The following is a 57,074-nucleotide window of genomic DNA, read 5'->3' on the forward strand; positions in this document are numbered from 1 at the left end:
CCTGCCAAGGGCACGGCTGGTTAGCTACGTTCGGAAGGGATAACCGCTGAAAGCATCTAAGCGGGAAGCCTGCTTCAAGATGAGGTATCCCACCCCACTTTGTGGGGGTAAGGCCCCCAGCTAGACGACTGGGTTGATAGGCCGGAAATGTAAGCCCGGTAACGGGTTCAGTTGACCGGTACTAATAGGCCGAGGACTTGACTACTAAGCTGCTACGCGTCCACTGTGCAACTCTGAACAAGCGAACACCCGTGACATGGTGCCGGGGTTGTTTGATATGTTCATAGAGTTACGGCGGTCATGGCGGAGGGGAAACGCCCGGTTACATTCCGAACCCGGAAGCTAAGCCCTCCAGCGCCGATGGTACTGCACTCGTGAGGGTGTGGGAGAGTAGGACACCGCCGGACAATCTTCCAGAGAAGCCCACCCCATCAGGGGTGGGCTTCTCTGCGTCTCCGCCCCCCCTTTTCTTAGGGGTGATCGGGTTCCCTCAGACTCGCCACGGGTCACGCTTGATCCCGATTGTCGTGGCTTCGTGGGCGTGTGGAGACCACTACATCCAGGATGTTGCACGATCTTGCGGGTGAGGTCAGGTCAGGGGACAGAGGGCAAGGGTCAACGTCCTGGGGTTCGTGGGCTGCCTGGCGGCGGTCCTGGGCACCCTCTGGTGGCTCGCGTCCCGGGTTCGTCGCCGTGGTATCGGTGGCGAGGTCATGGGTCCGTTCGAGGAGATGTGGCACCCCGCGGCGCACCGGTTCCGGGCCGAGATCCGGGTGTAGGAGAGTCGCGCTGTACCGATGCCACCACAGGGCGGCAAGCACGATGAGCTCGGCGACAACGCCGCCAAGCTGACCGAGACCTGAGCTGACCCGGACCCCAGCCGGGCCCCGGGCCTCAGGACGTCTTCGGTCCGCAGACGTAGCGGGGCTCCGCGTCGTAGCGCCAGGTGAACTTCTCCCGCTTGACCACGGCGCCGCCCTTCTTGATGACCCGGAAGGCGTCCTGGGTGAAGCCGTTGATGCCGTTGGTCTCGATGCACGAGGGGCCGGGAGTCAGGTTGATCTGCTTCGGCGTGGTGATGTTGCGGCGCGGCCCGTACTCGGTCTTCACGCTGTCGTAGATCTTCGTGCTCCAGATCGACACGGTGATCGTGCTCGACGTGTACGACGTGTCGATGAGTACGCCGTACTCGGTGTTGTTGCGGAACTTGAAGTCCAGATTCGGCCAGAAGATCGTCGACTCGATGACCGCCGGGTACCTGTCGAACCAGTACGAGTGCGGCTTGTGCTCGACGTCCTCCAGGCCCGCGTAGTAGGTGGCGTTGAACAGCGTGGTGGTGAACTGCGAGGTGCCGCCGCCGACGCCCGGCACCAGCTTGCCGTCGAGGATGACGGGTGCGTCCCGGTAGCCCTGGGCGTAGCCGCGTTCGCCGGTGTGCCCGTTGAGCGAGAACGTCTTCCCCGGCAGTACGACAGTGCCGTCCACCTTCCTCGCGATGGTCGCGATGTTCTGGCTGCGCGACGAGGCCATGCCGCCGGTGAACCGGGTGGTGAAGGTCGACACCCGCTCCTTGATGCCCAGCCCGGCGAGCTTCTCCCCGGTGAGTTGCGGCGGCGTCGGCTTCAACTCGCCGGTCACCTCGCGGCCGTCGGCCTTCGGCAGCACGGCCAGCAGGTCTCGACCGAGGGCTGCCGTGTCCAGCTGCTGCCCGGCTTTCCCCTCCTTGGCGGTCGGCCGGCCACCGGAGATCGTCATCGTGGCGTCCTTCGGCGGCACCTCGATGGCGGTCAGCTTGTCGCCGAGCGCCGCCCGCAGCCGCTTGACGTCCACCGAGGGGGTGAGCTTGCCGGTCTTGTCGGCGCCGAACCGGAGGCTCTTCGCGATGGCGGCGGGCGGGATCGTCACCTGGCCCTTGTTCGTCCGCAGGGTGACCGGTGCGGCGACCGCCGGCTTCGCCAGCTCGCTGACCATCCGGTCCAACTCCTCGGCGGTGGTCGCCGGGTGGGTTTCCACAAGGGGAACGGTGACCGGGGCGCCGGCCAACCAGCCGGTGCGGACCACCTCGGCGGAACGCTCCGGGTTCAGAGCCAGCCCGGGCTTGGGCTGTACGACCTTCGGCGTGGTGCCCTGATAGGTGATCGCCGGCATCGTCATGCCCTGGGCCTGGTCGCCGAGCACCTTACGGAGGGCGTCGTCCAACCGGTCCACGTCGACGGTCACCACGGGCTCGACGGTGCGGGAGCCGACCAACCGGCTGACCGGGTGCGCGTCGGCCTCGGCGGCTGCCGCGACGGTCGCCGGCACGTCGACGGTCAGCCCAACGTCGGCGGGGTTGATCTCGGCGGTGCGCCCGTCGACGGTGACCTTCAGTGGTGTGGCCAGCGTTGCCGCCCGCCGGTCCAGCTCCGCCCGCAACTCCCGGTCGGCGTCCGCGCGGCTCCGGCCGCCCAGTTCGGTGCCGAGCACGCTGGTGCCACGGGGAACGTCACCGGCGTACGCCCAGGCGCCGGCACCCGCCACGGCGGCGAGGACGCCACCGGTGATGCCCGCGGCGAGCAGCATGCGCACCCGACGCGGCCGGCGCGGGCCGCCGTCCGGCTCGCCGGGGGCGGCTGTGGTGACCGGCTCAGGTCCGTCCGGCCAGGTGACCGCGGTGACCTGCACGGTGGGCCGGTCGTCGGCGGGTGGACTGCTTTCGCCGTACAGCGTCACTGCAACCTCGATCGCCAGGGTGCCGCGGGAGGTCCTCCCTCCCGGAGGCACCTACGGTAACGAATGCTCGGCCGTCCTCGTCGGCTGCGCCCAGCAGGCGCTGCTACCGCGTGTCGTTGGGCGTGTCGCATCGGCCCGGGGGCGGTGCCGACGGCCGATCATCGACGTGGCACGGTGACCGGGTGGGCACTGCGGAGCGGGTGTTGGCGTACGGGGGCGGATCGCTGGACCGGGCGGGACCGTTGCGCACCGATCCGACGCAGTTGGGCGCGCTGCTCACCGGCTCGACCGCCGTGTTGTTGCCGATGTGGCGGGACCGTTGTCTCGTCGACGGGCACGGGCCGGTCCGGCTCAGCGCGGAACGCGCGGCACTGGTCCGGTCCGCCGCCGGCGAGACCGTTTTCCTGGGGCTCGACGGGGAGGCCGCCGTGTTCGCCGCGGACCTCTCGGCGCTACCCGAGCAGTCCGCCGTCGAGATGGCCGGTGCGGTGCGGTCCGTCGACGTGCGGGCACTGGTCGGGCGACTCGAACCCGGCGACGCGGCCGTTCTGGCGTACGCCAGGGGTTTGTTGCACTGGCACCGGCAGCAGCGATTCTGCGGGACGTGCGGCGCGCCGGCTGTCGCCGGCGGTGGTGGGCACCTGCGGACCTGCACCGGCACGGAGTGCGGACGTCTGCTGTTCCCCCGGATCGAGCCGGCCATCATCGTGTTGGTCGAGGCACCCGGTCGGTCCGGGCGCTGTCTGCTGGCCCGGCACGCGGGTGCGGCCGAGGACGCGTACTCGACGCTGGCCGGCTTTGTCGAGATCGGCGAGAGCCTGGAGGACGCGGTCCGTCGGGAGATGGGCGAGGAGGCGGGCGTGACCGTCACCGACGTGACCTACCAGGGGTCACAGGCGTGGCCGTTCCCCGCCGGTCTGATGGTTGGCTTCCGGGCCACCGCCACCTCCGACGAGGTACGTGTGGACGGCGAGGAGTTGCTGGAGGCGCGCTGGTTCACCCGGGCGGAGCTGCGGGACCGGACGGCCTCGGGTCGCCCGCTCGGTCGGGTGGACTCGATCGACCACCGACTGCTGACGGACTGGCTGGCGGAGGGCTAGTCGGGTCGGCCGCCGGCACCGGGGCGGGTCGACGGGCCGTCACCGCCATCAGCGCGGTGGTGACGACGGCCGTGCCCAGGGCCGCCAGGAGGAGACCGGGGACGGTGTGGGGCCGGAGGGTCGCGGTGACGGCCACCAGGCCGGTCACGCCCAGCCACAGCGGTGCCGCCGCCCAACGCGCGCCGGCCGCGAGGCGGTCGTTGAGCAGCACGAACGCCACCGCGTAGAGCGCACCGACCGCCGCGAAGAGGGGCGCGTACCGGCCCAGGTGGTCGTAGTCGGGCCCACCGGCGAGGCGGAAGGCGAGCCCCCCGGCGAGCGTCGAGGCGAGGACGAGCACCACGCCACACCCGCCTGTCACCGCGAGCGCGACCGTTCGGCTGCGCCGGTCACCGCGGGCCAGCCTCGGTAGGGCGAGGACGGCGGCTACCTGCGGTGCCCAGAGCGCCCCCTTGCTCAGGACGGTGCCGACCGAGTACGCCCCGGAATCCGACGGGGACAGCAGTTGCCGGGACAGCAGCAGGTCGGCGTAGGAGACGACGAGCATCGCCACTGTCGCACCGCAGCCGGCAACGACCTGAGCGACGGTCAGCCGTGGGGCGGTGGACGACCGTTGCGGCTCGCGGGCGAGTCGGGCCAGCACCGCAGGGGTGAGGGCCGCGGTCAACGCGCCGACCGCCAGCGCGCCGGTCGGCCCCGTGCCGAGCAGCAACCCGGCGATCACGCCGCCGTAGCGGCCGGCGGCGAGCACCGCCATCCCGATGGCGAGTCGTACGAAGCGTTGGCTTCCCTGCAATTCTCCGAGGGAGCGTGAGGAGAGCACGATCGCCGCGGTGGTGACCGCGAGCAGCGCGGGCATCTCGACCGGGAGATCCAGGCCGATGACCAGCAGTGGTGTCGCCGCGACGAGGGTTCCCGCGCACACTGCGGCGGTGACAGCGGTGAGCCGCCGAGTGTCGGATGCGCCGTGCCGGGCGCAGTGCACGGCGACGGCCAGTTGCAGGCCGAGCCCGGGCACACCGACGATGGCCACCAGACCGATGGCGGCGGCGAGCACGCTGAGGTCGGCCGGGTCGAGCCGTCGGGCGGCCAGGACCGGCACCAGGTAGGCCAGGCCGTTGACCAGCACCCCGGCCAGGGTGACGCTGATCCCCGCGGCGCCCAGACCGTTGTTCCGTCGGCCCGGATCCTCCGTCTCCGCCGGCCGCGCCGTCTGCGTTGTCCGCTCGGTCGCCGTCGGACGGACGGGTCGCCAAGGGCTCACGTGACCTCCGAGAAGGTCGGAAGCTGCCCGTCGGCCGGCCCCGCCGGGTCAGGTTTGGTCGGGTCAGATTCGGTCGGGTCCGGCTTGGCCAGGTCTGAGTCTGGTCCCTCCCCGACCAGCGCAGTCGCCGCAACGGCCGAGGTCACGGCGGTCGGCCTGGCCCGGCGTACGGGCCGCCGCCGGGCGGTGGTGGAGAGCCACAGAGCGCCCAGGGCAACGACGATCATGAGTTGCAACAGGGCGTCGGTGTTGCGTTGCGTCGAATTGAGATAGAGCCACCCGGTGAGCAGGACGAGCACGCCGGGGAGCCACGTCTCGACGGCCCGGCTGATCGTCCTGGCCCGACGTGGGTCGGCTGGCCAGGGCAGGCGGCGTGGGCCGGGCACCGCCAGCATGAACCCCGCCGCGACCAGCAGGCCGCCGATGAAACCGCTCCACAACACCAGCGCGGCGGCACCGACGGCCAACAACGGCAGGGATCGGGTGACCCGACGACGGCCCCGCGGTACGGCGGTCGACGACGTGCGCCCGGTGGGCTGCCGGGCGGGCAACACCGCGAGGAGGACCACCACCGCCAGCAGGATGCCGCCGAGCAGAAGGCCGGCCCGGTACGTCGTGTCCGGGGCGAAGCGGAGTACCACCTCCCCGGAGGTGCCGGCGGGAAGAATCCAGCCCTGCTGCCATCCGTCCACCACCAGCGGCTTCAGCGTCCGCCCGCCGATGGTCGCCTCCCAGCCGGTGTTGGTGTTCTCCCGCACGGCGAGTACGCGGTCGACGGGGTGATCGGCCACCCGTACCCGTCGTTCGGTGGCGTCCCAGGAGCCCACCTCGACGGCGCCGGCGACCGCCGCCGGGGTCGGCGTGGGCGTCCGCGGCACCAGGGCGACCCGAGTCGGCGAGGCGAGCTTGCTCGGTGTGGTCACGAGGCGATGCTCCCCGCGGCCCAGGTCAAGCTGTCGGGGCGTGGCCCGCCCGCACGGTGTGGCCGGCATTTCGCGCAGTTCCAGCAGGTCGCCGAGTGTGCCGCGGAGCGTGGTGGTCACCCGGGACGCGCCGATCTGCAGCGTCGGGCCCGACCCGCAGGCCAGTGTCAGGGGTGCGTCGAGGCGCGGTTTGACGATGGACGCTCCGGGCAGCACGGTCACCTCGCCGACCGCGACGGGCAGCTTCTCCGGCAACCGCAGCTTGTACGGGTCCGTGCTCGTGGCGGACGGCTTGTCGAGGAACTGGATGGTGATTTCGTCGGTCCGCATCGGCGGGTCCAGGCGAAGGAGCCCATCGTCGCCGAGCAGGCTACTTCGGAAACCGTCGTCGCCGACCACCCGCACACTGCCGAGGCGGGTGGCGGCTGTGCCGTCGTCGACGGAGAGCCGGAGCCCGGTGATGGTCTGCGGCTTGAGCCACGTGAGGCGCAGGATCGGTGCCTCGTCGCTGACCGCCGGTGACCAACTGGTGGTCGGGTCCCCGTCGAGCGCCGCGCCGGCCCGACCGGTCGGGTCGGCAACGGCCGTTGAGGAGGCGCTGACCTGCGCGGCGAGGCGCAGCGGCTGTGCGTCAGCCACCAGCTTGTCGAGAGTGTTGTCCAGGTCCGGGCCGGCCGTTGGCCGCGCCCACAGCTTGGCGTCGTACGCGCCGGACGCGGGCAGGGTGAGGGTCCGGTCGATGGTGGAGGCGTCCTCGGAACCGCGGACGGCGTCGGTGGAGCAGCGCGGGTGGCCGTCGACGGAGAAGCAGGCCGGTGTGGTGGGCGCCGCCGACACGACGACGGTCGCCGGCCGGTCGGTGGCCGGTGCGGCGGGAAGGACGAGGGTACGGCTGGTCTGGATGCCGGGAATCATGATCTCGGCGATGCCGACCGACCTGTTGCCGAGCGAGCGGAGGTCGTACGCGTCGTCGATCGTGATCTGGACCGCGCGGGTGGCGTGGACGCCGGGCAGTTCGAAGACCATGTGATCGCTGAACTGTTCGACGGTGCGGCTCTCGTACCCGGCGGTGACGGTCACCTTCGTGGGCAGGGCGTCGGCTTTCACGTCGAACCAGACCTCGACCTGGGTGACCCGTGTCGGGTTGGCGAGGCCTACCTCGACCCACTGGCGGTCGCTGGGCGAGTACGGCGCGGACTGCCAGGAGGTTTCGGGATTGCCGTCCATCGCCGCGTACGGCTGGTGCTCGGGGCGGGCGCCGCCGGGGGAGTCCACCTGCGAGCGGGCGGTCGACGCGCGGATCGCGCTGATGCCCTCGAAACGAGCGACGGTGGACTGCTGCGCTCCCCACTCGGGTAGGTAGTCGTGGGCGGGTGCCGTCACCTCGAAGGTTTCGTCGGCGGTGAGGGTCTGTGAGGCGTTGTCGCGCGCTCGGCCGAATGACACGTCCCGCCTGCGCAGCCCGTCGGTCATCGCGACCGGACCGGCGACGCCGGCAGCCGCCGCATCGCCCGCCAGGATCGTTGGCGCCGCGCCGAGCTGCCCTGCCGCGGCGAGGTCGAGGAGCGATTCGGGGCCGCCCACCACGGTGGTCACGGCGTCACTGTCGTATGCGACGACCGGCTCGACTTGCCGGTCGACCCGGTAGACCTCCAACGCCCGGACGGGCACGTCGAGCCCCTGGTCGCGGAACTCGTCCGGGGACGAGGGCTTGCCGCGCAGGGGGCCGAAGGAGGTGACGCGGGTCAACCCGGGTGAGCGATCCAGTGCCTGGCGGACCACTGCCGGGCGGGCCGTGTCGGAGCGGCCGTGGTCAAGGTCGGCGCGGAACAGGACGTGGCTGATCCCGGACCGGGCGAGCAGGTCGGCCAGCCCGGTCGAGCCGGAGCCGGTGGCGAGTGTCGACCCGATCGCGTCCAGCAGCCGGATCGTGGTCGGGGGGGTGAAGGGGATGGCGTTGCGTACCGCCCACCGGCTGTTCAGCAGCGGCTGGGCGATCTCATCGGTGGTGTTGCCCCAGTCGTACGAGGGGAAGCGCGCCCCGGGTACGACGAGCACCCGCCCGCGTCCGGTGTTCGCGTCGAGCCAGTCGGTGGCCTCATGCCAGTAGCCGGGCACCGCCTTGACGCCGCTTGGCGTGGCGAGACCGCCGGCAAGCGCGGGCGTGGCAACCGCCGTGACGGCGACCATGGCCACGCCGGCGGTGAGCCAGGCGCGTGCGACCGTTCGGGGGCGATGCTGCTCGGGCGCGGTGCGTGCCGCGCGGACGGCCAGGCCGATCAGGTGCGCCATGCCCAGGGCCAGGGGCAGGCGGAGCAGAACGTCGAACTTGTGCACGTTGCGCAGTGGGGCACCGACGCTGTCGAGGAACTCCCGCTGAGGGCCGGCGAGGATGTTCGGCAGGTCACCGACGTGCCCGAGACCGACGAGCGCGGCGCCCAGCACCAGACCGGTGATGAGGAAGCGGCGGTGCGGCATCCCGCGTCGGGACAGCCCAAGGACACCGAGGGCGGCGACCACCAGGGTGGCGGCGACCAGCACCGCCTCGTTGGCGAGTCGTGCGCCGGCCGGAAGGATCGGCCCGAACGGGGAGGCCAGGTAGGCGAGCCAGTAGGAGGCGCCGCGGAGCGTCGTGACCGCGTCGGTGACGCTGGTCGTGTTCCGGGCGGTCTCGATGTAGTCCAGGAAGGGTGGGCTGTACCGCCCCAGAACGAGCAGCGGAATCAACCACCACGCCGTGGCCAGCGCCACCGCGCCACACCAGGCGGCGATGGCGGTGACGCGTCGGCGTACGGGTTGGAGGGTGGCGAGCCAGAGCATTGCGAGTGGTACTACCGCGGCCACGGCTGTGGCGTTGACTCCACCGGCGCAGGCGACGGCGACGGCCGACCCGGCGACGGCGCGCCGCAGGGGGGTGCCGCGGGCGAGGCCCACCAGCGGGATGAGTACCCAGGGGGCGATGGCGCTGGGCCAGGACTCCACCGAGGCGTAGCCGAGCTGGGTGAGGATGCGGGGTGACAGCGCGAAGGCGACACCGGCGATCATGCGTCCGGCGGGCGTGCCGATGCCGAGCCTGCCCGCCAGCCGTACCACTCCCAGGTAGGCGACACAGAAGATCAGCGCCCACCACAGCCGCTGGACCACCCACGGCGCGAGGCCGAGCTCCGATCCGAGCAGGAAGAACGGGCCCATCGGCCAGAGATATCCGTATGCCTGGTTCTGTAGCTGACCGAACGTGCCGGTGGGGTCCCAGAGGTGCAGCGAGCGGAGCAGCCAGCCGGCCGGGTTGATGCTCAGGTCGACCTTGGTGTCGGGGACGACCTGACCCGGGGCCTGCTGGAATGCGAGGGCGGTCAGCGCGATGCAGATGACCAGGTGCCGGAACCGTCGGGCCGTGTGCCGGCTTCGACTGGACGCCGGAGCGGCGCCACTGGTCACCTCTGCACGCATTTCGGCTCCTGTCTTCACCGGCCGGACGCGCACCCGCAGCCGACGACTGTCGCGCGACGTTATCCGGACCGGGCACGGACGGGCGACCAGGGGCGCTGCGGTGGCGTTATCGGGAGAACGGCCGTCCCCACGGCGTGTAAGCGTGTGGCAGGCTGCCGACCATGTCAATGCCAGAAGCTGAGGCCGAGACGCGTCCGGAACGCGTCGCGTCCGATGGCGACCGGCCGGGGCCGGTCGGCCGATGGTTCCGTGCCGACCGCGTCCGCGCGGTAGCGATCGCCCTCATCGTCGTGTCCGTCGCGTGGCGCGCCGGCCTTGCCACCCGTGGCTGGTTCTCGCAGGACGAGTTCGTCATCGCTGCCCAGGTCCTCGACACCCGGTTGGACGCGGACTTCCTCCTGCGTACCTTCAACAACCACCTCATGCCCGGCGGCCTGCTGGTGGCGTGGGCGATGGTGCGGGTGGCGGGCTTTGTCACCTGGCCCTGGGTGCTGCTGCTGGCGGTCGGCCAGGCGGCGATCGGGTTCGCCGTCTACCGGTTGCTGCGCCATCTGCTCCGGCCGGGCTGGGGGCTGCTCATCCCGCTGTGCCTGTTCGTGTTCAGCCCGCTGACGCTCGAGGTTTCCTCGCTGTGGCTGGTCGGGCTGCTCGTGATGCCGATGCAGTTGGCCCTGGTCATGGCGGCGACGGCCCAGGTCTGGTACGTGCGGACCGGCCGGCTGCGGCACCTCGTGGCGGTCGTCCTGTGGGTGGTGTTCGGCCTGCTCTTCGACACCAAGTCCCTGCTGATCGTGCCGCTGCTGTTCCTGCTGACCGTCTTCCTCTTCACGTCGGGCGGCGCCTGGCGCAGCCTGGTGACGACGGTCCGCCGACACTGGCCGGCGTGGCTGGTGCTCGGTGCGCTCTCGGGGGCGTACCTGGCGTTCTATCTGACCCGTCCCGCCCGCGAGTTGGACGAACCCACATCCGTCGGTCAGGTCCTCACATTCCTCGGTGATCTGGTCGGCGAAACCGTCGTTCCGGGTCTGCTCGGCGGCCCCTGGCGTTGGGCGTACGCCGGTGACGGTCCTCCGGCCGTGAACCCGTACGACATCGCCAAGTGGCTGTCCTGGGCGGTGCTGGGGGCTCTCATCGTGGTCACGGCGCGGCGGCGCCCGTCGGCCCGGCGGGCCTGGCTGCTGCTCGCGTGCTACCTCGGGCTGGTCGCCGCGCTCTTCGCCGTGACCCGCCTCGGTGGGCCGCTCGGCTCGTTCGTGGGCATCATTCCCCGGTACGTCGCCGACGTGGTGCTGGTCGCCGCGATCTGTGTCGGCGCGGCCCTGTTGGGGACGAAGGACGCCGATGAGGAGGACGTGTCCGCGTGGCCGGTGCCGACCGTTCTGCGGGAGCCGGGTGCCTTCGCGGTCGGCCTGGTCTCGATAATCGTCGTCCTGGCCACCATCGGGGTGGGCACGCTGTGGAGCACGGCCCGTTTCGGGGACAACTGGAGCACCAAGTACGGACGGGACTACCTCGCGACGACGCAGATCGAGCTTGCCGCCGCTGCGCCGGGCACCGTCTTCCTGGAAACCACCGTCCCGGACCGCGTCATCGCCGGCTACTTCTGGCCGGACAATCTCCAGTCGCACTTCTTCCGCCCGGCCGAGCGTCGGCCCACGTTCGTGGAGGAGGCCGAGAAGCCGTTCATGTTCGACGACTTCGGCCGGATCCGTCCGGTCGCAGTTCAGGGGCGGAAGATCGTGCCCGGCACGGTGCCCGACTGCGGGCACCTGGCGGAGGGCGGTCAGCCCGCCCGAATCCCGTTGGACGGGTACCTGGAGGAGTGGCCGTACGCGATCCATTTCGGCTATGTCAGTTCAGGCGACTCGACGGCACTCTTCCGTCTCGGGGACGCCGTCCGGGTGATCACCCTGAAGCGCGGGCTGAACGACGTGTTCTTCCTGCTGGAGGGGGCTGGGGACGCCGTCGAGGTCACCGTGAGCACCTCGGGGGTCAGGGCGTGCACCCAACTGATCACCGTCGGCCGCGCGGTGCCGGCATCGTGAATGGTTGAGCAGACCACCGGCGTCGGGGCCCCACCGGTGCGGCGGGTGCGGGACGCGCTGCCGCTGTACGCCGTTGCGGCGGCTGTCACGGTGCTGGTGCTGGCCCCGCTCGCGGCACCCGGCTACGCGCTGCTGTACGACATGGTGTTCGTACCCCGGCAGCCGCTGACTTGGGATCTCGTCGCCCCGGCGCAGACTCTGCCCCGGGCGGTGCCGATGGACGCACTGATGTCCCTGGTCACCCAGCTCGTGCCGGGCTGGGCGGTGCAGCGGGTGGCGCTCGGTGGGGCGGTTCTCCTGGCCGCGGTCGGCGCCGGCCGTCTGGTGCCGACCGAACGGCTCGCGGTCCGGTTGCTCGCCGCGGTGGCGTACGCGTGGACGCCCTACCTTGCCGAGCGGCTGCTGATCGGACAGTGGGGGCTGCTGCTCGCGTACGCCGCGCTGCCCTGGTTGGTCCGGGCGGCGCTGGACCTGCGAGCGGGTCGTGATGGCGCGCTCGCTCGGGTGGTGCTCGCCGCCGCTCCCGCCGCGATCACCCCGACCGGCGGGTTGATCGCGTTGGGCACGGTGGTCCTGCTGGTGTGGGACCGGACGCACGTTCGCCGGTCGGCGCTCGTGGTGGGCGGCGTCGCGTTACTCAACGCCCCCTGGGTGACCGCGGCCCTGGTCACCGGCGCCGGCGGGTCATCCGATCCGGCGGGGGTGGCGGCGTTCGCGGCGCGTTCGGAGAACTGGGCCGGTCCGCTGGTGGCGCTCGCGGGTACGGGTGGCGTCTGGAGCGCCCAGGCGACCCCCTCCAGTCGCGCGGCACCGCTGGTGCCACTGGCGACCCTGCTCCTGCTGATCCTGGCCGGTGTCGGTGCCGGCCTGCTGCGGCGTCGGCTGCCCCCGGGTGCGGCGGTGCGGCTGGCGGTGCTCGCCGGGGTCGCCTGCCTTCTCGCTGCCCTCGGGGTGCTCCCCGGCGGGGCCGCCGCGTTGCGCTGGGCGGTGGTGCATCTGCCGGGTGCGGGGCTGCTTCGAGACGGCCAGAAGTTCCTGGCCCCGTACGCCCTGCTGCTGGTGGCGTGTGCCGCGTTGGGAGCCGAGCGGCTGGTGGCCAGGATCGACCGGGAGGTGGCGGGGGTGGTTCTGGTCGGCCTGCTGCTCCTGCCGGTGGCCGTCATGCCGGACCTCGCCTTCGGCGGTGCCGGCCGGCTCCGTCCGGTGAGCTATCCGGCGGACTGGCAGGTGGTCGCCGAGCGGGTGGCCGGCGAGCCGGGGGAGATCCTCGCGCTGCCGCTGTCCGCCTACCGGGCCTACCCGTGGAACCCGGGACGTGTCGTCCTGGATCCGTTGCCGCGCTATCTGCCGGGGACGGTGCTGACCGACGACACACTGCGGGTCGGCGATGTCGCGGTGGCCGGGGAGAATCCACGGCTCCGCGAGGTGCGCCGGGTGTTGGCCGAGGGGCGGCCCGTCTCGGCCACCGGCGTGCGCTGGGTGGTGGTGCAGCACCAACTGCCCAGCGAGGTCGACCCTGCGACCCTTCGTGATCTCGAAGCCGTTCACGAGGGACCGTCTCTCACCCTCTACCGAAATCCCGCTGTTCCTCCGGAATCGACCCCCCCTGGACTTGGTGCGTGGGCAGTCGTGATGGCGCTCGGCGCTGCCCTTCTGGTGGTCATGGCTGCCGCCATTTCGGCACTACACCGGCGCCCTACTGCGTGGTAACGTCCGCTCGCACGTCTCGCCATTGGAGGATTGGCATGCGTAGAGCTCTGACCCTGGTCGTCTCCGGCATGGTGGCGGCGTTGCTGGGGATCCTGGCCCTCGGCGGGCTCTCGGCCGCCGCGACCGCCACCGACAAAGAGGCGGCCAACGAGGCCAAGAGTGTTTCGGAAGCGGCCAAGCGTGCCGGAAAGAAGGACCCGTACGCCCCCGTGGTCTACGGCGACAGGTAGGACGGCTCGCCCCGCTGCTGCACCGGGCGGGGCGACTCCACACCGCCCAGCAGGTCCGCGAAGTGCCCACCCGCGGCCTGCCAGGTGAAGCTCGCCGCGTGCTCCCGGGCCTGCGCCCCCATCTCTCGCCGCATTTCGTCCTCGTGCAGAAGTGTGCGCACCTTCGCCAGGTAATCGTCGATGTCGTCGGCCAGCAGGCCGGTACGCCCGTCGACGACAGCTTCGGCGACTCCACCCGCTTCCCGGAACGCGACCGTTGGCGTGCCCGCAGAACCCGCCTCGACAATCGTCAGGCCCCAGCCCTCCTTGAGTGACGGGGTCAGGGCGACCCAGGCCGAGGCGAGCAGAGCGGCTTTTTCCTCCTCCGTCACGAAGCCACGGAAATCCACCCGCTCGATGATGTTCAGCTCCGCGGCGAGCTCGCGCAGGTGCGACTCCCACCAGCCCTGGCCGGCGACGACCAGCCGCAGCTGGGGCAACTCGTCGGCGAGGGCCGCGACCGCCCGCAACGCCACCTCGACCCGCTTGTGTGGCACCAGCCGATTCAGCGTCACGAGCAGCGGGAACGGTGCCCGCTCGGCGTCGGTGCGGAGCAGCGCCGGGGTGCCGTTGTGCACCACGGCGACCTGCTCCGGCGGTACGCCCAGCACGGCCAGTTCTCTACGGGTGGCCTCGGAGACGGTGACGTATCGGCACCGCCGGTAGACGCGTACGGCGAGCGATGACTCGACCCACCAGCCGAACCGGGCGGCCCACTGCGGAAGGACCACCGGCCACTGCTCGCGATGCACGTGGTGGATCAGCTTGACCACCGGGCGCCGTGTCCACAGCGGGGAGAGGAACGGCAACCCGTTGCAGACGTCGACCAGGATGTCGGGCCGGCCGCCCCGACGGCTCGACAGTGGGCCCACGCCCACTGCGCCGGCCAGGTAGCAGAGCGCCGCCCACAGGTAGACCGTGTGTCTGCCGCCGCGCCGCACCAGCCGGACGCCTGCCTCGTTGACCTCGTCGCCGGGTGCCTCGCTGTGGGCGGCGCAGAAGAGGGTGGCGCGGAAACCGCGCGACACCAACTCGGCGGCGATCCGTTCCACGTACACCTCGGAACCGCCACCCTCGGGGTTACGGGTGTCTCGCCAGTTGAGGAACAGCACGTGTCCGGGCATGCCGAAGCGACGCTCCACGCGAACCCTACTCTCAAGTAATTTAGGGACGCGCGTCACACTAGGGGCTGGGGTGCCGGCCGGCAATGCCCCGATGGGGCAGCGCTGATCGACTGGCGCTACGCGTTGACCGTGGGTGCCGGCGTGACCGTCGGCGCCGCGACGGCCGGTGCGGCCACCTCGGCGGCGGGTGTGCCGGACGCCTGCCCGCGCCTGGCCGGTCGCTTCCGACGCTGCGATCCGAGCACCTGCAGGGGCCGCTCGACGCCGTAGTAGCTGACGGTGGCGTACACCAGACCGAAGACCATGGTGAGTGCGAAGGTGTTGAACAGTCCGCCGGTGAAGAGCGGTCGGTCGTCGATCAGGTAGATCAATTCGATGACCAGCGGGTGCCCGAGGAACAGTCCGTACGAGACGGTGCCGAGCCATCGGGCGGACTTGGCGCCGAAGACCTCCTTGACCCGCGTCCGCCCACCGAAGGCCACCGGGATCAGGATCAGTGTCGCGATCGCGAGGTACAGGGCCAGCTTGGCGGCGAACTCCGCGGCTGTCGGACCGGCGAGGTCGCGGGGGCCGGCGATGGGCGTCGTCGCGATCGCCATCAGCCCGACCGCCGCTGCCCAGCAGGCAATCGGTGCGGAGGCGAGGTCGTCCAGCACGCGGAAGGCGGCGGGCGCTGTCCCGGTGCGCAGGGCGACGTGCGCCGCCGCCAGGGCCATCCCTGCGCTGAACCAGGCGGCGTACGAGGGGAGCCACATGGTGTGCAGGCCATTGCTGAGCCAGCCGAACCCCAAGAGTGCGAGCCATCCCGCAGTCACCAACAAACCCCCGCAGACGATCACGACGGTTCGGACGGGACGCCATGACCGACCAACAGCGAGCACGGCTACCAGCGGCAGGATCAGGTAGAACGCGACCTCGGTGGCGAGGCTCCAGGTCTGGGTGAGCCCGGAGCGCAACTGGCCGGGCCCGTAGATCTGGGTGAAGGTGAGGTGCCGAATCCAGTCACCGGCGGACGCTGGCTGATTCTGCGGTAGGACGATCAGGCAGACCAGCACCGCCAGCCAGTAGGCCGGCAGGATTCGTAGGGCCCGCCGCCAGAGGTACCGCCCGGCGCGTGGTCGGGCCTGTCCCGTTGCGGCGCTCAGTGCCCACGGTCGGAACAGCAGGAATCCGGAGAGCACGAAGAAGATGGCAACGCCGACGTCGAGCCGGGCCAGCCATCCGCCCCACGTGGTGTTCATGGTGGCGGCGGTCTGGAACCCGACGTGGTGACCGACAACCGCCACGGCGCCAATTGCTCGCAGCGCGTCGAGGGCGGGGAGTCGGTCGGTTACCGAAGTCTGCGGAACTGTTGGCGCGGCGGCTGTGGACATCTGGACATCCAGGGGGTCGCTTTGAAGGTGACCGGAGAGTAACCTCCCGCCATGTTAAGGATCGGGTGCCCCGGACAACAGGTCGTAGGGCGGCAGGCTACAGGAGGATGAGTGAAGCTTCGCGTGGGCGCCGCGCTCTTCGGGCTCGGTGTTTTGTTGCTGGTCTTCGCGGCTGGGCTGCCGTTTTACGTGGCCCCCTCCGTGACCAAGCTCCCTTATGATCTTGAACCAACGACGTCCGTCGCGGAGGCGAAGAACGCCAAGTTCCTGAAGATCACTCGTGTCGGCGAGTCGGTGAGCATCGAGGTTCTGCAAGGTGACCTCGTCTCCAGCGTCGAGGTCATTCCTCAGCCGGACGACACGAGGGACCGGCTACCCGAGGAGCTCAAGGGCGACGCGGTGATCTGGGACGTCTACCAGACGGTCCGGCGTGCCGACACCCCGGATGTGGTCAGCCAGTACAGCACCGAGCTGGCCCTCGACCGGATCTCCGGCGCGGCTGCCCCGTGGAAGGAGCAGTGGCTCAACGAGAGCGGCGCGGAGCAGACTCCGGTCGGGAACGTGAGTTACTCCGGCCAGATCTACAAGTTCCCGTTCGGCACCGACAAGCGGGCCTACCAGGTTTTCGACCGTGACCTGAAGCGGGCCGTCCCGGCGAAGTTCGTCGGCACGGAAAAGATCAAGGGCATCGAGGCGTACCGCTTCGAGCAGCGGATCGAGAACGAGGTGCTGAACACCCCGGAGGCGAGCCTCAAGCCGCTGCTCGGCAGGTTCGCCCCCGGCGCCACCAGCGGTCAGATCGTCTACAGCAACACCCGTACGCTCTGGATCGACCCGGTGACGGGCTCCTACGTGAAGGTCCGGGAACAGCAGAACAAGGAGTTGCGCCCCGACACCGGCGCCGCCACGGTGCTGCTGGACGCGGACTTCAACTACAACGACGACACTGTCACTCGCAGTGTCGAGACGGCCAAGGACAACCGCTTCAAGATCGGCCTGATCAGTTTCTGGGGCCCGATCGCCGCCGGCGTCCTTGGTCTGATCGCCCTCGTCGTCGGCGTATGGCTGGTGACGCGGACCAACGACGGTGCTGCCCGGCACCGCGCCGACCCGGCTGTGGCACCCGGCACCGACCCGACTCGCACGCGGGTGGACCAGGAACCGGTACGCGACGCGGACACCGCCGAGCAGCCCAGGACCGAGCCCGCAGCAGGTCCACTGACCGACGAGATCCCGCCGGCGTCGACGAACTGGAAGTCTGAGGACCCGACGGTGCCGACCCAGCGCCCGGCGCACGGCGAGGTGGAGCAGCGCTGACGGGTACGACAGGAAGCACGACCGGGGGGTGGGCCGCGATGCGGTCCACCCCCCGGTCGTGGAGCGGCACCTGCCTCTAATGCCCTGCGCGGCGCACGGCGTACCGCGTGCAGACCCAGTCCTCGCTGTACAGCAGATCGCGCCACTGCCCGACGATGTCCCCGTCGTGTGCGGCCATGAGCCGCACCATGTCGGTGTGCGGGACGACCGTCATCTTCATCGGCGCCGGGTAATTGAGCAGGTGGCGCTGTGCCCAGCTGATCAGGCGGGACGGTGCCAGATGCCAGACGATGCCCCTGGCCGTACGCCCCCGCTCGGTTGGCAACCCGATGACGGCGGTGCCGCCCGGCCGCAACACGCGCAGGAACTCGGCCAGATAGTGATCGATCGCGGGGCGCGGCAGATGTTGCAACACCAGAGCGCTGTAGACCAGGTCGAAGTGACCGTCGGGAAACTGGCTCAGGTCCGGTGCGTCGTTGAGGACGAACCGGATGTTCTCGGCGCTCCGGTTAAGTCGCCGGGCGGTTTCCAGCATGGTCGGGGCGATGTCCACACCGACGACCTCGTCCGCGTGTGGTGCGAGTGCCTGCGACAGTCGCCCGACGCCGCAGCCGAAGTCGAGCACCCGCTCCCAACGGGTGGGCAGGCCGAGTTGGCGAAGTTGGCCGGTCGTCTCCTCGACGTCGGTGCGGCCGGTGGCCAGGAACTCCCCGACGTCCCACCGTCCGCCGCGTTTTCCGGGCTCAACGAGTACGGCCCAGAGTGGATCTTCAGCTCCGAGCTTGGTCCAGTGGCGTCGCACGTCGTTCAGATGCACGCCGAAACCCTAGGACCTCGGGCCGTTCGGTGGGGTCCTGCTGTCTCCGGGATCGCCTGGATGTTCGGACGGGAGGAGGAGCCGAACGGCTCTCCGCGACCTGCGCACTTTACATCCGTTACATAATTGTAATTCGTCGATGCCCTGCCACTCTCCGCTGTCGGGGAGCAGGGTTGTGACGTATTTGTCGCATGGCGAGGCTTCTGTCCACACAGGTACTTCCACGATTCGTGACGTCGGCCTGCTGTTGGGTCGCCCTCGTGTTACCGCCGGATGGTCAGGGGGTTGTGAGCTGCGCCGCAACGGGTGCACGATCAGGCTCGATCGTTACCCGCCGGTAACACATGACGGGCCCGCTGCGGGGCCGCCAGTCCGGACCGGCCACCTGAGGAGGAACCCGTGCAGGATCGGTTTGAGGATCAGGGTCGTACCCGGTGGCGGCGGTTCGCCGCCATGGCGGTCCCCGCCACCGCCGCCGTCGGCGCCATCCTGTTCGGCATGTCGACCGGCGCCATCGCGTCCGACGTCACCGTGTCCGGACAGACGTTCAAGATCGGCGCGACCCGCCTTGAGGGCGACGGCTTCAAGCAGTACGGCGGTGTCGTCCGCGAGAAGGGTGAGAACGGCAAGACCCACCCGATCGCCGTCGCCGAGATCAGCAGCGCGGAGCTCTACAACCTCTGCCAGTCCATCCGCTCCGACCTGCCCGGCCTGCCGGTGGTGCTCACCATCAACGCCGGTGAGGGCAAGGAGCCTGCCCGGGCCAAGGACCTGCTGATCGCCATGGACTCGCTCGACGGCAACGCGACGTTCACCAACATCAAGATTGGCCGGGACGCGACGGACCTGAATGCCACGGCGCAGAAGGGTTCGTTCGGCCAGAACTCCGACCACGTCACCATCACGAACCTGCAGCAGGTGTCCCGCTACACCACGGCGGCCACCTTCAACCTGGTCGGCCTTCGGTTGAAGGTCAACGTGGGCGATGACGCCAAGGGCAAGGAGTGCTTCTGAGGTGACTGGGTCCGCGCTGGACGACCACCGCGGGCCCCGGCCCCTGTCCCCGTCCCGCTCCGCCAGGAGGAGTACGTGACAACCGCCAACGCGTCCCACGCCCGGCCCGGCGGTACGGCCCAGGCGTGGCAGACCTTCCGCCGCTGGCAGCGGAGCCGACCGTTCTGGGGTGGTCTCTTCATCGCCCTGGCCGGGGTGGCGATGTTCGCCTCCACCCGGATGACGATCAACGGCCTGAGCTTCCACAGCGGAGCCACCGGCCTGCTCTCGCTCCTGATCCCGGTCATCCTGGTGACCTGCGCCCTGCTGCTCTGGTTGAGCCCGGCGCAGCGGCTGTTCTACTCGGTCGTCGCGGCGGTCACATCGGTCTATTCGCTGATCGGGCTCAACCTGGGCGGCTTCTTCGTCGGTCTGCTGCTCGGCATCGTCGGCAGCGCGCTCGCCTTCGCCTGGACCCCGATCCGACCCGCGCCAGCCGCTGCCGACCTGTCCGACGCCGAACTTCCCGACGCCGACCTGTCCGACGCCGACCTGTCCGACGCCGAACAGGTCGACGCCGAACAGGTCGATGCGGATCAGGCCGAGGCGGATCAGCCTGGCGCCGAGCAACGCGGAGCCGAGCGGCTCGACACGGAGCGGATCGGAGGCGTGCAGGCCGACGCGTCCGGCGAACTGATGGACCGCCCGCCGACCGACGCGGGCGCACCCCCCGAGTGGCCGGGACGTTCTGCTGATCCTCGGGTGTTCGGAGTCGCACTGCTGGTGCTGGGCCTCGCCGCGGCCGGCCTGGCCACCCAGCCCAGAGCGGTGCAGGCCGCACCGACCCGACCCGCCGCGACCGCCTGCCCGACCCCGTCCCGGTCCAGCACGCCGTCGCCCACCACTCCCACCACCAGGACGCCGACCCCGACACCGAGCGCCAGCCCGGAGCGGGACGGCAACATCATCACCGACATCCTGGACGAGATCGGGGACCTGTTCACCGGTGGACGCAACGAGAAGACCGCGACGCCGTCGGCTACCCCGACCGCCAGCCCGTCGGCGAAGCCCACAGTCACGCCGACAGCCCGTCCCGGGTCCACGGCCTGCCCGTCACCGAACCCGGGCGGGTCAGGCAAGCCCGGGGCCACGACACCCGACAAGCCAGACAAAGCGGAGCCGGGCAAGCCGCTGCCCCGCATCGCGGCCGACCCGAATCTGCCAATGGTGGGCCAGATGCCGTCCAAGCTCACCGGCTCCAAGGTCACCATGACCGGGCTGAGGTTCGACGGGACCACCGAGCTGCAGACCGAGAAGGGCAGCCTCAAGGTGCTGAAGTTCAGCATGCGGGAGGCGGTGACCGACGACTTCCTGCTGGTCGCCGACGGCCCCGACGGTCGCACCCAGCGATACAAGACCGACCGGCTGACCGTCCGCGGTGACGTGGCCTTCTACTCCACCCGGTTCGTCGGCAAGCTGCTCGGCATCAAGCTCACCCTGACCCCGGACCTGCCGTTGCCGGACGGGATCCCGGTCACCCTGCCGATCTCGATCACGTTCACCGACCCGGTGATGGATCTGGCGTACGTCACCAGTGACACGCTGACCGCCCGGCCGTCGTTGGCGCTGGCCCTCGGCTGAACAACACCCGCCCCGATGGCTCCGGGTGCTGGCGGTACGCCGAGCCGCCAGCACCCTGAGCCATCAGCGGCTCAGAGCCGGGCCAGCGCCCGACGCAGCGGGTCGAGACCCAGGGCACCCAGGTCCAACGCCTGCCGGTGGAACTCCCGCAGGTCGAAATCGGCGCCCTTGCGGGCCTTGGCGTCCTCGCGGGCCTGGAGCCAGATCCGCTCACCCACCTTGTACGACGGCGCCTGCCCCGGCCAACCCAGGTAACGGTTCAGCTCGAAGCGCAGGTTCTCGTCCGGAACCCGGCAGTGCGCCCGCATGAACTCCCAGCCCAGCTCGGGCGTCCACCGCTCGCCCGGGTGGAAACCGAACGGATTGTCCTTCGGGATCTCCAGCTCCAGGTGCATGCCGATGTCCACGATGACCCGTGCCGCACGCATCGCCTGGCCGTCGAGCATGCCCAGCTTGTCGCCCGGATCCTCCAGGTAGCCCAACTCGTCCATCAGCCGCTCCGAGTAGAGCGCCCAGCCCTCACCGTGCCCGGAGACCCAGCAGAGCAGCCGCTGCCAACGGTTGAGCAGGTCGGCCCGGACGGCGGTCTGCGCCACCTGGAGATGGTGACCCGGCACGCCCTCGTGGTAGACCGTTGTCACCTCTCGCCAGGTGGAGAAGTTGCTGATGCCCTGCGGCACCGCCCACCACATCCGACCCGGGCGGGAGAAGTCCTCGCTCGGGCCGGTGTAGTAGATGGCACCGTCGCTGGTCGGGGCGAGGCAGCACTCGATGCGGCGGACCTGCTCGGGGATGTCGAAGTGGGTGCCGTGCAGCTCGGTGATCGCCTTGTCGGCCAGTGCCTGCATCCAGTCCCGGAATGCCTCCTTGCCCTGGATGGTCCGGGCCGGGTCGGCGTCCAACTTGGTCACGGCCTCGTCGACGGTGGCACCGGAGCCGGCGATGCGCCCCGCCACGACCCGCATCTCCGCCTCCAGGCGGGCCAGCTCGGCGAAGCCCCAGGCGTACGTCTCGTCCAGGTCGACCTTGGCGCCGAGGAAGTACTGCGAGGCGAGCTCGTAGCGCTCGCGACCGGCGGCCTGCTTGTCCCGCCCGTGCGGGGCCATCTCGGTACGCAGGAACTGGCCGAACTCGGCGGTCGCCGCGGTCGCCGCCGCCGCACCCCGGCGCAGTTCCGCCCCGAGCGTGCCCTCCGCCCCGAGCCGCTCGACCAGCCCGTGGAAGAAGTTGTCACCGGTCGGGTCGACCCAGATGTCGCACTGCTTGGCCACCTCGACCAACTGCACCTTCGAGCTGACCTCACCGGCGGCGAGCGCTTCCCGCAGCGTGGTCTTGTAGCCCTCCAGCGCGGCACCGAAGCCGTTGAGCCGGGCGGCGATGTTGGCCTTCTCGTCGCTGGTCGCGGTGGGCATCAGGTCGAACACCATGCGGATCTCGTGCAGCCCGCTGGTGATCACGCTGACCTCGCTGGTGACCTCACCGGCGTCGTACCTGGCAAGGTCCAGGCCGAGCCGCTCCTGCATGGCCTCCTTGGCGGTCCGTTCCGATTCGTTCTCCGGCTCGGTCACCTCCAGCTCGGCCAGGGTCCGGCGGGTGAGGTCCGCGCGCGCACCGTAGCCGTCGGGCGAGAGGTCGTCGAGCTGGTCGTCATGGCCGGCGATGCCGACGAAGGTCGCTCCGGTGGGGCTCAACGGCGCCCACTCGGCCACGTAGCGGTTGGCGAGTTCATCAATTCGTCCCACGCTGCGACCCTACGTGACCACCCCACCCCCCGTGTCGCCGACGTTTGTCGTGTTGGAGCTGCGGGTTCAGGCACGGCGTGACTGCCGAAAGGCGCGCGACTTTGTCGTTCGGTTGCGGCAGAGTGTCAGGGGTGACCACCGATACCACTCCTGACAAAGCGCCGCTGCGCGCCTGGCTGCCCGGCTTTGTCGCCCTCGCCGCGATCTGGGGTTCCAGCTTTCTCTTCATCAAGGTCGGGGTGGCCGAGCTGCACCCGGTCCAACTCACCCTCTACCGGGTCGTCGCCGGCGCGTTGACCCTGCTGGTGGTCCTCGCCGTGCTGCGCGACCGGCTGCCCCACGAGCCCCGGGTCTGGGCGCACCTGACCGTCGTCGCCGCCTTCGGCGTGGCCGTGCCGTTCACCCTCTTCGGCTACGGCGAGCAGCGGGTCGAGTCGATGCTGGCCGGCATCTGGAACGCCACCACGCCGTTGATCGTGCTGCCGCTTGCGGTGCTGGTCTTCCGCACCGAGCGGCTCACGGTGCGCCGTGCGGTCGGGCTCGGGTTGGGCTTCGTCGGGGTGCTGGTGGTGCTTGGGGTCTGGGAGGGCATCGGCGGGGCGCACTTCACGGGGCAGCTCATGTGCTTCGGTGCGGCGGCCTGCTACGGCGTGGCCATCCCGTACCAGAAGCGGTTCGTCGCCGACAGCGCGTACTCAGGCCTGTCGCTCTCCACCGCGCAACTGCTGCTCGCGGCCGCACAGCTGGCCATCGTCGCTCCCTTCGTCGCCGGCCTGCCGCCACTGCCCACCGAGCTGTCGGCGGGGGTGGTGGCAAGTGTGCTGACCCTCGGCGCGCTCGGCACCGGGCTCGCGTTCGTGATCAACATGCGCAACATCCGGCTGGCCGGCGCGAGCACCGCGTCCACTGTCACGTACCTGGTCCCGATCTTCGCGGTGCTGATCGGTGCGCTGGCGCTCGACGAACGACTCAACTGGCACCAGCCGGTCGGCGCGCTGATCGTGCTGCTCGGGGTCGCGGTCTCGCAGGGGATGTTCAGTCGTCGGCGGAGCAGCCCGGTGGTCGGCGTCGGCGCTCCCGCCACGCCCGCCGCCGAGCCCGCCCGCAGCTGACCGACCACAGTTTCGATCAGCGCCGGGAGTCAGGTGCGGGTGTGCGTCCAGGTCACCAGTTGCTCCGCCGACCAGGTGTTGATCACGCGGTCGGCGGGGACGCCGCAGAGGGCGGCGCGTTCACAGCCGAACCGTTGCCAGTCGAGTTGGCCGGGCGCGTGCGCGTCGGTGTTGATGGCGAACCGGCAGCCGGCCTCCAGGGCGCGACGGATCAGGCGCTTCGGCGGGTCCTGCCGCTCCGGCCGAGAGTTGATCTCGACGGCGGTGTCGTGCTCGGCGCAGGCGGCGAAGACCGCGTCCGCGTCGAAGTCGCTCTCCGCCCTGGTCCGCGCGCGGTGCCCCCGATCGCCCGGACCGGTCACCCCGGCCGGGCGGGACGACACCATCCGGCCGGTGACGTGCCCGAGGATGTCCAGGTGCGGATTGGCGACCGCCTTCAGCATGCGGCGGGTCATCTTCGACCGCTCGTCCTTCAGGCCGCTGTGCACCGACCCGACCACCACGTCGAGCCGCGCCAACAGGTCGTCGTCCTGATCCAGGGAACCGTCGGCGAGGATGTCCACCTCGATCCCGGTGAGGATCCGGAATCCCTCGGGCAGCGCCGCGTTCACCTGCGCCACATGGTCGAGCTGCCGGCGCAGCCGCTCCGCGGTCAGCCCGCGGGCCACCGTCAGCCGGGGCGAGTGGTCGGTCAGCACCAGGTACTCGTGGCCCAACTCCACAGCGGCCAACGCCATCTCCTCGATGGGTGAGCCGCCGTCGGACCAGTCCGAGTGGGTGTGGCAGTCGCCGCGCAGGGCGGCGCGGAGCGCCGTGGCCTCGGCGTCCAGGTCGCTGCCCTCGGTCGCCACCAGACGACGGAGGTAGACAGGTTCCTCACCGGCGAGGGACTCCGCCACGCAACGAGCCGTGACGTCACCGACCCCGGCCAGTTCGGTGAGCGTGCCGTTGCCGACCCGTTCGGTCAGTTCGGCCGCAGGCAGGCCGGCCAGCGCCTTCGCCGCCGACCGGAACGCGCGTACCCGGTAGGTGGCCTCGTTCGCCCGTTCCAACAGGAAGGCGATCCGGCGCAGGTCGGCGATGGGGTCTCTCGCGCGAGCCATGTCAGGGCGCCTTCGGGCAACCGCGCTTGCGTTGCCACGCGGTGACCTCGGTGGCCGGCTCCCGGTTGCCGCCGCGCCGCCAGGAGTCCAGGTAACGCGCCGGCCAGATCACCCCGCGCCGGATCCACCAGCCGTCCTTGCCCGCGCACGCCGGCGAGATGCCGAAGTGCACATGACACACGTTGTTCGCGTTGCCCGTACGGCCCACCTTGCCGAGCTGCTGCCCGGCGCGGACCCGCACCCCGGCGTCGACTCCGCCGGTCACGACGCTCAGGTGCGAGCCGTAGTAGCGCACCCCGTCGTCCCCGAGCAGGGCGACCGACAGGCCACCGTTGTCCGGGCCCTGCGGCCCACGCTTGCGGTACCGGTCCACTCGGCTCACCTCCAGCACCGTCCCGTCGGTCACCGCCACGAACGGCTCGCCGCAGTCGGCGAAGAGGTCCGTCGCCGGGTACGCCCCGTGCGTCGGGTGGTAGTCGACGTTGTCGGCGCGTACCGGAAAGACATGCTTCAGCCCGGTGCGGGGTGCCGCCGCCGACGGCCTGGCCGACGACGGCGCCGGGGAGCTCGGGTCGCTCGCCGCCGGCGGGGGCGGCTGCGACGCCGGCTGGTCCGCGGTCGCCCAGACTGACTGTGGCGTCGGCGCGGCGCCGTCGGGCACCCCCGGCCGGGTGGTCGCGCAGCCGGCGGCCAACACCGGGGCGAGCAACAGCAGGATCGGGTACGCCGGACGAGCGCGGCGGCTGATCGTCGGCGAGGACATCCGGTCATCCTGGCAGAGCCGGTACCGTGGGCACGAGCGGCACGCGTGAGGGAGGGCAGCGACGGTGACCATTGCCCGACCCGAACCTGGCCCGGATTTCGGTGCCGCCCGCCCGGTTCCGCGTACCCCGTCGGGTCTCTTCCCCTCCGGGCCACCGCCACGGCCCACCTATCGCGAGCCGCACCCGGTCACCGGCGGTGGTGTCGCCGCCGGAGGCGGCGCGGCGGCCGGGTGGCTGCTGCTGTTCGGCCTGCTCGGCACCGATGTGGCCAGCTACGCGTGGTGGACGGTGTTCGCCGGCCTGCTGGCCTGGGCCACCGCCCTGGTGCTGGTGCGCTTCGGCGACCGAGGGGTGGCGACCGGGGTCGCCATCGTCACGGCGGGTGGTTGGAGCATCGCCGCAGCAGTGGTGGCGGTCCGCTGGGCCACCAGTGGTGACTGGCCGCTGTGGTGACCGGCGCGGACGGGCCCCGAAACGGTGTTCGGTGACTGCACCGTGTGCCCGGTTGGCTGCGTAGCGAACGCCGTCTTGACGTGGCCGCCGAGACTCGGCACGCTCGCAACTATGGCCTGGACCACTCCCCGGCAGGATCCCGATCGCAATCGCCGTCGACTGCAGTTGCTGGCCGAGTTGGCGGGCGCCCGGGCGGTCCGCCAGCGCAGCCGACCGCAGCGGCAGCGCACCGAGCGTCTGCGCCAGCTCATCGCCACCCGCCGTCGAGTGGTCGGCTGATTCGACTTTGTCAGGAATGACCCGCCCTTCGGGGCGTTGACGGGTCGCCTGCCGACCCGACCGGCTAACGTGCACGCGTAACGAGTCGACGCTGTGTCGAGGCTATTGGGGGGACCGTGTCGTACTTCGCTGCGGCCGTGGTGCGCGACGACAGTGGCTGGACTGCCGCCGAGGTCAGCCTGCGTGGCGCCACCGACATCGACGAGGTTGCCGACCGGCTGCGTGACGTCGACCTGGAGGCCGACGTGTCGCTGCTCTTCGTCGAGGCCGACGACGCCTACCTGGTGATCCTGCGCCTCGACGAGGGCGAGGACCTGCGGGTCTTCGGTTCGGACTCCGCGTACGCGGAGGAGTCTCAGCTCGGGTCGCTGCTGGTCGGTGACCTGAAGACCTCGGTCACGGGGCTCGACGGCGACGACGAGCCACGCCCGGTGAGCACCGGTGACGAGGAGACCGAGCAGCCCGTCGTCGACCCGGAGGCCGATCCGGTCGGCGACGCCGACCTGCTGGCCAACCTGGGTATCTCCGCGCAGAAGCTGCTGACCCTCTGCACCCACGAGGGGATGATGCCGGCGGACGTCACCGTCGAGATCTGCCAGGTGCTCGGCTGCGCCGACGAGGTCGAGGAGCTGCGTGAGGTCTGAGCCGGCCGATGCCACCGATCCGTCGCTGGAGTCGATCCGACCGGGCCAGCCGACCCCCGGCGCGGTGCGCCGCGCCGGGCCCGGCGCGCACGAGGGCCTGGCCGACCTGGGCGAGGTCGGCCGACGACAGCGGCACGAGCTGTGGATGCGCCGTGCCCTGGAGGTGGCCGTCGCCGGCCCACCCGTCGACGACACGGTCAGCACCGACGTCGACGACGTGCCGGTGGGAGCGGTGCTCTACGGGCCGGACGGCACCGAATTGGCCACCGGACGCAACGAGCGCGAGCTGACCGGTGACCCCACCGCCCACGCCGAGGTGCTGGCCCTGCGCCGGGGCGCCGAGCGCACCGGTCGGTGGCGGCTGGACGGCTGCACCCTGGTGGTCACCCTCGAACCGTGCACCATGTGCGCCGGGGCGCTGGTACTGGCCCGGGTCTCCACAGTCGTGTTCGGTGCCTGGGAGCCCAAGACCGGCGCTGCCGGATCGCTCTGGGACGTGCTGCGGGACCGTCGGCTCAACCACCGCCCCGAGGTCTACGGCGGGGTGCTGGAGGCCGAGACCGCCACCGTCCTGCGCGCGTTCTTCCGCTGAGAGGCGCTGGCAGCCGTCTGAAGGCACTGGCCGCCGTCTGACTTTCTGCGCCCCGGCGGTCTGATGCGAAAGAGCGTGATGACTGTGAGTCATCGTGATGCCTCACAGTCATCACGCTCTTCGCGGTATTGCCGCCCGAACAGGTCAGGCGATGATCGTGTCGAGGGCGATCTCGACCATCTGGCTGAAGGTCTGCTCGCGCTCCTCCGAGGTGGTCTTCTCACCGGTCTTGATGTGGTCGCTGACGGTCAACACGGTCAGCGCGCGGGCCTTGAACCGGGCGGCGATCGTGTAGAGCGCCGCCGACTCCATCTCCACTGCCAGCACGCCGTAGTCGGCGAGGGTGTCGTACAGGTCCGGCCGGTCGGTGTAGAAGGCGTCCGCCGCCAGGATCGGCCCCACGTGCATGGTGATGCCACGCCGCTCGGCCACCTCGACCGACGTACGCAGCAGCCCGAAGTCGGCCACCGGGGCGTAGTCGATCAGCCCGTCGAAGCGCATCCGGTTCATGTTCGAGTCGGTGGACGACCCGATCGCGGCCACCACGTCCCGCAGTTGCAGGTCCGTGCTGAGGGCGCCACAGGAGCCGACCCGGATCAGCGTCTTCACGCCGTACTCGTTGATCAGCTCGTGGGCGTAGATGGAGGCCGACGGCATGCCCATGCCGGAGCCCTGGACGGAAACCTCGACGCCGTTCCAGCGGCCGGTGAAACCCAGCATGCCCCGAACCGTCGAGTAGCAGGTAGCGCCCTCGAGGTAGGTCTCCGCGATCCACTTGGCCCGCAGGGGGTCGCCCGGCATCAGGACCCGCTCGGCGATCTCGCCCGGCTTCGCGCCGATGTGCGTACTCATGGCAAAGATCCTGCCAGGCCGGCCCGGGCGATACCGGTTCGGCGTCGGAACCGGCGGTCCTGTACCCTCGTCGGCGGTGGCGTGTCCGAGCGGCCTAAGGAGCACGCCTCGAAAGCGTGTGAGGGTTAACGCCCTCCGAGGGTTCAAATCCCTCCGCCACCGCTCCGTAGTGCCGAAACGCCCGGTCGATCCGCGAGGATCGACCGGGCGTTTTCGCGTCAGAGCTGCTGCTCGCCGCCCGTCGACGAACAACTCGCCGCCGGTCATGAAGCTGCTCTGGTCGGAGGCGAGGAAGAGCGCGGCGTTGGCGATCTCGTCCGGGTGTGCCATGCGCTGCATGGGCACGCCCGAGGCGATGGTCTTCAGCAGCCCGGGGGCCTCGGCGGGGCTGGGTGCGAGGCCGGCGAGCCCGGGGGTCTCGGTAGAGCCGGGCACCAGGGTGTTGACCCGGATCTTCCGGCCGATCAGCTCGGCGGCCCAGGTGCGGCCGAACGAGCGGATGGCCGCCTTGGACGCCGCGTAGACGCTGAACGCCGGGGTGCCGGCAGGGCCTTCTGCACGGTGAAGATGGTGCCGTAGATGTTGATCGAAGGTCTTGGCGACGTGCTCGACCGTGATCGAGTCGAGCGACCGGAACTCTCCGCCGCCGGCGTCGAGGCGTTCTGGCGTCAGGGATATGAGGGCGCCTCGGTGAACGACCGGAGCAGGCCACCGACCCGGTCTGAACGTCACCGTCCGAGCAGCTGCTCCACCCCGTCGAGGAGTCGTTGCAGGCCGAATTCGAAGAGGCTCTCGACGTCGAGGTCGATCGCTGTCCGGCTGAGCCGGGCCAGATGCGGAAACTCGCCCGCCGCGAGCAGTCCGCCGAACACGTCGGCCTGAGCCGTCATCCATTCGTCACCGCTCAGGCCGGTGTCCTGCTCCGCCTCGGCCTCCCGCTCCAGGTTGACGGCGCTGCCTCGAACATGGTTGGCCAGGACGACCACCAGATGGAGTTTGGTGTGCTGGTCCAAGCCGTGGCGGGCGAGAGCACGCAGCGCCCACTCGGTGTGCGCGACGGCATGCGGTGCCATCAGCGGGCGGGTCAGTGAGATGACCTGGGCCAGCCAGGGATGCCGCCGGTAGATCGACCACTGAAGTCGGCTGAGCAACTCCAGCTGGGCTCGCCAACCGGGCGGGAACGTGCGCGGCAGCCGATGCGTGGCGAAGGCCGCGTCCGCCATCAGCACGAGAAGCTGCTCCTTGCCCCGAACCTGCCGGTACAGCGACATGGTGGGGACGTCCAACTCCAGCGCGATGCGCCGCATGCTCAGCGCCGGTAACCCCTCGGCGTCGGCGATCGTCATGGCGGTCCGCACCACCTGGTCGCGGTTCAACCCTTGGACGGGCAGCCGCCGACCGGCGGACGGGGCGGCCCGACCCGGCGTGTTCGGCGCTGCGCCGGTCACCACCATGCCCACACCCGGCACCGCCCGGACCAGATTCTCCTGGCGGAGCGCGGTGAGCGCCCGGCTGGCGGTCGCCATGGCGACGCCCCACTCCCGAACGATCTGCCGGGTGGACGGCACCCGGTCGCCCGCACCCAGCTCGCCTGCCACGATGCGCCGTCGCAACTCCCCGACGATGCGCAGATAAGGAGGAGCGGCCTCGTCGAACTCCGCCACGATCGCCTCCCGTCCGCCTCGCGGCGACCGTAGCGCACTAGAGCACCAGCCAGTGCCCCCGTCCTGCCCGTCGCGGCGTACTAGAGCTCCGTGTCCGGATGGTTGCCAGCTCGACATGCTCGACGCAGCCCGGTGCGTACGCCGTACCGGCGTCGACGAGATGGGAAGAGCATGAGGAGAGTCTCGTACCCCCGATGGGCCGTCACATTGGGCGTTGTCGTCCTCGTCTGTCCGGCGATGGCCGTCGGTCCGGCCGCGGCCAACGACGACCGCCGGAGCGCGGCCGTCGTCCGGACCGACCAGGGCGCGGTGCGGGGGACCGTCGCGGCGGACCACCGCTCGTTCCAGGGCATCCCGTACGCGAGCCCGCCGCTGGGCACGCTGCGCTGGGCACCGCCGCAGCCCGGTCCGACATGGACCGGAGTACGCGACGCCAGCCGGCCCGGTGCCACCTGCGCCCAACTGCAAGGGCTGCCGATGGACAGACCCTCCGAATCCGAGGACTGCCTCTACCTGAATGTCACCACCCCGCGCTCGGTTGCACGAACGCCACGACCGGTCATGGTGTGGCTGCACGGCGGCGACTTCCGGTTCGGCAGTGGCGACGGCCACGGCGGGCAGCGGCTGGCCGCCGGTGGTGACGTCATCGTCGTCACTCTGAACTACCGGCTCGGCGCGCTCGGCTTCCTGGCGCATCCGGCGCTGGCCGGCCGGGACGGAGTCACCGGCAACTTCGGGTTGCAGGACCAGCAGGCCGCACTCCGCTGGGTGCGGCGCAACGCGGTGGCCTTCGGCGGCGACCCGGGCAACGTCACAGTGTTCGGTCAGTCCGCCGGGGCGACCAGCGTCTGCGCCCAGCTCGCCGCGCCCGCCGCCGCTGGCCTGTTCCACCGCGCGATCATGCAGAGCAACTCGTGCGCCAACCCGGTCCAGACCCGGGCCGAGGCGGTCGACGCGGCCCGGGAGTTCGCGCGGAGGATCGGCTGCACCGACCCGGCTGTGGTCGCCGCCTGCCTGCGCGGACGGACCCCCGCCCGGCTGGTCGAGACGGTCGGCTATCCCGGCGCGGGAGTCGACCTGGGCCCGGTCGTCGACGGTCGCACGCTACCGGTGGACCCGGCGGACGCGCTGAGCACCGGGAGGCTGCATCCGGTGCCGGTGTTGACCGGGATGAACCGGGATGAGTCCCGACTCGTGGTGTGGGGGATGGAACGGGTCGGGCTCAACTGCCCGGAGCCGCCGAAGCCCGACCAGGAGCCGGAGTCGTGCCCGCTCACTGACGACCAGTACCGCGACCAGGTACGCGCCATGTTCGGTGACCACGCGGGGCAGGTGCTGGCCCGCTATCCGCGCGACCCCGCACATTCCGCCAGCGTGACGTTGGGCGCGGTGCTGACCGATCACGACTACGCCGAGCCGATCTACTCCGCCGCGTTGGCTTTCGCGCGGCGGGTGCCGACGTTCGCGTACGAGTTCGCCGACGAGGAGTCGCCGTTCTTCACCGAAGGACCCGAACCGACGTTCGCCACCGGCGCGTACCACTGTGCCGAGCTGCCGTACCTGTTCGCTGTCGACTATGCCGAGGCGCTCACGCCGACCCAGCGGCGGCTCTCCGACGAGATGGTGCGGACCTGGAGCGACTTCGCCCGGACGGGTCGGGTGGGCTGGCCGCGACTGCGCCCTGATGCTCCGTACGTGCGGGTGTTCGCCGGTGGCGGCGGATCGGGCGCGACGGACTTCGCGGCGGCCCACTCGTACGACTTCTGGCGGTCGCTGCTCCGCTGAACGGCGACTGATCCGTCGGGGCCGGGACGATCCATCGTGGAGCGGAGCGGTTCGACGGGTCAGCCCGGCTCAGCACGGGCCCGTCCCCTCGTTGAAGAGGCGGCGGGCCCAGTCCGCGTACCCGGCTATGGTTTTTCGGACCGTGCGCCCGTCGTGCAGGAACAGGTACGCGCGGTCGCCGCTGCGGGCGAGCAGCCCGTCGAGTCGGTGTGTCCCCTGTGGAGCCCTCAATCGGCTGACCTCCGGGTAGCGGTCCCAGACCTCGTCGACGGGCGAACCCGCCGTTATGCCCTCCGGTGTCCGCATCGGGTCGCCGACCCAGAGCAGCACGAGTTTGTCCTCCACGAAGACCGGGCTGACCGTGTCGTGGCCAGCGAGCATCGGCCCGCAGGCGTCCAGGCTGGTACGCAGGATGCCGCGTCGGGTCAGCTCGTCCTCGGTGGCACCGAATTCGATGTTGCTGAGGCCGTTCAGGTCGATGATCTCCACGTTGCCGGCGGGCCGGCCGTTCGGAATCGACCTGGTGGGCGGTACGCCGCTGCCCGCGATCGAGGCAGCCGTCAACAGCGCGGCGATAAACGCAAATTGTCGCAATTTCATGGAATCCCCCAGTCCCCAACGGAACGGGAGCGTTCAGGTTGCTGCCGAACGCCGGATTACTGGTTTTCCCACTGTTCGACCAGCTCGTCCCAGTAGTCGGCGCTGAGTCGACGCCGCCCGTGCGCCAACCAACCCTCGGTGCTTCGCTCCAGATGCAACCCCAGTTCGGCGAACCTGTCGATCCAGGTGCCGGGCTCCACGCCGAGCTGACTCAGCGCGCCGTTGATCGGCCACTGCTCGCGCGGCGCGCTCAACTCGTCGTCGAAGCACGGGCCCCAGGACAGCGCCCCGCCCAACCACACCGCTGCCGACTGGTAGCCGACCCCACCACCGAACTCCGCCTCCAGATAGGCCACCGGCCCCGACTGTGACCAACGGGTCAGCACCTCGACCAGCGCCGTCGACAACACCAGGCCGAACGGACGCGCGGCGCTCCGGTCGTCAGTGGCGAAATCCGGCAACGACCCGGTCAGCTCGATCACCAACTGCGGGGTGACCGGCAGCAACGCGAAGTCCTGGCGCAGCCCGCCGAGGACCGCGTGATCCAGCCCGGCGGTCTGCTCGCGGAGCAGCTCAACGTCCGCGACCACCGCGCTGAGCTGGTAAGCCATGGAACCTCCGGTCGTCCACAGCCTGTGGATAGAACATGTGTACGACGGGACTCTCCGTCGTCGGTGCCTGGGACGGTACCGGCCGGAGAAAGGACGTGCCGGGCCCTGCTCGATCAGTGGGCGTCGGCGAGCAGGGCGACCGTTGTACGGTCCTGGCCATGGTCAGTCAACTGAGCGTTCCCGGTGTGCCGTTCCCGCTCGTGCCCTCGTCCGCCGAGCTGTGGCGGGTCGACGAGGCGGCCGGCAGCGTGGCGGTCGAGGCGCAGCCGCTCACGGACATCTTCATCGACCCCAGCACCGGCGTCGCCGACGCGGCCGGAACCACCACGGTCAGCGCCGAGTCGACGCTCAACGCCGCGACGCTGATCGGGGACCTGCCGACGGGGGACTTCCAGTTCAGCGCCCGGGTCAGCGTGGACTTCGCCGCCACCTTCGATGCCGGTGTGCTCCTGCTATGGCTCGACGAGCGGCGCTGGGCCAAGCTGTGCTTCGAGTTCTCCCCGGCGGGCGAACCGATGATCGTGTCGGTCATCTGCCGAGGCGTCGCCGACGACGCGAACTCCTTCGTCGTACCCGACCGGTCGGTGTGGCTGCGAGTCTCCCGAGTCGACGGGGTCTACGCGTACCACGCCTCGGTCGACGGTGAGACCTGGCAGCTGATCCGCGTCTTCCTCCTCGACCCCGACGCGTCTCGCGACCGGATCGGCTTCGCGGGCCAGTCCCCGACCGGTCAGGGGTGCAGCGTGACCTTCGACGAGATCACGTTCCGGGCAGAGCGTCTGGGAGATCTCCGCGACGGGTCCTGACCTGTTCGCCGCGGTGGGGCGTGTGACCGGGAGCAGGTCAGGTGCGTCGGGTGAGCTGGCTGACGAACGCGCGCCAGGCCGTGGGCGCGAAGGCGAGCGCCGGACCGGTCGGGTCCTTTGAATCCCGTACGCCGATGACGCCGGGCAGGTTGTCGGCGACCTCGACGCAGGCGCCGCCGTTGCCGCTGCTGCGGCTGCTCTTGCGCCACCGGGCGCCGTTCAGCTCCATGACTCCGCCACTTCCTGGAGGAGTTGGACCGACTGCCAGTGGGACAACGCCTCGCCGCGCACGTTCTCCCATGCCGCCATCATGGCCGCGATGTCCTCCGGGTCGCTAGCGACTTGTCCCTGAAGTTGGTTGTCGAGGTAGCCGGCGACCCGGTGGTCGTGGCTGTGCGCGATAACGAAAGGTCCGTTGAGGCCGGCATAGGCGCCGACCGTGCTGGGCACCACGTGCACCCGGATGTGCGGCTCGACGCACGCCGCCGCCACGGCCAGCAGTTGCCCGCGCATCGTCGATCGGCCGCCCACCGGACGGCGGATGACCGCCTCGTCCACCACCGCCGTGAACTGCGGCGGGTCGTCCCGCTTGAGGATGCCCTGCCGGCCGAGCCGGACGGTGAGATGTCGGTCGATCTCACCCCGGGGAATCAGGCCCGCGTCGCCCAGCACCGCGCGGGCGTACGCCTCGGTCTGGAGCAGCCCCGGCAGAATTGTCGACTCGTACGACCGAAGCGACACCGCCTCGCGCTCGATCTCCTGCCACGGACGAACCAAATGGGATCACGACGTCGGTGGGCTACTTTGGGGTGAGGAGGGCTAATAAATACCTGGTTGGGGCTGACTAGACAGCCCCAACCAGTAACGTCAACGTCAAGGCCAACTTCGTTCAGCGCGCTCTACGATCGGAATGATGTTGCTCTCCGGCCTGGGTGCTCTCTTCGCTTTGTTGTCGCAATATTTGCTAATCTCGGTTGCTGCATAGAGTGGCCCGCTTGGTGTTCTGTACAAAGGGCGAGGAAATGCCTTCGTCTGCGAAAGCTGCTGCGCTCGCTGGCGAGACACGCCCAACAGTAGAGCCGCCTCAGATAACGTCCACAGCGGAGGGATTGGCTCAGGTGATCGCTCGGAATGGGTCAGTATGGAGACCGGCTCTTGCTCACACCCGGTTCGATCCCGGATATCGAAGACCAGGCTCCGCGCCGCTACCAAGCAGTCGTCGGCGCTATCGCAGAAGACGCGCTGTTGAACGAGCAGCCTTTCTCCGCTTGGGCGGTTCACCTCGAACACGGTCAGCTCCAGATCGTTTGACACTTTCTTGATCGCGCCCGAGATGGATGGGTTGCGGTCATATTCAACCTTGATGATCCAAAAGTTTGTCAAGGGAGTCCCGTTGCTTCCCGGTAATCTATTCGACTATCCAGTGACTGAGAAATCCGTGTAATACGGGAACGGCGGCAGTCGACAGTGCGATATCGCCGGTGCGGTTGTTGATTGCTGAAGCTCCGGCGAGGCAGGCGGCGCCGATTACGAAGCGGCGTACGGTGAGAAGCCTTTTTTGTGCTGCCTTCTCGATCGGGAGTTCCGTCTGTCGGTCGGTCTGGAGTATCGTCACGGGGAGCTCCTTGCTTGTTGGATTGGCTTGGGAGCAGGGCGGCGCCCGAGGAGCAACTCGGGCGCCGTCACTATTGTTAGAGGCAAGTGGCGACCCGTGTCGCACAGGTTGTGCGAGAACAACTCTTGTCGGTGTCAAGGATTGCCTTAGGTACACGCACGCCCCTGCCATGCGCCGCATCCCTGGGCGGCGGCACCAAGGAGGGGGCGATCGCTGGTCTCGGGGCCTTCAGCCGTGGATGGCTGCAGGTGGGTCGGCCCGCCAGCGAATGCGGCGACAACTGAGACGATGGTGGCCGCACAGACGACTCAGGGCCGGTCCCCATGAGGGCCGGCCCTGTCGTTGGTGCTGCTCAGGCGAGCGGAGGATACGAGATTCGAACTCGTGAGGGTGTAAACCCAACACGCTTTCCAAGCGTGCGCCCTAGGCCTCTAGGCGAATCCTCCGCGAGCCAGGATACAGGTCCGTGTCGGCCGGGCCACCCCACCACCCCCTGAAGATCGACAGGCGGTCGGGTAGGCTGGGCGTCACCTCCCGTGCGGCGGTATCTCGTGAACCTCCCCAGGGCCGGAAGGCAGCAAGGATAAGCGAGCTCTGCCGGGTGCACGGGAGGCCTTTTTGTCTGTGGGCCGGTTGATCCACTCGACATCCCTGATGTCGCGGTGTCCCGGCCATGCGGACACCGCGGTTTCCAGGAAGCCGAGTCGATCAAGCCCTGGCGGCCCGGTCGATCAAGGCTGAAGGCCCAGGCGCCCGGGGTGGTGGGTGGTCACCCGCGCCCGACCGGCGCAGAATGGCTCGGTCGAGAGGAGGCGGGACGAGTGACGCTGGCGCTCTACCGCAAGTACCGGCCGCGTACCTTCGCTGAGGTCATCGGTCAGGAGCACGTGACCGAGCCGCTGTCGCAGGCGCTGCGCAGCGGACGGCTCAACCACGCCTACCTCTTCTCCGGCCCCCGTGGCTGCGGCAAGACCACCAGCGCCCGGATCATGGCCCGCTCGCTCAACTGTGAGCAGGGCCCCACGCCCGAGCCGTGCGGCAAGTGTGACTCCTGCCGCTCGCTGGCGGCCGACGGCGCCGGCTCGATCGACGTGATCGAGATCGACGCGGCCAGCCACGGCGGTGTCGACGACGCCCGCGAGCTGCGCGAGCGCGCCTTCTTCGCGCCGGCCAGCAGCCGCTTCAAGATCTACATCATCGACGAGGCGCACATGGTCTCGACCCAGGGCTTCAACGCCCTGCTCAAGCTGGTCGAGGAGCCCCCGGAGTACGTCAAGTTCATCTTCGCCACCACCGAGCCGGAGAAGGTCCTCGGCACGATCCGGTCGCGGACCCACCACTACCCGTTCCGGCTGTTTCCGCCGAAGGTGGTCCGCCCGTACCTGGAACAGCTCACCCAGGCCGAGGGCGTCGCCGTCGAGCCGGCGGTCTTTCCGCTGGTGGTCCGCGCCGGTGGCGGCAGCATGCGGGACAGCCTCTCCGTGCTCGACCAGCTCATCGCCGGCGCCGGCGCGGAGGGAGTCAGCTACGCCCGGGCCGTCGCGCTGCTCGGGGTCACCGACTCGGCGCTGATCGACGAGATGTGCGACGCGCTGGCCGCCGGTGACGGCGCGGCCGCGTACGCCACCGTCGACCGGGTCGCCGAGGCCGGGCACGACATGCGCCGGTTCGCCTCCGACCTGCTGGAACGGCTGCGCGACCTGATCGTGATCCAGCAGGTGCCGGACGCCGCCGCGAAGGGTCTGATCGACGGCCCGGCCGACCAGATCGAGCGGATGGCAGCCCAGGCCTCGCAGCTCGGCTCGGCAACGCTCTCCCGCTGCGCCGACATCGTGCACAACGGCCTGGTCGAGATGCGCGGCACCACAGCACCCCGCCTGCTGCTGGAGCTGATCTGCGCCCGGATGCTGCTGCCCGGCGCGGACGACTCCACCGGCGGCCTGCTCCAGCGCCTGGAACGGATGGAACGCCGGCTCACCCTGGGCGGCGGCGACGCGCCGTCGGCCGCCGCCGGCTCCGCGCCAACCAACCACCCAGGGGTACGCCCACAGCCAGCCACCCCGGTCCCGGCTGCCGCCACCCCGGCACCCGCGAACGCCCCCACCTCGGCACCGCCGTGGGACGTCGACCCGGCGGCGTCCCCGGCCCAGGGCGCTCCCGCCCCGGCTGCTCCGGTCACCGAGGCATCCGCTCCGACCTCCGGCGCACCGGCCTCGTACGTCTCGCCGGCCGACTCGCCGATCCCGGCCTCGCCCGGCGCGTCGACCGGTCCGGCAACCGCTGACCAGGCCGTACCCGTCTCGCCCGCCGGCCCGGCCCCGCGTCGCGTGGTGCCACCGTCGGCGGTGCTTCCCGACCCGGCCACGCCCGCGCCGCCCCGACCCGGAGCACCGGCCGCCGCGCTGGACGCGGTGGCGGTACGTCGCGTCTGGCCCGACGTGGTCGGCAAGGTCAACCGGACCAACAAGCGGATCGCCGCCCTGATGCGCGACGCGGTGGTCCGCGAACTCGACGGCGACACGCTGGTGCTGACGGTGAAGTCAACAGTGCTGGCCAAGATGATGGCCGACCACGCGGCGGTGCTCACCGACGCGCTCTACGAGGAGTTGGGCGGGCGCTGGCAGATCCGCTGCGAGGTGGCCGGCGAGCGCGGCGGCGTGTCGCTGTCCGGCTCATCGCGCGCACCGCAGACCGCACCGCCCCGACCCGCCGCGCCGCCAGCCCCGTCCGACGCGCCCGCCGCCGCGAACCCGACTGCCGCAGGCCCGACGAGCGCGCCTGGCTCGAATGCCGCCGGCTCGAATGCCGCGCCTGGCTCGACCGCTGCGCCTGGCTCGAACGCCGCGCCCGGCTTGAACGCTGCGTCTGGCTCGAACACTGCGCATGGCTCGAACGCAGCGTCAGGGGCGAACACATTTGGCTCGACCGCTGCGCCAAGTTCGAGCGCGGCGCCTGGTTTCAGCGCCGCGCATGGCCCGAACGCCGCGCCCGGCTCGAACGCTGGGTCAGGCTCGACCGCAGCGCCAGGTGCGAACTCCGCCGGGCCTGGAAGTGGGCCACCCAACGCCCCGACCGCCGCCGGTCCGACGAACACCTCGCCGATCGCCGCGAACCCGAGCGGCGCTGCCGGCTCGGCTTCGCGTGCCGGTGTCGGTGCGGATTCCACTGGCCACGCTGCTGGTGGGCATGGTGCTGGTGGCCACGCTGCTGGTGGGCGGGGCGCAGCGCCGTCCGCCCCGGCGGCGGCCGACGACGGCGACTGGCCGGAGGCGGCCCGCCCAGGCGGAGGCACCCTCGCCGCCGAGGCTACGGATGACGAGGACTGGCCGGAGGCCGCCCGACCTGGTGGCGCGTCCGCTGGAAACGAGCCGAGCCCTCACTCCGCACCGTTGTCGACCGGCGCGAACGGCAGCACCGGGTACGGGAACGCTGGAAGCGGGAACGCCGGGAATGGCAGCGGCCCGAACGGCAGCGGCGCCAACGGCGGTGGCGCGAACGGCACCGGACCCGATGGTTCGGGTGGGCCCGGGGCGGCGGCCGGTGGCGGTAAGCCGGGCGGGCGGGGTAACCCGACACCGGCGGCCCGGCAGCCGGCGACAGCCGGTGGTGCGCCGGTGAGCAGCGCCATCGCCGCGGCTCGCGCGGCGGCGGCGGGGCGCGGTGCGCGTACCGGAGCGGCAGCCCGGCCCGTCGCGGACGCCGAATGGGCCGGCGAGCCGCCCTACGACCCGGACTTCGACGGCCCGGCGCGGGCCGGCGGCCGGCCTGGCGGCGCAGCACCGGCGGCGACCCCGGCCTTCGAGGGGTTCGACCCGGGCGACGAGCCGTTGGACGAGATCATCGACGAGAAGACCGCCCGGGAGTCCAGCGAGGAGCAGGCGGTACGCCTCCTCAGAGAGACCTTCGGCGCCGAAAAAATCAACGAGATCGACGCCCGCTAACGCCCCGCCCCGCCTCGCCTCGCCTCGGCGATCTTGCAGTTTCGGTCGTCATTATGTTCGGAATGCCCCTTATGTTGGGACAGAAAGTGCAAGATCGCGCGGTTGGGGGGTTTCGGTCAGGAGGACTCCCAGGGCGCAGGCCCAGAGGGGGAACGGGAGCACCGCTACTCGTTCCATGCCGCCCACCCCGAGCCCCAGGCCCTGTTGGGCGGCGAACAGTGTCGTTCCGGCCAGCGCGATGAGCCCGGCGGTGAGAGTGAGCCGGCGCCACCTGCCGAGCGTCGTGCTGCGTGGTGCGAAGCCGGCGAGGAGCAGGCCGACGTTGCCCATTACCATGATCAGGACTGCGCCGAGGACGTGCAGGTTCTCGTCAATGTCGGCCGGGTAGAGGGCCACGAGGGCGTATCCGCCGGCGGCCAGCAGCAGGAGTGTCTGGGCAGTGCGCACCACCGGGCCGCAGCCGAGAACCCGCCAGGTCAGCAGGAGCCCGCCGGCGAGCAGGACGGCGGTGGCCAGTGTCGCGGTGTTCATCAACGGGTGCCACGGTGAGCAGACGTAGCGGGGGCGGGTGGTGTCCCAGACGCCGCAGTGGGCGTTGCCGAGGTCGCTGATGTTGTGGGTGGCCCAACTGTAGGTGGGCTCGCGCCACCGCAGACCGGTGATCAGGCTGGCGACGAGGAAGACGGGCGAGGCCGCGAGCCAGCACAGTGCGCCGACCCGGCCGGTGCGGTTGAGGTTCATGCCTTGAGCAGACCAGTGCGACGGGTATGGGCGCACTACCAGCAGATGGCCGGTTCGGGGTAGGGGTAGCCGTACCCGAAGCCTCGGCGTGGGCGGATGCACCGGGCGGGGCGAGGTCGGTCCCAGCGGATAGGCTGAGCGGCGGTCGAGCAGACGAGTGCGAGAAGGAGCCATCCCGTGCGCCCAGGTGGACAGCCGAACATGCAGCAGATGCTGAAGCAGGCGCAGAAGATGCAGCAGCAGATCGCCGCCGCCCAGGCCGAGCTGGCCGAGGCCGAGCTGACCGGCACCGCCGGCGGCGGGCTGGTCACCGCGACGGTCTCCGGCTCCGGTGAACTCAAGGCCATCAAGATCGACCCGAAGGCCGTCGACCCGGACGACGTGGAGACGCTGGAGGATCTGGTCGTCGCGGCCGTGCACAACGCCGCCGAGGCGGCCCGGGAGCTGACCGAGCGCAAGATGGGCCCGGTCGCCGGCGGCATGGGCGGCCTCGGCCTGCCCGGTTTCTGAGCCGGCAGATGTACGAAGGTGCCATCCAGGATCTGATCGACGAGCTGGGTCGGCTGCCGGGCGTGGGTCCGAAGAGCGCTCAGCGGATCGCGTTCCACGTCCTCTCGGCGGATCCGGCCGACGTAAACCGGCTGGCCGGCGCGCTGCGCAAGGTCAAGGAGCTGGTGCGGTTCTGCACCACCTGCTACAACGTGGCCGAGTCCGAGCAGTGCCGGATCTGCCGCGACCAGCGTCGCACCGAGGAGGTGCTGTGCGTGGTGGAGGAGCCCAAGGACGTGGTGGCCATCGAGCGGACGGGTGAGTTCCGCGGTCGCTACCACGTGCTGGGTGGGGCGATCAATCCGCTGGAGGGGATCGGCCCGGACAATCTGCGCATCCGGGAGTTGATGATCCGGCTCGGTGGCGGCGGGGTGCGGGAGTTGATCCTGGCCACGGATCCGAACACCGAGGGCGAGGCGACGGCCACCTACCTGGCGTTGATGGTGAAGCCGATGGGCATCTCGGTGACCCGGCTGGCCAGCGGGCTGCCGGTCGGCGGCGATCTGGAGTACGCCGACGAGATCACCCTCGGTCGGGCCTTCGAGGGGCGCCGCGCGGTCTGATCGCCTGACGTACGGCCGGTGGCCGGCACCCGTGTGGGTGCCGGCCACCGCTGCGTCTCTGCCCGGAAATGATCTGACACCTGTGCCCTCATCGGGGCTGTTCGACGTAACAGTTTGGCATCGCGGGTGCTGATTGATCGGTTTTTGCCGCTGTTTACCTAAGAATCGAATGTCAAGCGGCGGTTGAGGCACGATCCGATACCAACCGTCCACTCAGCGGTTTCCGGGTGGACGCATCGGGAGCTATGGTCACCGCCATCGGTGACCCCTGTCACCACGTTGTCCGTACCCCCAAGGACGAGGTGAAGCACACATGCGTGCACCCAGGCCGAAGGTCGCGATCGCGGCCATCGCGGTCGCGGCCCTCGCGGTAGCAGGCTGCGCCGAGAGCAACCGCGACGACGACAAATCCGGCGGTAGTAAGAAGGACACCCTCATCTTCGGCGTCGCCGGAGACCCGAAGGTGCTCGACCCGAGCTTCGCCAGCGACGGTGAGTCGCTGCGTGTGGCGCGTCAGGTCTTCGAGACCCTGGTCCGACCGGAGGAGGGTGGCACGAAGGTCACCCCCGGCCTGGCCGAGTCCTGGACCCCGGACGCCGCCGGCACCACGTGGACCTTCAAGCTCCGCTCGGGCGTGAAGTTCCACGACGGCACCGACTTCAACGCCGAGGCCGTCTGCGTCAACTTCAACCGCTGGTACAACGCCAAGGGCCTCATGCAGAGCCCGGACGTGACCGCGTACTGGCAGGACGTCATGGGTGGCTTCGCCAAGAACGAGGACGCGGAGCTTCCGCCGAGCCTCTTCAAGTCCTGCGCCGCCAAGGACGCCACCACCGTGGACCTGGCCTTCACCCGGGTCTCCAGCAAGATCCCGGCCGCGCTGATGCTCCCCTCGTTCTCCATCCACAGCCCGAAGGCGCTGCAGGAGTTCGACGCGAGCAACGTCGCGGGCACCGCCGAGGACATCAAGTACCCGTCGTACGCGACGGAGCACCCGACCGGCACCGGTCCGTTCAAGTTCAAGGCCTGGGACGTCGCCAACAAGACGCTGACCCTGGAGCGCAACGAGGACTACTCGGGCGCCAAGGCCAAGCTGAAGACCCTCATCTTCAAGACGATCTCGGACGAGAACGCCCGCAAGCAGGCGCTGCGCTCCGGCGACATCCAGGGCTACGACCTGGTCGGCCCGGCCGACGTCGAGCCGCTGAAGAGCGAGGGCTTCAACATGCTCACGCGCCCGGCGTTCAACGTGCTCTACCTGGCGATGAACCAGAAGGGCAACCCGAAGCTCGCCGACGTCCGCGTCCGGCAGGCCATCGCGTACGCCCTGAACCGTCAGCAGCTGGTCACCTCCAAGCTGCCGCCGGGCGCCAAGGTCGCCGACAACTTCATGCCGGACACCGTCGAGGGCTGGAACGGCGACGTTCCGAAGTACACCTACGACCCGGCCAAGGCGAAGGCGCTGCTGGCCGAGGCCGGCGCGTCGAACCTGACGCTGAAGTTCCACTACCCGACCGAGGTCACCCGGCCGTACATGCCGAACCCGAAGGACATCTTCGAGTTACTGTCGGCGGACCTGAAGGCCGTTGGGATCACCGTCGAGGCGATCCCGCTGAAGTGGAGCCCGGACTACCTGAACGCCACCACCTCGGGTAGCAAGCACGACATCCACTTCCTGGGCTGGACCGGCGACTACGGCGACGCCTACAACTTCATCGGCACCTTCTTCGACCGGCCGAAGGACGAGTGGGGCTTCAACAACAAGGCCCTGTTCGACCAGTTCAAGGACGCGGACACCACCGCCGACATCGCGGCCCGGACCGAGAAGTACAAGGCCCTGAACAAGTCCGTGATGGAGTTCCTGCCGGGTGTGCCGATCTCGCACTCGCCGCCGGCGATCGTGTTCGGCAAGGACGTGACCGGCGTCAAGGCGAGCCCGCTCACCGACGAGCGCTTCGCCACCGCCGAGTTCAAGTAAGTCCTGATCTGACGCAAGGAACGCGGGCGGGCGCTGTCGCACAGCGCTCGCCCGCAACCCTCCGCACCCCTTCGAGGCCGCCGTGTTCCGGTTCATCGTCAGGCGCCTGCTTCAGCTGATACCCACGCTGTTCGGGCTCTCCATCCTGCTCTTCATCTGGCTCCGCCGGCTCCCCGGCGGCCCCGAGACCGCCATCCTCGGCGAGCGCGGCACGCCCGAGATGCGTGCCGCCATCCGCCGCAACATGGGGCTCGACGAGCCCATCCTGGTCCAGTACGGCCGGTTCGTCCGGCGCATGATCAAGCTCGACCTGGGCACCTCGACCTCCACCAAGCGGGCGGTCACCACGGAGTTCATCGAGCGCTTCCCCGGCACCGTCGAGCTGACCATCACCGCGATGATCATCGCGATCGGCATCGGCATCCCGCTGGGCTACCTGGCCGCCCGCCGTCGCGGCCGTTTTCTGGACCACGCGTCAGTGGGCGGTTCGCTGATCGGCATCTGCATCCCGGTCTTCTTCCTGGGCTACGTGCTCAAGGCGATCTTCTCGGAGAACCTGCACTGGTTCCCGTCCAGCGGCCGGCAGGACCCGACGCTCGAGGCGACCCGGGTCACCAACTTCTTCGTCCTCGACGGGTTGATGACCCGTGAGTGGGACGCCGCCGCCGACGCCCTCTGGCATCTGGTGTTGCCCAGCATCGCGCTGGCGAGCATCCCGCTGGCGATCATCGTCCGGATCACCCGGGCGAGCGTGCTGGAGGTGCTCAACGAGGACTTCGTGCGGACCGCCGAGGCGAAGGGCCTGACCGAGCAGACGGTTCGTCGCCGGCACGTCCTGCGCAACGCCATGCTGCCGGTCGCCACCTCGATCGGTCTGCTCGCGGGCGGCCTGCTCTCCGGCGCGGTGCTGACCGAGACCGTCTTCGCCTTCAGCGGCATCGGAGCGTTCGTCGCCGAGGCCATCGGCCAACGCGACTATCCGGTGCTGATGGGCTTCATCCTGATCATCGCGGTGGTGTACGTGCTGGTGAACCTCCTGGTCGATCTCTCCTACAGCTTCATCGACCCGAGGGTGAGGGTGCGATGACACTCAGCCCAGGCAAGAAGAAGGAAAAGATCGACCGGCTCTCCGAGCTGGCCGCCCGTGACGACGAGCGGGGCGTCAGCCTCTGGCAGGAGGCGTTCCGTCGGCTGCGCACCAACCCTGCCGCGATCGTCGGCGCGGTCATCCTGGCGATCTTCGTGCTGGTCGCGGTGGTCGGCCCGTTCCTCGTGCCGTACGCGGCGACGGACACGATCGGCATCCGGGAGGGGCTGATCAAGCCGGGTGTCATCCCCGGCCCGAACGGCGACCACTGGTTCGGCTACGACCACCAGGGCCGGGACGAGTTCAGCCGGATGATCGTGGGCGCCCGCCAGACCCTGCTGGTCGGCGTGGTCTCCACCCTGATCGGTCTGGCAATCGGCGCGCTGATCGGTGGCATCTCCGGTGCCGCGGCCGGCCTCGGTGGCCGGTGGGGGCGGTGGATCGACACCACCCTCATGCGCTTCATCGACATGCTGCTGGCCATGCCGAGCCTGCTGCTGGCGGTGAGCATCGCCGCCCTGCTCGGGGCCAGCCTGACCACTGTGATGATCGCGGTCGGCGTGGTCTCGGTGCCGGTGTTCGCCCGGCTGCTGCGCGGCTCGATGATCTCCCAGGCCAACAGCGACTACGTGCTGGCGGCGACCTCGCTCGGCGTCAAGAAGTCGAAGATCGCCCTGACCCACGTGGTGCCGAACTCCCTCGCCCCGGTGATCGTGCAGGCCACGCTGACCCTGGCCACCGCGATCATCGAGGCCGCGGCGCTCTCCTTCCTCGGCCTCGGCAACCCGGACACCGCCGTACCGGAGTGGGGGGTCATGCTCGCCGACGCGCAGCAGTACCTCGGCATCCGGCCGTCACTGGCGATCTACCCGGCCGTCGCGATCATCATCACCGCGCTCGGCTTCACCCTGCTGGGTGAGGCGATGCGTGAGGCCCTCGACCCGAAGCTGCGGAAGTAGGCCCGGCAATGGCACTGCTCGAAGTTGAAGATCTCTCCGTCACGTTCGCCCGCCGCGGTCAGCGGGCCGTGCACGCGGTCGACGGGGTGTCCTTCTCGGTCGACGCCGGTGAGGTGGTCGGCCTGGTCGGCGAGTCCGGCTGCGGCAAGAGCGTCACCTCGCTCGCGATCATGGGCCTGTTGCCCAAGCAGCCCGGCCTGCGGGTCGGCGGCAAGGCCGTCTTCGACGGCACTGACCTGCTCCAGCTCGACGACCGGTCGCGGCGGGACATCCGGGGTCGGGACATCGCCATGATCTTCCAGGACCCGCTCTCCTCGTTGAACCCGGTGATCCCCATCGGGTTGCAGGTGACCGAAGTGCTCACCCGGCACCGGGGGATGAAGGGCGAGACCGCGGCGAAGGAAGCGGCGGCACTGCTGGACCGGGTCGGCATCCCCGACCCGAAGCGGCGGCTCAAGGAGTACCCGCACCAGCTCTCCGGTGGCATGCGCCAGCGGGCGCTCATCGCGATGGCGGTGGCCTGCCAGCCTCGGCTGCTGATCGCCGACGAGCCGACCACCGCGTTGGACGTCACCATCCAGGCCCAGATCCTGGAACTGCTCAAGGAACTGGTCCGGGACTCCGGCACCGCGCTACTGATGATCACGCACGATCTGGGCGTGGTGGCCGGCATGTGCGACACCGTCAACGTGCTCTACGGCGGCCGGGTGGTGGAGACGGCCCGCCGTCGTCCGCTGTTCCGCCAGCCGCGTCACCCGTACACAGTGGGTCTGCTCGGCTCGGTGCCGCGCCTGGACGCCGGGCGGGGCGAGAAGCTCAACCCGATTCCCGGTTCGGTCCGCGACCTGCTGCCGTGGCCGGACGGGTGCGCCTTCGCCCCGCGCTGCGCCCGCCGGATCGACGAGTGTGTGGGTGAGCCGCCGGAGCTGGTGCACGCGCACGACGGACGGAGCTACCGGTGCGTCAACCCGGAGCCGCTGCCGGGCCTGGTGCCCACCCCGCGCGAGGAGGAAGCGTGAGCGAGCGTAGCGAGCGAACCATCAGGCACAGCAGCGTGGCGTCTCACGCCGGCGCGGAGCGAAGCGGAGTGCTGGCGTGAGTGACGACGACATCCTCGTCGAGGTGCGCGACCTGAAGGTGCACTTCCCGATCAAGCGGGGGGTGCTCTTCGACCGGGTGGTCGGCCAGGTGAAGGCCGTCGACGGGGTCGACCTGAGCATCGCGCGCGGCAAGACGTACGGCCTGGTGGGTGAGTCCGGCTGCGGCAAGTCCACGTTGGGCAGGGCGCTGCTCCAGCTCACCCCGCCGACCGCCGGTGAGGTCAGCTTCGACGGCGTCGAGCTGACGACGCTGCCGTCCGGCAAGCTGCGCAGCATGCGTCGCCGGATGCAGATGATCTTCCAGGATCCGATGTCCAGCCTCGACCCCCGGCAGAACGTCGAGTCGATCCTGACCGAGGGCCTCCAGACCCACGGGATCGGCACCGACCGCACCGACCGTCGACGGATCATCGGCGAGACCCTGGACGCGGTCGGGCTGCCGCGCTGGGCGCTCTCCCGCTACCCGCACGAGTTCTCCGGTGGGCAGCGGCAGCGCATCGGCATCGCCCGCGCGCTGGTGCTCGGGCCGGAGCTGATCGTCGCCGACGAGCCGGTCTCGGCGCTCGACGTGTCGATCCAGGCCCAGGTGGTCAACCTGCTGGACGAACTCCAGGACAGCCTGGGGCTCACCTACCTGGTGATCGCGCACGACCTCGCTGTGGTCCGGCACATCTCCGACACGGTCGGCGTGATGTATCTGGGCGCACTGGTGGAGGAGGCGCCGAGCGACCGGCTCTACACCGAGCCGCTGCACCCGTACACCCGGGCGCTGATGTCGGCGGTGCCGGTGCCGGACCCGGACGTGGAGGACCGCCGGGAGCGGATCCTGCTCGCCGGTGACCTGCCGTCGCCGGCCAACCCGCCGACCGGCTGCCGCTTCCACACCCGCTGCCCGTGGGCGCAGCCCACCCGCTGCGCCGACGAGCGACCGGTGCTGCGGGACATCGGCGCCAGCCGGGTGGCCTGCCACTTCGCGGAGCAGATCGCCAGCGGCGAACTGCGCCCGCACGGGGTCAGCGCGCAGATCGTCCGGCCCGAGGGCGAGGGGGACGCGCCGAGCGTTGTGTCCGCGCCCACCGAGCCCGGCTCGTACGTCTGAGACTGGACGCGGTGCCGGCGGTCGTCAGCCCTCGGGGCGGTTCAGCAGCCCCACCGCGACGCCGTGCACCGCGTCCAGCCCGGCCGGGTCGGCCAGCGTGACCGACGTGCCGGTCACCGCGTACCACTCGTCCGCGTCCTTGTACTGCACCCGCACTGTGACCTTGCCGTCCGCGTACTCGGTGCGCAGGGTCAGGTCCCCGGTGACGACGCCGACCTCGTCGGTCATCACGCCGCCGGGGCCGGGCACGATGTCGGTGGTGCGGCTCTGCGGGCCGGCCGCCCCGCTCGAATCCGCGACCATGCCGGCACCCGGCACGGCGGCGGGAGTCTCGGCGGTGCCGTCCGCGGTCATGCCGGCGGCGGACGGGCCGCTCTCCTCGGCGGTGGTCACCAATCGCTCCCCACTCAACAGCCCTCCAACATGTCGGTCAGGGCGGCCTTCTCGGCGCTGGTCACCGTCAGCTTCCAGTAGTGCTTGACCGTCACCCAGTCCTGGGCGTATTTGCACCAGTAAGACCGGTCTGCCGGTTTCCACTGCGACGGGTCCTGGTCACCCTTTGCCCGGTTGGACGAGGCGGAAACCGCGAAAAGCTGCGGACGGGTGGTGTCGTTGGCGAAATCGCCGCGCTTCGCGTTGTCCCACTCGTCGGCACCCGAGCGCCACGCGTTGGCCAACGGCACCATGTGGTCGATGTCCACGTCGGAGGGATCCGAGAAGCTGCGACCGTCGTACACGCTCTCCCAGCGCCCACCGACCACGTTGCAGCCGGAGAGCTTCACGTCCTTGCCGTCGCGCTGGAGGATGCTGTCCCGGATATCGCAGTTCTTGCCGGTGTCCCGCCAATGCGGGAAACGCTCCCGGCTGTAGCCCTTCATCGAGCCGGCGGTGGCGACGGTCAGCTGACTCAGCTGCTCAGCGGCGTTGCCGCCGTCGCTCGACGGCGGTGTGGTCGGTTCATCCTGCGGGACGCAACCGGCCACGCCGAGCGCCAGCGCCGCGGTGAGCACGGCCACCGCCGCTCGCGGTCCTGATCTGGTACGCACAGACGACACCTCTCCAGCTTGGGGGCTCCCGGCGATTGCGCACAGTACCCGGGCACGGTTTCGGCGTTTCGTGGCGTCTCCCACATGATGCAAGGCAGATTGGTGGGATGACCGCACCCGTACCGGCGACGGCCCTCCGGATGGGCACCACCGCCGGCCGGGGCACGCTGCTCGCCGCCGTACTCGCCTCTGGAATGGTCTTCCTCGACAGCACCGTCGTCAACGTGGCGCTGCCGAAACTTGGGCAGGACCTCGGCGCGAACGTGGCCGATCTCCAGTGGACCATCAACGGCTACCTGCTGATGCTGGCGGCGTTCGTGCTGCTCGGCGGCGCGCTGGGCGACCGCTTCGGCCGGCGACGCATATTCCTCATCGGCGTGGTCTGGTTCACCGCCGCCTCCGTGCTCTGCGGGCTGGCCCAGGACACCGGCATGCTGATCGCCGCCCGGTTCCTCCAGGGCGCCGGGGGCGCGCTGCTCACGCCCGGGTCGCTGTCGGTGCTCCAGGCGAGCTTCCATCCCGACGACCGGGGCCGGGCGATCGGTGCCTGGGCCGGGCTGTCCGGGGTCTCCACCGCGCTGGGGCCGTTCATCGGGGGCTGGCTGATCGACGCGCTCTCCTGGCGCTGGATCTTCTTCCTCAACCTGCCGATAGCCGTTCTCGTGCTGCTGGCCGCCCTGCGCTGGGTGCCGGAGAGCCGGGACGAGAGCGCCTCCCGCACCGAGGAGCGGGGTCGGACCCGACGACGGTTCGACGTCGCCGGAGCCCTGCTCGGAGCGCTCGCGCTCGCCGGCGTCACCTACGCCCTGATCGACGCGCCGGCCCGCGGGTTCGACTCCGCCGAGGTGCTGATCGCCGCCCTGGTCGGGGTGCTCTCCGCAGTGGCCTTCGTCCTGCTGGAACGGCGACGTGGCGACACCGCCATGCTGCCCACCGGCCTGTTCAGCAGCCGACTCTTCTCGGTGTTGAACATCTTCACCGTTGTCGTCTACGCGGCGCTCGGCGGCTTCACCTTCTTCTTCGCCGTCTACCTGCAGAACGTGGTCGGCTGGTCGGCCTTCCGCACCGGCATCGCGTTGCTGCCGATGACCCTGCTGCTGCTGGTCGGCTCCGCGCGCGCCGGTGCGCTGTCCGCCCGGATCGGCCCACGGCTGCCGCTGGCCATCGGACCGGTGGTCGCCGCAGTCGGCCTGCTGCTGTTGCGCGGCGTGGGACCGGGCGCGTCGTACTGGCGGGACGTGCTGCCCGGGGTGCTGCTCTTCGGCATCGGGCTGACCCTGGTGGTGGCACCGCTCACCGCGTCGGTGCTGGCCGCCGTGCAGGACCGGTTCTCCGGGGTGGCCAGCGGGTTCAACAACGCCGCGTCCCGCGCCGGCGGCCTGCTCGCGGTGGCGGCGCTGCCGCTGCTGGTCGGGCTCTCCGGCGGCGGGTACGAGCAGAAGGCCGAGCTGACCGACGCGTTCCGGGGCGCGATGGAGTGGTGTGCGGGGCTGCTCGTGGCCGGCGCGCTGCTGGCCCTCGTGCTGGTCCACCGACCGCCCCGGAAAGCCCCGCCGTCCCAGCCCTGCCACTCACTGCCCGCCGCGACACCCCCGAAGTAGGAAGCCACTTCGGGGGTGTCGCGCGCAGGTCAGCGGCGGGCGCGGTTGACGGCGCTGGTGACCGCCTTGATCGACGCTGTGACGATGTTGGCGTCGGTGCCGACACCCCAGACCGTCCTGCCGTCCACCTCACACTCCACGTACGCGGCGGCCTGCGCGTCACCACCCGAGGAGAGCGCGTGCTCGTGGTAGTCGAGCACCCGTACGCCCACCCCGACCGACTGGAGCGCGTTCACGTACGCGTCGATCGGGCCGTTGCCGACAGCGGCGAGCGAGCGCTGCTCGCCGCCCACACCGACCTGGGCCTCGATCTCGACCTTGCCGTCCACCGTGCCGATCGTGTAGCCGGCCAGCCGGACCGCCGGGTCGGGCTGGTGGTCGAGCAGGTAGTGCGTCGCGAAGATCTCCCACATGGCGGCCGGGTCGACCTCGCCGCCGTCGTGGTCGGTGACCTGCTGCACCACCCCGGAGAACTCGATCTGGAGCCGGCGCGGCAGGTCCAGTTGGTGCTCGCTCTTCATGATGTACGCGACGCCGCCCTTGCCGGACTGCGAGTTGACCCGGATGACCGCCTCGTAGGTGCGGCCCAGGTCCTTCGGGTCGATTGGCAGGTACGGCACCGCCCAGGTGTGCTCGTCCACCGGCACGCCGGCCGCCTTCGCGTCGGCGGCGAGGGCGTCGAAGCCCTTCTTGATCGCGTCCTGGTGGGAACCGGAGAAGGCGGTGTAGACCAGGTCGCCCGCGTACGGGTGGCGCTCGTGCACCGGCAGTTGGTTGCAGTATTCGACCGCTCGCCGGACCTCGTCGATGTTCGAGAAGTCGATCATCGGGTCGATGCCCTGGGAGAAGATGTTGAGCCCCAGGGTCACCAGGTCGACGTTGCCGGTGCGCTCACCGTTGCCGAACAGGCAGCCCTCGATGCGGTCCGCGCCGGCGAGCAGGCCCAGCTCGGCGGCGGCCACACCGGTGCCCCGGTCGTTGTGCGGGTGCAGGCTCAACACCACGCTGTCCCGGCGCGGCAGGTGCCTGTGCATCCACTCGATCGAGTCGGCGTACACGTTGGGGGTGGCCATCTCGACTGTGGCCGGCAGGTTGATGATCAGCGGTCGGTCCGGGGTCGGGTCGATCACGTCGATCACCCGGGAGCAGACCTCCAGCGCGTACTCCAGCTCGGTGCCCGTGTACGACTCCGGCGAGTACTCGTAGAAGATCTCCGTGTCCGGGGTGTGGATCTCGGCGTACTTCTGGCAGAGCCGCGCCCCGGTGGTGGCGATGTCGGCGATGCCGTCCCTGTCCAGGCCGAAGACCACCCGCCGCTGGAGGGTGGAGGTCGAGTTGTAGAAGTGCACGATGGCCCGCTTCGCGCCGCGCAGCGACTCGAACGTCCGGTCGATCAGGTGCTCCCGGCACTGCGTGAGCACCTGGATGGTGACGTCGTCCGGGATCATGTCGTCTTCGATGAGCTGCCGGACGAAGTCGAAGTCGGTCTGGCTCGCCGACGGGAAACCGACCTCGATCTCCTTGTAGCCCATCTGGACCAGTAGCTGGAACATCCGGCGCTTGCGCTCGGGCGACATCGGGTCGATCAGTGCCTGGTTGCCGTCGCGGAGATCCACGGCGCACCAGCGGGGGGCGGCCTCGACGGTGCGGGTGGGCCAGGTGCGGTCCGGGAGTTCGACCCGGAACTGCTCCCCGTACGGCTGGTAGCGGTGGTACGGCATCCGGCTCGGGCGTTGCCGGGCGATCGGATCGGTTTCAGCGTCGGTGACAGGTTGAGCCATCTCGGAGTGCTCCCTGGAACATGTGGCGTCAGCAGATCGGAAGGTGTCGGCGAGATGCCGGGCGACGGTGCGCGGCGGTGCCGAGAGGAAAATCGGATGTGCTGGACGGCGCGATGCAACTCCGCGACGAGGTGCCGGCCGGTCAGGCCTCGTCGCGGCGGCTAAGGAGGAGCAGCGCCTGCCACATGACCAAGTCACCCTACGTGATGGAACGGTGGGTGGAAAGACAGGTCCGGACTATGGGACCGGGGTCATGGCCGGCGCCGCGGCCTCGGCACCCAGGCGCGGCGTGCGCCCGGCCCAGGCCACCGCAGGCACGATCGCCAGCCCGACCAGCACGAAGATCGCTGCCGTCGGTAACCAACCCCACCCGCCGGTGGTCACCCCGAGCGCGGTCAGTCCGGCCGGCGCGATCAGGTACTGCACCTGCACGCCGAGTTCGAGCGCCCCCACGTACGCGCCGCGCTGGTTGGCCGGTGGCAGGGTGGCGGTGAGCCCCCAGGTGCCGGCCGACTCGATCAGCTCGGCCAGGATGAGTACCGTCGCCGCGACCACCAGCACCACGATGGTGAGCCAGCCCCGGGTGAACCCGGAGATCGGCAGGGCCAGACAGAACAGGGCGATCAGCAGTCCACCCCGACGGGAGGCCCGGGCCGCGCCCGCCGCGCTGTCCGCGCCCCGGCTCACGCGTACCTGGAGCAGCACGACCAGGACCGTGTTGAGCAGCACCAGAGCGGCGATGACCGTCTTCGGGGCGTCGGTGTGGGTGAGGATCCAGAGCGGCATGACCGTCAGGTAGAGCGCCTGGTGTGCGGTGAGCAGCCCGGAGAGCAGGGACACCGTCATGAACGGGCGGTCCCGCAGCACGGCGAGCCGACTCATCGGCTCCACCGGCCTCCGCACCTGCGGCAGTCGAGGCAGTCGGCGCACGAAGAGGGCCGTCACCAGGAAGACCGTCGAGATGAACCAGACCATCCCCCGGTACGCCTCGATCGTGTCCACTGCCAGCACCAGGCCGCTGATCACCGCGCCGAGCCCGAAGCCGACGTTCAGCGACGAGCGCTGGTACGCCATCGCCGTGACCCGTTCGGCCGGCGCGAGCGCGTTGATCGAGTAGACCTGCCGGGCCACGCCGACAGCGGCGTCCACGGCTGCCAGCGCCACCACCACGGCGAGGAACCCCGCGAAGCCGCCCACGAAGGGGTAGGTCGCGAACAGCGCCGCGTTCAGCACCAGCCCCACCACCCAGACCCGCTGCGGTCCGTACCGGTCGGTGAGCCCACCCAGCGACACCGTGCCCAGCAGCGTCACCCCCGCCGCGACGGAGAGCCCCAACCCCACCTGGGCGGCGCTGAGCCCGAGCGCCCGGGTGAAGAAGACGGCGCTGCCGGCGTGGAACAGGCCGCTGCCGACGGCGTAGACCATGGCCTGCACGGCCAGGGCGCGGGTCAGCCCGGCCGGCGGTACGACGTCTCGAACGGCGGTACGGATGGTTTCTCTGGTCCCCATGTTGGGGGAGTGAATCGGGTCCCCATGACCTCGGTCGAATCTTTTAGGCTGGACCGAATCCTGCTCCTGGGGGGCGTGTGTCCGAGTTGCGGTTCAGCCTGGCCGACGTGGCGGGAGTGCGGCTCGCCGTGTCACCGGTCAACGAGACGGTCATGAGCATGTGGGCGCTGGCCAACCCGGTCCGCTACGCGGTGCACCTGCCCTGGATCGACCGGGCCCGGGTGACGTTGCATCGTCCCGAAGTGGCCGACCGGGTCCGGCCTCTGGTGGGGTTGGTCGTGCCGGGTCGCTGGCTGCCCGACTTCCTCACCCCGGCGGCCCGACCGAACGTGGAGATGGCCGAGCAGCTCGACCAGATCGCCGCGACGCCGCCGGCCGTGGTGGTCCAGGACCTGCTGGCGACCACCTGGCAGAAGCCGCTGAGCCCGTTCGGGCGGGCGCTGCTCGCCGACCCCGGCGGGCTGCTGCCGCAGGTCGTCGACGCGGTGCGGGTCTGGTACGACGAGGCGATAGCCCCGGACTGGCCGCGGATGCGGGCGCTGCTCGACGCCGACGTGGCGTATCGGGCCGCCCAGCTCGCCGAGAGCGGCGCCGGCCGGTTCTTCGAGCACCTCCACCCGAGCCTGCGGTGGCACGGCGACCGGGTGATCAGCGACGACACGTTCGAGCGGGACTTCGACCTCCGTGGTCGTGGGCTGGCGCTGAACCCGACGGTGTTCACCGAGCAGCACGTGCTGTGGAACCTGCTTGAGGATTCGCTGCCGGCCGGCGCGTACCCGGTCCGTGCCGTCGGGACGCTCTGGGAGGCGACCGCGTCGCCGCCCGGCGACCCACTGGCACGGGTGATCGGGCCGGGCCGGACCACGCTGCTGTACCTGCTCGAGACGGCGCTGACCACCACCGACCTGGCCCGACTCACCGGGATGTCCGCCGGAAACGTCTCCCAGCACCTGGCCGCGTTGCACGGCGCCGGCCTGGTGTCCCGGTTCCGCGAGGGCCGGCACGTGCGCTATCGCAACACCGATGCCGCGGCGGTCCTTCTCCGGGCCAGCCGGGGCGAGTGAGCCCGGCGACCGATCACCGCAGCAGCAGCTCGGCGACCGGATGGCGGTGCCGCAGGCCGGTCTCCCGGGCGTGCAGGTCGGCCGGGAGGTCGAACGGGTTGCCGAGTCGTCCGACGGCGGCGACCACCAACGGGCGGACGTCGCCGGGCAGGTCGAGTTCGGTGGCGAGGCCGGCCCGGTCGAACCGGGTGAGCTGGTGTACGTGCAGGCCGAGCGCTGTGGCCTGCACCGTCAGGTGGGCGATCGCCTGCCCCAGGTCGTACGCCGCCTGCTCGGTGTTCAGGCCGGTGTGTGCGCCGACCACCAGGGTCGCGGCGTGCCGGATCCAGATCTGGTCGTCGACCGGGAGGTTGATCAGGATCCGTTTCCAGGTCTCGTCGTCGCGGTGGCCGAGGGCGAACCGCCAGGGCTGCCCGTTCTCCGCCGACGGGGCCCAGCGCGCGGCCTCAAGCAGCGAGGCGGACTCCTCCGGGGTCAGCTCGGCGCCCGGGTCGAAGGCTCGTGGACTCCAGCGGTAGGCGAGCAGCGGGGTGAGATCGGCCATACACCGGATCGTCCTGTATGGGTGATTCGCCCCTCAGGATGGGGTGGCCGAATGTGGGCAAGAGCACCCGTAACGGGACGAAGATCAGGGCGTTCCCGCGCCCGGGCTCTCCGACGGGTCCGGGGTCGGCGGCGCAGCGGTGTCGAGCGGCTCCCGGTCGATCACCACCGGGCCGGCCAGCTGCACGGTGGCCGGTGCCGGGCCGGGTGCGGCGGCCAGCCTCAGCGTCCCGGCCCCGGTCTGGACGCCGGTGGGTGTGCCGTCCTGGTCGTAGCAGTAGATGCCCACATCCAGCGGGGCGTTCAGCGACGCCGAGGTGGAATCCACCGAGTAGCAGGTGCCGGTGAGGCCGTCGGGCGTCCTGGCCGGGGCGACGGCCAGAGGCGCGCGTCGGTCGGTGAGCACGTCCAGCCAGTCGGTGAGCAGGTGCTGGACCCGGGGGTCCGAACGGCGTGGAACCGCGTCGTCGCGATCACCCAGGCGTACGCAACTCGCCGACTCGGCCCGACCGGCCGACGGCAGGGCGCACTGGAACAGCCCGTCGGCCGTGCTGGCCATCGAGACGTCGGCGGTGCCACCCAGGGCGCCCCCCGGCACGTCGACCCGCCAGCTGCCGTCGTTCGCGCTGGTGAACACGATGGTGCGATCCGATTGACCCGTCTGGCTGTAGACGTACTGGGCCACCAGGTGACGGTCCTGAGCCGCCGCGGCCAGCGCGGCCAGCTCGTCCCGCGCGGCGTCCACCTCGACCGGCCCCGGGTCGACTGGCGGCGGAGTCGGAGGCTGCTCGCTGGTGCAGGCGACCAGGAGGGCTGGCAGGGCGAGGACGAGCGGCCCGATCACGCGGCCGGCCGAGCGGATGAGGACGGGCACCGGCCCATTCTGGTGGGTGCGGGCGGTTGGCGGGTGCCGGCGCGTACCTGGCTCGTCCCGGCGTGTCGGGCGGGGCGTCCCGGCGCACCCGTCCGACCTGGTGGGACCGCCCCGGCCGGTCCCGGCCGGGCCGGATGGTGGGATCACCTGACCCGGCTTCGTTATCCGCCGGATACCCTCATGAGGTCTGACACGCGCCGCCGGCCCCGGTTCCGGCGGCGTCGGCACGCTCAGGGTCGCTGGGAGGGAGTGCACCGTCGTGGCACTCGTGGTGCAGAAGTACGGCGGGTCCTCCGTCGCCAACGCCGAGCGGATCAAGCGGGTGGCCGAGCGCATCGTCGCCGCCCGCAAGGCCGGCGACGACGTGGTGGTGGTGGTCTCCGCGATGGGTGACACCACCGACGAGCTGCTCGACCTGGCCAACCAGGTCAGCCCGCTGCCGCCGGGCCGCGAACTGGACATGCTGCTCACCGCCGGGGAGCGGATCTCCATGGCCCTGCTGGCCATGGCCATCCACAACCTGGGGTACGAAGCCCGCTCGTTCACCGGTTCGCAGGCCGGCGTGATCACCACCTCGGTGCACGGCCGCGCCCGGATCATCGACGTCACCCCCGGGCGGCTCAAGGGAGCGCTCGACGAGGGTTCGGTGGTCATCGTGGCCGGCTTCCAGGGCGTCTCGCAGGACACCAAGGACGTCACCACGCTGGGTCGCGGTGGTTCGGACACCACCGCCGTGGCGCTCGCCGCCGCCCTGCACGCCGACGTCTGCGAGATCTACACCGACGTGGACGGCATCTTCACCGCCGACCCGCGGATCGTGCCCAACGCCCGCCACATCCAGCACATCACCTACGAGGAGATGTTGGAGCTGGCCGCGTGCGGCGCGAAGGTGCTGCACCTGCGTAGCGTGGAGTACGCCCGGCGGGCGGGGTTGCCGATCCACGTCCGTTCGTCATACTCGACCAACACCGGCACGATGGTCACCGGATCGATGGAGGACCTTTCCGTGGAGCAGGCACTGATCACCGGGGTCGCGCACGACCGCAGCGAGGCCAAGATCACGATCGTCGGGGTGCCCGACGAGCCGGGTGCCGCCGCGCGGATCTTCGACACCGTCGCCGGCGCCGAGATCAACATCGACATGATCGTGCAGAACGTCTCCACCGAGGGCACCGGCCGGACGGACATCTCGTTCACCCTGCCCAAGGCCGACGGCCCCACCGCGATGGCCGCGCTCAGCAAGATCCAGGAGCCGGTCAAGTTCAAGGGCCTGCTCTAC

General features: G+C 70.3%; 47 protein-coding genes, 2 tRNA genes, 2 rRNA genes, 1 other RNA gene and 2 pseudogenes (1 of these 54 running past the window's edge). 29 read left to right on the forward strand and 25 right to left on the reverse strand.

Annotation, left to right across the window (positions count from 1 at the left end):
• Positions 1-205 (forward strand): 23S ribosomal RNA (locus tag ACGF3C_RS05505); the annotation flags it as partial.
• An 85-nt stretch (positions 206-290) separates the two neighbouring features.
• Positions 291-407: ribosomal RNA gene (gene rrf / locus ACGF3C_RS05510) — 5S ribosomal RNA — on the forward strand.
• 487 nt (positions 408-894) lie between these two features.
• Here rrf and ACGF3C_RS05515 read toward each other — a convergent pair.
• Positions 895-2,712, reverse strand: coding sequence for a VanW family protein (locus ACGF3C_RS05515; RefSeq protein WP_393219125.1), 1,818 nt, complete (start codon positions 2,710-2,712; stop codon positions 895-897).
• 182 nt (positions 2,713-2,894) lie between these two features.
• On the opposite strand from ACGF3C_RS05515, the gene nudC reads away from it, so the two are divergent.
• Positions 2,895-3,812, forward strand: coding sequence for an NAD(+) diphosphatase (gene nudC / locus ACGF3C_RS05520; protein ID WP_393219128.1), 918 nt, complete (start codon positions 2,895-2,897; stop codon positions 3,810-3,812).
• On the opposite strand, the gene ACGF3C_RS05525 is transcribed toward nudC, so the two are convergent.
• Positions 3,709-5,076 (reverse strand): lipopolysaccharide biosynthesis protein, encoded by a 1,368-nt coding sequence (locus ACGF3C_RS05525; RefSeq protein WP_393219131.1) that lies wholly within the window; start codon positions 5,074-5,076, stop codon positions 3,709-3,711. The two genes, nudC and ACGF3C_RS05525, sit on opposite strands and share 104 nt — an antisense overlap.
• A complete protein-coding gene (locus tag ACGF3C_RS05530; protein WP_393219134.1) occupies positions 5,073-9,449 on the reverse strand; it encodes an alpha-(1->3)-arabinofuranosyltransferase in 4,377 nt (1,458 codons plus the stop codon). The genes ACGF3C_RS05525 and ACGF3C_RS05530 overlap by 4 nt, the downstream gene beginning before the upstream one ends.
• A 167-nt stretch (positions 9,450-9,616) precedes the next feature.
• Here ACGF3C_RS05530 and ACGF3C_RS05535 point away from each other — a divergent pair, with 167 nt between their 5' ends.
• From ACGF3C_RS05535 to ACGF3C_RS05545, 3 genes are read left to right on the forward strand one after another with little or no spacing between them, the layout of a single operon-like run.
• Complete coding sequence (locus ACGF3C_RS05535; protein WP_393220707.1) at positions 9,617-11,494, forward strand: hypothetical protein; 1,878 nt, start codon at positions 9,617-9,619, stop codon at positions 11,492-11,494.
• Complete coding sequence (locus tag ACGF3C_RS05540) at positions 11,495-13,204, forward strand: hypothetical protein (RefSeq protein ID WP_357229807.1); 1,710 nt, start codon at positions 11,495-11,497, stop codon at positions 13,202-13,204. It abuts the gene before it with no gap.
• A gap of 35 nt (positions 13,205-13,239) precedes the next feature.
• Entirely contained in the window at positions 13,240-13,434 is a 195-nt protein-coding gene (locus ACGF3C_RS05545) for a hypothetical protein (RefSeq protein ID WP_124858362.1), read from the forward strand.
• On the opposite strand, the gene ACGF3C_RS05550 is transcribed toward ACGF3C_RS05545, so the two are convergent.
• Together ACGF3C_RS05550 and ACGF3C_RS05555 are read right to left on the reverse strand one after the other, a co-directional pair.
• A complete protein-coding gene (locus ACGF3C_RS05550) occupies positions 13,419-14,597 on the reverse strand; it encodes a glycosyltransferase family 4 protein (RefSeq protein ID WP_393220710.1) in 1,179 nt (392 codons plus the stop codon). The two genes, ACGF3C_RS05545 and ACGF3C_RS05550, sit on opposite strands and share 16 nt — an antisense overlap.
• A gap of 116 nt (positions 14,598-14,713) precedes the next feature.
• Entirely contained in the window at positions 14,714-15,970 is a 1,257-nt protein-coding gene (locus tag ACGF3C_RS05555) for an acyltransferase family protein (RefSeq protein WP_393219139.1), read from the reverse strand.
• A 111-nt stretch (positions 15,971-16,081) separates the two neighbouring features.
• Between ACGF3C_RS05555 and ACGF3C_RS05560 the strand changes: the two genes are divergently transcribed.
• Positions 16,082-17,287 carry a DUF3068 domain-containing protein gene (locus tag ACGF3C_RS05560; protein ID WP_393219142.1) on the forward strand — a complete coding sequence of 402 codons (1,206 nt, stop codon included), beginning with the start codon at positions 16,082-16,084 and terminating at the stop codon, positions 17,285-17,287.
• 76 nt (positions 17,288-17,363) lie between these two features.
• Here ACGF3C_RS05560 and ACGF3C_RS05565 read toward each other — a convergent pair whose 3' ends face one another.
• Complete coding sequence (locus ACGF3C_RS05565; RefSeq protein ID WP_357233344.1) at positions 17,364-18,104, reverse strand: class I SAM-dependent methyltransferase; 741 nt, start codon at positions 18,102-18,104, stop codon at positions 17,364-17,366.
• A 399-nt stretch (positions 18,105-18,503) separates the two neighbouring features.
• Between ACGF3C_RS05565 and ACGF3C_RS05570 the strand changes: the two genes are divergently transcribed.
• Entirely contained in the window at positions 18,504-19,118 is a 615-nt protein-coding gene (locus ACGF3C_RS05570; RefSeq protein ID WP_393219146.1) for a DUF6230 family protein, read from the forward strand.
• Positions 19,119-19,193: 75 nt separating this feature from the next.
• Positions 19,194-20,738 (forward strand): DUF6114 domain-containing protein, encoded by a 1,545-nt coding sequence (locus ACGF3C_RS05575; RefSeq protein ID WP_393219149.1) that lies wholly within the window; start codon positions 19,194-19,196, stop codon positions 20,736-20,738.
• 71 nt (positions 20,739-20,809) lie between these two features.
• On the opposite strand, the gene ACGF3C_RS05580 is transcribed toward ACGF3C_RS05575, so the two are convergent.
• On the reverse strand, positions 20,810-22,480 hold the full coding sequence (locus tag ACGF3C_RS05580; protein ID WP_393219152.1) for a DUF885 domain-containing protein: 1,671 nt from the start codon (positions 22,478-22,480) through the stop codon (positions 20,810-20,812).
• Between the two features lie 131 nt (positions 22,481-22,611).
• On the opposite strand from ACGF3C_RS05580, the gene ACGF3C_RS05585 reads away from it, so the two are divergent.
• A complete protein-coding gene (locus ACGF3C_RS05585) occupies positions 22,612-23,592 on the forward strand; it encodes a DMT family transporter (RefSeq protein WP_393219155.1) in 981 nt (326 codons plus the stop codon).
• A gap of 29 nt (positions 23,593-23,621) precedes the next feature.
• Here ACGF3C_RS05585 and ACGF3C_RS05590 read toward each other — a convergent pair whose 3' ends face one another.
• Both ACGF3C_RS05590 and ACGF3C_RS05595 read right to left on the reverse strand, forming a co-directional pair.
• Entirely contained in the window at positions 23,622-24,695 is a 1,074-nt protein-coding gene (locus ACGF3C_RS05590; RefSeq protein ID WP_357224722.1) for a PHP domain-containing protein, read from the reverse strand.
• 1 nt (position 24,696) lies between these two features.
• Positions 24,697-25,458 carry a M23 family metallopeptidase gene (locus ACGF3C_RS05595; protein WP_357224725.1) on the reverse strand — a complete coding sequence of 254 codons (762 nt, stop codon included), beginning with the start codon at positions 25,456-25,458 and terminating at the stop codon, positions 24,697-24,699.
• 64 nt (positions 25,459-25,522) lie between these two features.
• On the opposite strand from ACGF3C_RS05595, the gene ACGF3C_RS05600 reads away from it, so the two are divergent.
• From ACGF3C_RS05600 to ACGF3C_RS05615, 4 genes are all read left to right on the forward strand, one after another.
• Positions 25,523-25,912 (forward strand): hypothetical protein, encoded by a 390-nt coding sequence (locus tag ACGF3C_RS05600; RefSeq protein ID WP_357224728.1) that lies wholly within the window; start codon positions 25,523-25,525, stop codon positions 25,910-25,912.
• Positions 25,913-26,023: 111 nt separating this feature from the next.
• Entirely contained in the window at positions 26,024-26,191 is a 168-nt protein-coding gene (locus ACGF3C_RS05605; protein WP_167362451.1) for a hypothetical protein, read from the forward strand.
• A gap of 116 nt (positions 26,192-26,307) precedes the next feature.
• The gene (locus ACGF3C_RS05610; protein ID WP_355006056.1) at positions 26,308-26,835 is read left to right on the forward strand and encodes a tRNA adenosine deaminase-associated protein; all 528 of its coding nucleotides are present in this window, start codon (positions 26,308-26,310) and stop codon (positions 26,833-26,835) included.
• 145 nt (positions 26,836-26,980) lie between these two features.
• Complete coding sequence (locus tag ACGF3C_RS05615) at positions 26,981-27,427, forward strand: nucleoside deaminase (RefSeq protein ID WP_208648837.1); 447 nt, start codon at positions 26,981-26,983, stop codon at positions 27,425-27,427.
• A 144-nt stretch (positions 27,428-27,571) separates the two neighbouring features.
• Here ACGF3C_RS05615 and deoD read toward each other — a convergent pair whose 3' ends face one another.
• Positions 27,572-28,279, reverse strand: a complete 708-nt coding sequence (gene deoD, locus ACGF3C_RS05620; protein ID WP_074315244.1) for a purine-nucleoside phosphorylase — start codon at positions 28,277-28,279, stop codon at positions 27,572-27,574.
• A gap of 75 nt (positions 28,280-28,354) precedes the next feature.
• Here deoD and ACGF3C_RS05625 point away from each other — a divergent pair.
• Positions 28,355-28,441 (forward strand) — tRNA-Ser (locus tag ACGF3C_RS05625).
• 135 nt (positions 28,442-28,576) lie between these two features.
• On the opposite strand, the pseudogene ACGF3C_RS05630 reads toward ACGF3C_RS05625, so the two are convergent.
• Both ACGF3C_RS05630 and ACGF3C_RS05635 read right to left on the reverse strand, forming a co-directional pair.
• Positions 28,577-29,011 (reverse strand): annotated as a pseudogene (locus ACGF3C_RS05630) (SDR family NAD(P)-dependent oxidoreductase); the annotation flags it as partial.
• Positions 29,008-29,943 (reverse strand): TetR/AcrR family transcriptional regulator C-terminal domain-containing protein, encoded by a 936-nt coding sequence (locus ACGF3C_RS05635; protein WP_393219161.1) that lies wholly within the window; start codon positions 29,941-29,943, stop codon positions 29,008-29,010. The pseudogene ACGF3C_RS05630 and the gene ACGF3C_RS05635, both read right to left, overlap by 4 nt.
• Positions 29,944-30,114: 171 nt before the next feature.
• Between ACGF3C_RS05635 and ACGF3C_RS05640 the strand changes: the two genes are divergently transcribed.
• On the forward strand, positions 30,115-31,728 hold the full coding sequence (locus ACGF3C_RS05640) for a carboxylesterase/lipase family protein (protein WP_393219164.1): 1,614 nt from the start codon (positions 30,115-30,117) through the stop codon (positions 31,726-31,728).
• A 69-nt stretch (positions 31,729-31,797) separates the two neighbouring features.
• Here ACGF3C_RS05640 and ACGF3C_RS05645 read toward each other — a convergent pair whose 3' ends face one another.
• Together ACGF3C_RS05645 and ACGF3C_RS05650 are read right to left on the reverse strand one after the other, a co-directional pair.
• On the reverse strand, positions 31,798-32,292 hold the full coding sequence (locus tag ACGF3C_RS05645) for a hypothetical protein (protein WP_357206085.1): 495 nt from the start codon (positions 32,290-32,292) through the stop codon (positions 31,798-31,800).
• A gap of 92 nt (positions 32,293-32,384) precedes the next feature.
• Complete coding sequence (locus ACGF3C_RS05650; protein WP_393219167.1) at positions 32,385-32,939, reverse strand: hypothetical protein; 555 nt, start codon at positions 32,937-32,939, stop codon at positions 32,385-32,387.
• Between the two features lie 158 nt (positions 32,940-33,097).
• Here ACGF3C_RS05650 and ACGF3C_RS05655 point away from each other — a divergent pair, with 158 nt between their 5' ends.
• On the forward strand, positions 33,098-33,745 hold the full coding sequence (locus tag ACGF3C_RS05655) for a DUF1349 domain-containing protein (RefSeq protein WP_393219170.1): 648 nt from the start codon (positions 33,098-33,100) through the stop codon (positions 33,743-33,745).
• A gap of 37 nt (positions 33,746-33,782) precedes the next feature.
• On the opposite strand, the gene ACGF3C_RS05660 is transcribed toward ACGF3C_RS05655, so the two are convergent.
• The 4 genes and pseudogenes from ACGF3C_RS05660 to ACGF3C_RS05675 form a co-directional block, all read right to left on the reverse strand.
• Entirely contained in the window at positions 33,783-33,974 is a 192-nt protein-coding gene (locus ACGF3C_RS05660) for a DUF397 domain-containing protein (protein WP_393219173.1), read from the reverse strand.
• Positions 33,965-34,539, reverse strand: a pseudogene (locus ACGF3C_RS05665) (DUF5753 domain-containing protein); the annotation flags it as partial. The gene ACGF3C_RS05660 and the pseudogene ACGF3C_RS05665, both read right to left, overlap by 10 nt.
• Before the next feature lie 614 nt (positions 34,540-35,153).
• Complete coding sequence (locus tag ACGF3C_RS05670; protein ID WP_393219176.1) at positions 35,154-35,360, reverse strand: hypothetical protein; 207 nt, start codon at positions 35,358-35,360, stop codon at positions 35,154-35,156.
• A gap of 361 nt (positions 35,361-35,721) precedes the next feature.
• A tRNA-Ser gene (locus tag ACGF3C_RS05675) sits at positions 35,722-35,806 on the reverse strand.
• 82 nt (positions 35,807-35,888) lie between these two features.
• On the opposite strand from ACGF3C_RS05675, the gene ffs reads away from it, so the two are divergent.
• Together ffs and ACGF3C_RS05685 are read left to right on the forward strand one after the other, a co-directional pair.
• Positions 35,889-35,978: signal recognition particle sRNA small type (gene ffs, locus ACGF3C_RS05680), an RNA gene on the forward strand.
• Positions 35,979-36,181: 203 nt separating this feature from the next.
• Entirely contained in the window at positions 36,182-39,301 is a 3,120-nt protein-coding gene (locus ACGF3C_RS05685; protein ID WP_393219179.1) for a DNA polymerase III subunit gamma and tau, read from the forward strand.
• 69 nt (positions 39,302-39,370) lie between these two features.
• On the opposite strand, the gene ACGF3C_RS05690 is transcribed toward ACGF3C_RS05685, so the two are convergent.
• The gene (locus ACGF3C_RS05690; RefSeq protein ID WP_393219182.1) at positions 39,371-40,042 is read right to left on the reverse strand and encodes a DUF998 domain-containing protein; all 672 of its coding nucleotides are present in this window, start codon (positions 40,040-40,042) and stop codon (positions 39,371-39,373) included.
• Between the two features lie 201 nt (positions 40,043-40,243).
• Here ACGF3C_RS05690 and ACGF3C_RS05695 point away from each other — a divergent pair, with 201 nt between their 5' ends.
• From ACGF3C_RS05695 to ACGF3C_RS05725, 7 genes are all read left to right on the forward strand, one after another.
• The gene (locus tag ACGF3C_RS05695; RefSeq protein ID WP_007466279.1) at positions 40,244-40,552 is read left to right on the forward strand and encodes a YbaB/EbfC family nucleoid-associated protein; all 309 of its coding nucleotides are present in this window, start codon (positions 40,244-40,246) and stop codon (positions 40,550-40,552) included.
• 8 nt (positions 40,553-40,560) lie between these two features.
• The gene (recR, locus tag ACGF3C_RS05700) at positions 40,561-41,154 is read left to right on the forward strand and encodes a recombination mediator RecR (RefSeq protein WP_210780747.1); all 594 of its coding nucleotides are present in this window, start codon (positions 40,561-40,563) and stop codon (positions 41,152-41,154) included.
• A 313-nt stretch (positions 41,155-41,467) separates the two neighbouring features.
• Positions 41,468-43,132: an ABC transporter substrate-binding protein gene (locus ACGF3C_RS05705; RefSeq protein ID WP_357235494.1), complete on the forward strand. Its 1,665-nt coding sequence runs from the start codon at positions 41,468-41,470 to the stop codon at positions 43,130-43,132.
• An 82-nt stretch (positions 43,133-43,214) separates the two neighbouring features.
• On the forward strand, positions 43,215-44,219 hold the full coding sequence (locus ACGF3C_RS05710; RefSeq protein ID WP_357233403.1) for an ABC transporter permease: 1,005 nt from the start codon (positions 43,215-43,217) through the stop codon (positions 44,217-44,219).
• Complete coding sequence (locus ACGF3C_RS05715; protein WP_357233405.1) at positions 44,216-45,178, forward strand: ABC transporter permease; 963 nt, start codon at positions 44,216-44,218, stop codon at positions 45,176-45,178. The genes ACGF3C_RS05710 and ACGF3C_RS05715 overlap by 4 nt, the downstream gene beginning before the upstream one ends.
• Before the next feature lie 8 nt (positions 45,179-45,186).
• Positions 45,187-46,197 carry an ABC transporter ATP-binding protein gene (locus tag ACGF3C_RS05720; RefSeq protein WP_393219187.1) on the forward strand — a complete coding sequence of 337 codons (1,011 nt, stop codon included), beginning with the start codon at positions 45,187-45,189 and terminating at the stop codon, positions 46,195-46,197.
• A gap of 76 nt (positions 46,198-46,273) precedes the next feature.
• A complete protein-coding gene (locus ACGF3C_RS05725; RefSeq protein WP_357233409.1) occupies positions 46,274-47,377 on the forward strand; it encodes an oligopeptide/dipeptide ABC transporter ATP-binding protein in 1,104 nt (367 codons plus the stop codon).
• A gap of 24 nt (positions 47,378-47,401) precedes the next feature.
• Here the strand turns inward: ACGF3C_RS05725 and ACGF3C_RS05730 are convergent, their stop codons facing one another.
• The gene (locus tag ACGF3C_RS05730; protein WP_393220714.1) at positions 47,402-47,791 is read right to left on the reverse strand and encodes a hypothetical protein; all 390 of its coding nucleotides are present in this window, start codon (positions 47,789-47,791) and stop codon (positions 47,402-47,404) included.
• Entirely contained in the window at positions 47,785-48,423 is a 639-nt protein-coding gene (locus tag ACGF3C_RS05735) for an HNH endonuclease family protein (protein WP_357204478.1), read from the reverse strand. The genes ACGF3C_RS05730 and ACGF3C_RS05735 overlap by 7 nt, the downstream gene beginning before the upstream one ends.
• A 107-nt stretch (positions 48,424-48,530) precedes the next feature.
• Here ACGF3C_RS05735 and ACGF3C_RS05740 point away from each other — a divergent pair, with 107 nt between their 5' ends.
• Positions 48,531-50,024, forward strand: a complete 1,494-nt coding sequence (locus ACGF3C_RS05740; RefSeq protein WP_393219191.1) for an MFS transporter — start codon at positions 48,531-48,533, stop codon at positions 50,022-50,024.
• A 29-nt stretch (positions 50,025-50,053) separates the two neighbouring features.
• Here the strand turns inward: ACGF3C_RS05740 and leuA are convergent, their stop codons facing one another.
• A complete protein-coding gene (gene leuA, locus ACGF3C_RS05745; protein ID WP_357229453.1) occupies positions 50,054-51,805 on the reverse strand; it encodes a 2-isopropylmalate synthase in 1,752 nt (583 codons plus the stop codon).
• A gap of 237 nt (positions 51,806-52,042) precedes the next feature.
• Positions 52,043-53,314 (reverse strand): MFS transporter, encoded by a 1,272-nt coding sequence (locus ACGF3C_RS05750; protein ID WP_357229455.1) that lies wholly within the window; start codon positions 53,312-53,314, stop codon positions 52,043-52,045.
• A gap of 77 nt (positions 53,315-53,391) precedes the next feature.
• Here ACGF3C_RS05750 and ACGF3C_RS05755 point away from each other — a divergent pair, with 77 nt between their 5' ends.
• Positions 53,392-54,378 (forward strand): ArsR family transcriptional regulator, encoded by a 987-nt coding sequence (locus ACGF3C_RS05755; protein ID WP_393219195.1) that lies wholly within the window; start codon positions 53,392-53,394, stop codon positions 54,376-54,378.
• Positions 54,379-54,391: 13 nt separating this feature from the next.
• Here the strand turns inward: ACGF3C_RS05755 and ACGF3C_RS05760 are convergent, their stop codons facing one another.
• Both ACGF3C_RS05760 and ACGF3C_RS05765 read right to left on the reverse strand, forming a co-directional pair.
• Positions 54,392-54,922 (reverse strand): nitroreductase family protein, encoded by a 531-nt coding sequence (locus tag ACGF3C_RS05760; protein ID WP_357229461.1) that lies wholly within the window; start codon positions 54,920-54,922, stop codon positions 54,392-54,394.
• Positions 54,923-55,006: 84 nt separating this feature from the next.
• Complete coding sequence (locus ACGF3C_RS05765; RefSeq protein ID WP_357229464.1) at positions 55,007-55,795, reverse strand: hypothetical protein; 789 nt, start codon at positions 55,793-55,795, stop codon at positions 55,007-55,009.
• A gap of 259 nt (positions 55,796-56,054) precedes the next feature.
• Here ACGF3C_RS05765 and ACGF3C_RS05770 point away from each other — a divergent pair, with 259 nt between their 5' ends.
• Positions 56,055-57,074: the 5' portion of an aspartate kinase gene (locus ACGF3C_RS05770; protein ID WP_030489892.1), read on the forward strand. It continues 246 nt past the right edge of the window; 1,020 of the gene's 1,266 nt are visible here — the first part of the coding sequence; its start codon is at positions 56,055-56,057; the stop codon falls past the right edge of the window.

The sequence above is a fragment of the Micromonospora sp. NPDC047762 genome, from assembly GCF_043204655.1.
In the GTDB taxonomy this organism is placed as follows: domain Bacteria; phylum Actinomycetota; class Actinomycetes; order Mycobacteriales; family Micromonosporaceae; genus Micromonospora.

What these genes read in the sequence shown, in the direction of transcription:
- ACGF3C_RS05605 (WP_167362451.1), top strand. Translation starts at nt 26,024, where the DNA reads ATGGCCTGGACCACTCCCCGGCAGGATCCCGATCGCAATCGCCGTCGA.
- deoD (WP_074315244.1), bottom strand. Translation starts at nt 28,279, where the DNA reads ATGAGTACGCACATCGGCGCGAAGCCGGGCGAGATCGCCGAGCGGGTC.
- ACGF3C_RS05535 (WP_393220707.1), top strand. Translation starts at nt 9,617, where the DNA reads ATGCCAGAAGCTGAGGCCGAGACGCGTCCGGAACGCGTCGCGTCCGAT.
- ACGF3C_RS05750 (WP_357229455.1), bottom strand. Translation starts at nt 53,314, where the DNA reads ATGGGGACCAGAGAAACCATCCGTACCGCCGTTCGAGACGTCGTACCG.
- recR (WP_210780747.1), top strand. Translation starts at nt 40,561, where the DNA reads ATGTACGAAGGTGCCATCCAGGATCTGATCGACGAGCTGGGTCGGCTG.
- ACGF3C_RS05590 (WP_357224722.1), bottom strand. Translation starts at nt 24,695, where the DNA reads ATGGCTCGCGCGAGAGACCCCATCGCCGACCTGCGCCGGATCGCCTTC.
- ACGF3C_RS05555 (WP_393219139.1), bottom strand. Translation starts at nt 15,970, where the DNA reads ATGTCCACAGCCGCCGCGCCAACAGTTCCGCAGACTTCGGTAACCGAC.
- ACGF3C_RS05640 (WP_393219164.1), top strand. Translation starts at nt 30,115, where the DNA reads ATGAGGAGAGTCTCGTACCCCCGATGGGCCGTCACATTGGGCGTTGTC.
- ACGF3C_RS05705 (WP_357235494.1), top strand. Translation starts at nt 41,468, where the DNA reads ATGCGTGCACCCAGGCCGAAGGTCGCGATCGCGGCCATCGCGGTCGCG.
- ACGF3C_RS05540 (WP_357229807.1), top strand. Translation starts at nt 11,495, where the DNA reads ATGGTTGAGCAGACCACCGGCGTCGGGGCCCCACCGGTGCGGCGGGTG.
- ACGF3C_RS05660 (WP_393219173.1), bottom strand. Translation starts at nt 33,974, where the DNA reads ATGGAGCTGAACGGCGCCCGGTGGCGCAAGAGCAGCCGCAGCAGCGGC.
- leuA (WP_357229453.1), bottom strand. Translation starts at nt 51,805, where the DNA reads ATGGCTCAACCTGTCACCGACGCTGAAACCGATCCGATCGCCCGGCAA.
- ACGF3C_RS05615 (WP_208648837.1), top strand. Translation starts at nt 26,981, where the DNA reads ATGCGCCGTGCCCTGGAGGTGGCCGTCGCCGGCCCACCCGTCGACGAC.
- ACGF3C_RS05720 (WP_393219187.1), top strand. Translation starts at nt 45,187, where the DNA reads ATGGCACTGCTCGAAGTTGAAGATCTCTCCGTCACGTTCGCCCGCCGC.
- ACGF3C_RS05595 (WP_357224725.1), bottom strand. Translation starts at nt 25,458, where the DNA reads ATGTCCTCGCCGACGATCAGCCGCCGCGCTCGTCCGGCGTACCCGATC.
- ACGF3C_RS05695 (WP_007466279.1), top strand. Translation starts at nt 40,244, where the DNA reads ATGCAGCAGATGCTGAAGCAGGCGCAGAAGATGCAGCAGCAGATCGCC.
- ACGF3C_RS05715 (WP_357233405.1), top strand. Translation starts at nt 44,216, where the DNA reads ATGACACTCAGCCCAGGCAAGAAGAAGGAAAAGATCGACCGGCTCTCC.
- ACGF3C_RS05760 (WP_357229461.1), bottom strand. Translation starts at nt 54,922, where the DNA reads ATGGCCGATCTCACCCCGCTGCTCGCCTACCGCTGGAGTCCACGAGCC.
- ACGF3C_RS05545 (WP_124858362.1), top strand. Translation starts at nt 13,240, where the DNA reads ATGCGTAGAGCTCTGACCCTGGTCGTCTCCGGCATGGTGGCGGCGTTG.
- ACGF3C_RS05655 (WP_393219170.1), top strand. Translation starts at nt 33,098, where the DNA reads ATGGTCAGTCAACTGAGCGTTCCCGGTGTGCCGTTCCCGCTCGTGCCC.
- ACGF3C_RS05740 (WP_393219191.1), top strand. Translation starts at nt 48,531, where the DNA reads ATGACCGCACCCGTACCGGCGACGGCCCTCCGGATGGGCACCACCGCC.
- ACGF3C_RS05550 (WP_393220710.1), bottom strand. Translation starts at nt 14,597, where the DNA reads ATGCCCGGACACGTGCTGTTCCTCAACTGGCGAGACACCCGTAACCCC.
- ACGF3C_RS05650 (WP_393219167.1), bottom strand. Translation starts at nt 32,939, where the DNA reads ATGGCTTACCAGCTCAGCGCGGTGGTCGCGGACGTTGAGCTGCTCCGC.
- ACGF3C_RS05530 (WP_393219134.1), bottom strand. Translation starts at nt 9,449, where the DNA reads ATGCGTGCAGAGGTGACCAGTGGCGCCGCTCCGGCGTCCAGTCGAAGC.
- ACGF3C_RS05690 (WP_393219182.1), bottom strand. Translation starts at nt 40,042, where the DNA reads ATGAACCTCAACCGCACCGGCCGGGTCGGCGCACTGTGCTGGCTCGCG.